53 protein-coding genes (2 of these 53 cut by a window edge) are annotated in these 56,071 nt (G+C 64.8%); 25 read left to right on the top strand and 28 right to left on the bottom strand.

Annotated features, from left to right (window positions below; all coding sequences use genetic code 11):
- Positions 1 to 1,059 carry the 5' portion of a class I poly(R)-hydroxyalkanoic acid synthase gene (gene phaC / locus ACJRPG_RS07750; RefSeq protein WP_407999490.1) on the bottom strand. The gene continues 675 nt to the left of window position 1, outside the view, so only the first 1,059 of its 1,734 coding nucleotides appear in the window; the start codon lies at positions 1,057 to 1,059; its stop codon lies beyond the left edge, outside the window.
- A 32-nt stretch (positions 1,060 to 1,091) separates the two neighbouring features.
- Here phaC and ACJRPG_RS07745 point away from each other — a divergent pair, with 32 nt between their 5' ends.
- Positions 1,092 to 1,289, top strand: a complete 198-nt coding sequence (locus tag ACJRPG_RS07745; protein WP_407999489.1) for a hypothetical protein — start codon at positions 1,092 to 1,094, stop codon at positions 1,287 to 1,289.
- Here ACJRPG_RS07745 and pgeF read toward each other — a convergent pair whose 3' ends face one another.
- Positions 1,290 to 2,072, bottom strand: a complete 783-nt coding sequence (pgeF, locus tag ACJRPG_RS07740) for a peptidoglycan editing factor PgeF (RefSeq protein WP_407999488.1) — start codon at positions 2,070 to 2,072, stop codon at positions 1,290 to 1,292.
- On the bottom strand, positions 2,072 to 3,166 hold the full coding sequence (locus tag ACJRPG_RS07735; protein WP_407999487.1) for an RluA family pseudouridine synthase: 1,095 nt from the start codon (positions 3,164 to 3,166) through the stop codon (positions 2,072 to 2,074). The genes pgeF and ACJRPG_RS07735 overlap by 1 nt, the downstream gene beginning before the upstream one ends.
- Before the next feature lie 65 nt (positions 3,167 to 3,231).
- Between ACJRPG_RS07735 and ACJRPG_RS07730 the strand changes: the two genes are divergently transcribed.
- Complete coding sequence (locus tag ACJRPG_RS07730; RefSeq protein ID WP_407999486.1) at positions 3,232 to 4,038, top strand: outer membrane protein assembly factor BamD; 807 nt, start codon at positions 3,232 to 3,234, stop codon at positions 4,036 to 4,038.
- A 2-nt stretch (positions 4,039 to 4,040) separates the two neighbouring features.
- Here ACJRPG_RS07730 and yaaA read toward each other — a convergent pair whose 3' ends face one another.
- A complete protein-coding gene (gene yaaA / locus ACJRPG_RS07725; RefSeq protein WP_407999485.1) occupies positions 4,041 to 4,811 on the bottom strand; it encodes a peroxide stress protein YaaA in 771 nt (256 codons plus the stop codon).
- 37 nt (positions 4,812 to 4,848) lie between these two features.
- On the opposite strand from yaaA, the gene ACJRPG_RS07720 reads away from it, so the two are divergent.
- Genes ACJRPG_RS07720 through ACJRPG_RS07710 form a run of 3 tightly spaced genes read left to right on the top strand, consistent with a single transcriptional unit; the run spans position 4,849 to position 7,445 of the window.
- Positions 4,849 to 5,286: a putative toxin-antitoxin system toxin component, PIN family gene (locus tag ACJRPG_RS07720; protein WP_407999484.1), complete on the top strand. Its 438-nt coding sequence runs from the start codon at positions 4,849 to 4,851 to the stop codon at positions 5,284 to 5,286.
- A gap of 24 nt (positions 5,287 to 5,310) precedes the next feature.
- Complete coding sequence (locus tag ACJRPG_RS07715; RefSeq protein ID WP_407999483.1) at positions 5,311 to 6,489, top strand: pyridoxal phosphate-dependent aminotransferase; 1,179 nt, start codon at positions 5,311 to 5,313, stop codon at positions 6,487 to 6,489.
- Positions 6,490 to 6,497: 8 nt separating this feature from the next.
- Positions 6,498 to 7,445 (top strand): HD-GYP domain-containing protein, encoded by a 948-nt coding sequence (locus tag ACJRPG_RS07710; RefSeq protein WP_407999482.1) that lies wholly within the window; start codon positions 6,498 to 6,500, stop codon positions 7,443 to 7,445.
- Here the strand turns inward: ACJRPG_RS07710 and ACJRPG_RS07705 are convergent.
- The 15 genes from ACJRPG_RS07705 to ACJRPG_RS07635 form a co-directional block, all read right to left on the bottom strand.
- Positions 7,442 to 8,557 (bottom strand): tetratricopeptide repeat protein, encoded by a 1,116-nt coding sequence (locus tag ACJRPG_RS07705; protein WP_407999481.1) that lies wholly within the window; start codon positions 8,555 to 8,557, stop codon positions 7,442 to 7,444. The genes ACJRPG_RS07710 and ACJRPG_RS07705 overlap by 4 nt on opposite strands.
- The gene (locus ACJRPG_RS07700; protein WP_407999480.1) at positions 8,554 to 9,444 is read right to left on the bottom strand and encodes an ExeA family protein; all 891 of its coding nucleotides are present in this window, start codon (positions 9,442 to 9,444) and stop codon (positions 8,554 to 8,556) included. The genes ACJRPG_RS07705 and ACJRPG_RS07700 overlap by 4 nt, the downstream gene beginning before the upstream one ends.
- Before the next feature lie 2 nt (positions 9,445 to 9,446).
- On the bottom strand, positions 9,447 to 11,264 hold the full coding sequence (mshL, locus tag ACJRPG_RS07695) for a pilus (MSHA type) biogenesis protein MshL (RefSeq protein ID WP_407999479.1): 1,818 nt from the start codon (positions 11,262 to 11,264) through the stop codon (positions 9,447 to 9,449).
- A gap of 11 nt (positions 11,265 to 11,275) precedes the next feature.
- Positions 11,276 to 11,656: an MSHA biogenesis protein MshK gene (locus tag ACJRPG_RS07690; protein WP_407999478.1), complete on the bottom strand. Its 381-nt coding sequence runs from the start codon at positions 11,654 to 11,656 to the stop codon at positions 11,276 to 11,278.
- Positions 11,653 to 12,483, bottom strand: coding sequence for a type II secretion system protein M (locus tag ACJRPG_RS07685; RefSeq protein ID WP_407999477.1), 831 nt, complete (start codon positions 12,481 to 12,483; stop codon positions 11,653 to 11,655). Before ACJRPG_RS07685 ends, ACJRPG_RS07690 begins: the two co-directional genes overlap by 4 nt.
- Positions 12,480 to 13,154, bottom strand: a complete 675-nt coding sequence (locus ACJRPG_RS07680) for a PilN family protein (RefSeq protein WP_407999476.1) — start codon at positions 13,152 to 13,154, stop codon at positions 12,480 to 12,482. The genes ACJRPG_RS07685 and ACJRPG_RS07680 overlap by 4 nt, the downstream gene beginning before the upstream one ends.
- Positions 13,151 to 14,095: a type IV pilus biogenesis protein PilM gene (gene pilM, locus ACJRPG_RS07675; protein ID WP_407999475.1), complete on the bottom strand. Its 945-nt coding sequence runs from the start codon at positions 14,093 to 14,095 to the stop codon at positions 13,151 to 13,153. Before pilM ends, ACJRPG_RS07680 begins: the two co-directional genes overlap by 4 nt.
- Positions 14,096 to 14,199: 104 nt before the next feature.
- Positions 14,200 to 14,679, bottom strand: coding sequence for an agglutinin biogenesis protein MshP (locus tag ACJRPG_RS07670; RefSeq protein ID WP_407999474.1), 480 nt, complete (start codon positions 14,677 to 14,679; stop codon positions 14,200 to 14,202).
- On the bottom strand, positions 14,676 to 15,581 hold the full coding sequence (locus ACJRPG_RS07665) for a prepilin-type N-terminal cleavage/methylation domain-containing protein (RefSeq protein WP_407999473.1): 906 nt from the start codon (positions 15,579 to 15,581) through the stop codon (positions 14,676 to 14,678). The genes ACJRPG_RS07670 and ACJRPG_RS07665 overlap by 4 nt, the downstream gene beginning before the upstream one ends.
- Complete coding sequence (locus tag ACJRPG_RS07660) at positions 15,562 to 16,173, bottom strand: type IV pilus modification PilV family protein (RefSeq protein WP_407999472.1); 612 nt, start codon at positions 16,171 to 16,173, stop codon at positions 15,562 to 15,564. Before ACJRPG_RS07660 ends, ACJRPG_RS07665 begins: the two co-directional genes overlap by 20 nt.
- On the bottom strand, positions 16,163 to 16,672 hold the full coding sequence (locus tag ACJRPG_RS07655; protein WP_407999471.1) for a GspH/FimT family pseudopilin: 510 nt from the start codon (positions 16,670 to 16,672) through the stop codon (positions 16,163 to 16,165). The genes ACJRPG_RS07660 and ACJRPG_RS07655 overlap by 11 nt, the downstream gene beginning before the upstream one ends.
- Before the next feature lie 38 nt (positions 16,673 to 16,710).
- Complete coding sequence (locus tag ACJRPG_RS07650) at positions 16,711 to 17,199, bottom strand: type II secretion system protein (RefSeq protein WP_407999470.1); 489 nt, start codon at positions 17,197 to 17,199, stop codon at positions 16,711 to 16,713.
- 42 nt (positions 17,200 to 17,241) lie between these two features.
- A complete protein-coding gene (locus ACJRPG_RS07645) occupies positions 17,242 to 17,745 on the bottom strand; it encodes a type IV pilin protein (RefSeq protein ID WP_407999469.1) in 504 nt (167 codons plus the stop codon).
- 4 nt (positions 17,746 to 17,749) lie between these two features.
- Positions 17,750 to 18,982 (bottom strand): type II secretion system F family protein, encoded by a 1,233-nt coding sequence (locus ACJRPG_RS07640; RefSeq protein ID WP_407999468.1) that lies wholly within the window; start codon positions 18,980 to 18,982, stop codon positions 17,750 to 17,752.
- Positions 18,982 to 20,688 carry a GspE/PulE family protein gene (locus ACJRPG_RS07635; protein ID WP_407999467.1) on the bottom strand — a complete coding sequence of 569 codons (1,707 nt, stop codon included), beginning with the start codon at positions 20,686 to 20,688 and terminating at the stop codon, positions 18,982 to 18,984. The genes ACJRPG_RS07640 and ACJRPG_RS07635 overlap by 1 nt, the downstream gene beginning before the upstream one ends.
- 158 nt (positions 20,689 to 20,846) lie before the next feature.
- Between ACJRPG_RS07635 and ACJRPG_RS07630 the strand changes: the two genes are divergently transcribed.
- The 13 genes from ACJRPG_RS07630 to ACJRPG_RS07570 all read left to right on the top strand — a co-directional run bounded on the left by ACJRPG_RS07630 (position 20,847) and on the right by ACJRPG_RS07570 (position 38,729).
- Positions 20,847 to 21,770, top strand: a complete 924-nt coding sequence (locus tag ACJRPG_RS07630; protein ID WP_407999466.1) for an ExeA family protein — start codon at positions 20,847 to 20,849, stop codon at positions 21,768 to 21,770.
- A 92-nt stretch (positions 21,771 to 21,862) separates the two neighbouring features.
- Complete coding sequence (mshL, locus tag ACJRPG_RS07625; protein ID WP_407999465.1) at positions 21,863 to 23,770, top strand: pilus (MSHA type) biogenesis protein MshL; 1,908 nt, start codon at positions 21,863 to 21,865, stop codon at positions 23,768 to 23,770.
- 8 nt (positions 23,771 to 23,778) lie between these two features.
- Positions 23,779 to 25,704 carry a tetratricopeptide repeat protein gene (locus tag ACJRPG_RS07620; protein WP_407999464.1) on the top strand — a complete coding sequence of 642 codons (1,926 nt, stop codon included), beginning with the start codon at positions 23,779 to 23,781 and terminating at the stop codon, positions 25,702 to 25,704.
- A 10-nt stretch (positions 25,705 to 25,714) separates the two neighbouring features.
- Positions 25,715 to 27,418, top strand: a complete 1,704-nt coding sequence (locus ACJRPG_RS07615) for a GspE/PulE family protein (protein WP_407999463.1) — start codon at positions 25,715 to 25,717, stop codon at positions 27,416 to 27,418.
- Between the two features lie 2 nt (positions 27,419 to 27,420).
- Positions 27,421 to 28,626, top strand: coding sequence for a type II secretion system F family protein (locus tag ACJRPG_RS07610; RefSeq protein ID WP_407999462.1), 1,206 nt, complete (start codon positions 27,421 to 27,423; stop codon positions 28,624 to 28,626).
- A 2-nt stretch (positions 28,627 to 28,628) separates the two neighbouring features.
- Positions 28,629 to 30,182: a hypothetical protein gene (locus ACJRPG_RS07605; RefSeq protein ID WP_407999461.1), complete on the top strand. Its 1,554-nt coding sequence runs from the start codon at positions 28,629 to 28,631 to the stop codon at positions 30,180 to 30,182.
- Positions 30,179 to 30,835 carry a hypothetical protein gene (locus tag ACJRPG_RS07600; protein WP_407999460.1) on the top strand — a complete coding sequence of 219 codons (657 nt, stop codon included), beginning with the start codon at positions 30,179 to 30,181 and terminating at the stop codon, positions 30,833 to 30,835. The genes ACJRPG_RS07605 and ACJRPG_RS07600 overlap by 4 nt, the downstream gene beginning before the upstream one ends.
- Positions 30,832 to 31,278 (top strand): hypothetical protein, encoded by a 447-nt coding sequence (locus tag ACJRPG_RS07595; RefSeq protein ID WP_407999459.1) that lies wholly within the window; start codon positions 30,832 to 30,834, stop codon positions 31,276 to 31,278. The genes ACJRPG_RS07600 and ACJRPG_RS07595 overlap by 4 nt, the downstream gene beginning before the upstream one ends.
- Entirely contained in the window at positions 31,238 to 31,984 is a 747-nt protein-coding gene (locus ACJRPG_RS07590; RefSeq protein WP_407999458.1) for a hypothetical protein, read from the top strand. Before ACJRPG_RS07595 ends, ACJRPG_RS07590 begins: the two co-directional genes overlap by 41 nt.
- 16 nt (positions 31,985 to 32,000) lie before the next feature.
- On the top strand, positions 32,001 to 32,693 hold the full coding sequence (locus ACJRPG_RS07585; protein ID WP_407999457.1) for a prepilin-type N-terminal cleavage/methylation domain-containing protein: 693 nt from the start codon (positions 32,001 to 32,003) through the stop codon (positions 32,691 to 32,693).
- 43 nt (positions 32,694 to 32,736) lie between these two features.
- A complete protein-coding gene (locus ACJRPG_RS07580) occupies positions 32,737 to 33,288 on the top strand; it encodes a prepilin-type N-terminal cleavage/methylation domain-containing protein (protein WP_407999456.1) in 552 nt (183 codons plus the stop codon).
- Between the two features lie 30 nt (positions 33,289 to 33,318).
- Positions 33,319 to 37,809: a PAS domain-containing protein gene (locus ACJRPG_RS07575; RefSeq protein ID WP_407999455.1), complete on the top strand. Its 4,491-nt coding sequence runs from the start codon at positions 33,319 to 33,321 to the stop codon at positions 37,807 to 37,809.
- Positions 37,806 to 38,729: a diguanylate cyclase domain-containing protein gene (locus tag ACJRPG_RS07570; protein ID WP_407999454.1), complete on the top strand. Its 924-nt coding sequence runs from the start codon at positions 37,806 to 37,808 to the stop codon at positions 38,727 to 38,729. The genes ACJRPG_RS07575 and ACJRPG_RS07570 overlap by 4 nt, the downstream gene beginning before the upstream one ends.
- Positions 38,730 to 38,738: 9 nt before the next feature.
- On the opposite strand, the gene ACJRPG_RS07565 is transcribed toward ACJRPG_RS07570, so the two are convergent.
- The 3 genes from ACJRPG_RS07565 to ACJRPG_RS07555 form a co-directional block, all read right to left on the bottom strand.
- On the bottom strand, positions 38,739 to 39,869 hold the full coding sequence (locus ACJRPG_RS07565; RefSeq protein ID WP_407999453.1) for an acyl-CoA dehydrogenase family protein: 1,131 nt from the start codon (positions 39,867 to 39,869) through the stop codon (positions 38,739 to 38,741).
- 9 nt (positions 39,870 to 39,878) lie between these two features.
- Entirely contained in the window at positions 39,879 to 41,069 is a 1,191-nt protein-coding gene (locus tag ACJRPG_RS07560; protein ID WP_407999452.1) for an acyl-CoA dehydrogenase family protein, read from the bottom strand.
- Between the two features lie 69 nt (positions 41,070 to 41,138).
- Positions 41,139 to 42,017: a LysR family transcriptional regulator gene (locus ACJRPG_RS07555; RefSeq protein ID WP_407999451.1), complete on the bottom strand. Its 879-nt coding sequence runs from the start codon at positions 42,015 to 42,017 to the stop codon at positions 41,139 to 41,141.
- Between the two features lie 131 nt (positions 42,018 to 42,148).
- On the opposite strand from ACJRPG_RS07555, the gene ACJRPG_RS07550 reads away from it, so the two are divergent.
- The 3 genes from ACJRPG_RS07550 (at position 42,149) to ACJRPG_RS07540 (ending at position 44,931) form a co-directional block, all read left to right on the top strand.
- Complete coding sequence (locus tag ACJRPG_RS07550) at positions 42,149 to 42,844, top strand: dienelactone hydrolase family protein (protein ID WP_407999450.1); 696 nt, start codon at positions 42,149 to 42,151, stop codon at positions 42,842 to 42,844.
- 50 nt (positions 42,845 to 42,894) lie between these two features.
- Positions 42,895 to 43,869, top strand: a complete 975-nt coding sequence (locus ACJRPG_RS07545; RefSeq protein ID WP_407999449.1) for an alpha/beta fold hydrolase — start codon at positions 42,895 to 42,897, stop codon at positions 43,867 to 43,869.
- Between the two features lie 195 nt (positions 43,870 to 44,064).
- A complete protein-coding gene (locus ACJRPG_RS07540) occupies positions 44,065 to 44,931 on the top strand; it encodes a head GIN domain-containing protein (RefSeq protein ID WP_407999448.1) in 867 nt (288 codons plus the stop codon).
- A gap of 3 nt (positions 44,932 to 44,934) precedes the next feature.
- On the opposite strand, the gene ACJRPG_RS07535 is transcribed toward ACJRPG_RS07540, so the two are convergent.
- The 3 genes from ACJRPG_RS07535 to ACJRPG_RS07525 form a co-directional block, all read right to left on the bottom strand.
- The gene (locus ACJRPG_RS07535; protein WP_407999447.1) at positions 44,935 to 47,067 is read right to left on the bottom strand and encodes a gluconolaconase; all 2,133 of its coding nucleotides are present in this window, start codon (positions 47,065 to 47,067) and stop codon (positions 44,935 to 44,937) included.
- 301 nt (positions 47,068 to 47,368) lie between these two features.
- Positions 47,369 to 49,609 (bottom strand): carboxy terminal-processing peptidase, encoded by a 2,241-nt coding sequence (locus ACJRPG_RS07530; protein ID WP_407999446.1) that lies wholly within the window; start codon positions 49,607 to 49,609, stop codon positions 47,369 to 47,371.
- 90 nt (positions 49,610 to 49,699) lie between these two features.
- The gene (locus ACJRPG_RS07525; protein WP_407999445.1) at positions 49,700 to 50,227 is read right to left on the bottom strand and encodes a M35 family metalloendopeptidase; all 528 of its coding nucleotides are present in this window, start codon (positions 50,225 to 50,227) and stop codon (positions 49,700 to 49,702) included.
- An 87-nt stretch (positions 50,228 to 50,314) separates the two neighbouring features.
- Here ACJRPG_RS07525 and pdxR point away from each other — a divergent pair, with 87 nt between their 5' ends.
- The 4 genes from pdxR (at position 50,315) to ACJRPG_RS07505 (ending at position 53,706) form a co-directional block, all read left to right on the top strand.
- On the top strand, positions 50,315 to 51,751 hold the full coding sequence (gene pdxR / locus ACJRPG_RS07520) for a MocR-like pyridoxine biosynthesis transcription factor PdxR (protein ID WP_407999444.1): 1,437 nt from the start codon (positions 50,315 to 50,317) through the stop codon (positions 51,749 to 51,751).
- A gap of 81 nt (positions 51,752 to 51,832) precedes the next feature.
- Positions 51,833 to 52,273 (top strand): carboxymuconolactone decarboxylase family protein, encoded by a 441-nt coding sequence (locus ACJRPG_RS07515; protein ID WP_407999443.1) that lies wholly within the window; start codon positions 51,833 to 51,835, stop codon positions 52,271 to 52,273.
- A gap of 66 nt (positions 52,274 to 52,339) precedes the next feature.
- Positions 52,340 to 53,077: an SDR family NAD(P)-dependent oxidoreductase gene (locus ACJRPG_RS07510; RefSeq protein ID WP_407999442.1), complete on the top strand. Its 738-nt coding sequence runs from the start codon at positions 52,340 to 52,342 to the stop codon at positions 53,075 to 53,077.
- 32 nt (positions 53,078 to 53,109) lie between these two features.
- Positions 53,110 to 53,706 (top strand): TetR/AcrR family transcriptional regulator, encoded by a 597-nt coding sequence (locus tag ACJRPG_RS07505; protein ID WP_407999441.1) that lies wholly within the window; start codon positions 53,110 to 53,112, stop codon positions 53,704 to 53,706.
- On the opposite strand, the gene ACJRPG_RS07500 is transcribed toward ACJRPG_RS07505, so the two are convergent.
- The 3 genes from ACJRPG_RS07500 to ACJRPG_RS07490 all read right to left on the bottom strand — a co-directional run.
- On the bottom strand, positions 53,694 to 54,254 hold the full coding sequence (locus tag ACJRPG_RS07500; protein ID WP_407999440.1) for a thymidine kinase: 561 nt from the start codon (positions 54,252 to 54,254) through the stop codon (positions 53,694 to 53,696). The two genes, ACJRPG_RS07505 and ACJRPG_RS07500, sit on opposite strands and share 13 nt — an antisense overlap.
- A 45-nt stretch (positions 54,255 to 54,299) precedes the next feature.
- Complete coding sequence (locus ACJRPG_RS07495) at positions 54,300 to 55,568, bottom strand: hypothetical protein (RefSeq protein WP_407999439.1); 1,269 nt, start codon at positions 55,566 to 55,568, stop codon at positions 54,300 to 54,302.
- Positions 55,569 to 55,669: 101 nt separating this feature from the next.
- Positions 55,670 to 56,071 carry the 3' end of an acylase gene (locus tag ACJRPG_RS07490; protein ID WP_407999438.1) on the bottom strand. The gene runs 1,794 nt beyond the window's last position, so 402 of the gene's 2,196 nt are visible here — the last part of the coding sequence; the start codon falls outside the window, past its right edge; its stop codon occupies positions 55,670 to 55,672.

Raw genomic sequence — 56,071 nt, 5'->3', positions numbered from 1 at the left:
CTGCGGCTCATCGACGAAGACGTCCAGCACGCCGGTATCGCTGAAGTCGAGGAAGGTGGTCAGCAGCGTGACGCTGGCGGCAGGCTGCTCGCCGCGCGCCGCCATCACGGCCAGCGCCGTGGACAGCAAGGTGCCGCCCACGCAGAAGCCCAGCGTGTTCAGCTTTTCTTCCCTGGTGATGGCCTTGACGATGTTGATGGCATTGACCACGCCCTCATCCACATAGTCGTCCCAGGTGGTTTTGGCCAGCGACTGGTCCGGATTGCGCCAGGAGACGAGGAACACGGTATTGCCCTGCTCCACCGCATAGCGCACCAGGGAGTTCTCCGGCTGCAGGTCGAGAATATAGAATTTGTTGATGCAGGGCGGGACGATGAGCAGCGGGCGCTGCTTCACGGTCTCCGTCATCGGCTTGTACTGCAGCAGCTGGAACAGCGGATTCTCGTAGACCACCTGCCCTTCGGTGACAGCCAGGTTGCGGCCGACTTCGAACGCCTTCTCATCTGAGAGCGAGATATGGCCCTTCTGCATATCGCCCAGCATATTGGCCAGGCCCTTGGTCAGGCTCTCGCCCTTGGTTTCGATCAGCTTTTGCTGCGCTTCCGGATTGGTGGCGAGGAAATTGGCGGGCGACATGGCGTCCACCACCTGCTGCACGGTGAAGCGGATTTTCTGTTTCTGGTGCGGTGCGGCGTCCACGGCATCGGCCATGGCCAACATGAATTTCGCATTCAGCAGATAGGCGGCGGCATTGAAGGCCGACACAGGGTTGCCCTGCCAGGCTTCCGAACTGAAGCGGCGGTCCCTGATTTCGGGCGCCTTGCCGGACATGAAACCCTGCCACAGGGCGCCGAATTCGGCCAGGTAATCGTTCTTGAGGCGTTCCAGCACCTCGGGGCGGATGGTGGCGCCGGCCTCCTTCAGCAGGGCCGCGCCGGGCATGGCGTCCATCTCAGGCATCATCTTGAGCCAGGACTGCCATTGGTTCGGATCGCCCATCTGCGACATCCACGCATTGGCAATGGCTTGCGGGTCGGGCATATTCGTGTTGAAGTTCATCTGTTCAATTCGCTTTCACTGAAACTGCACTTATGCTGATCGTTGCTGTTGCCTGGATTTACGTCGTGCTGCTGATGGCCCTCACCGAACCGACGGTGGTGGCCGGCATCATGACTTTTCTGCTCTACTGCGTTGTACCGCTGGGGATTCTATTCTACTTAACGGGCGGGAAGCGACGCAAACGCCGCCGCGAAGCCGCCGCCGAAGCGGCCCGCCGGAAAGATCAATGATCATTTGAGCCAGATCAGGCTGGCCTGCCGCCCCGTTACGCCGTCGCGGCGGTAGGAGTAGAAACGGCCGGAGTTCGATACCGTGCAGTATTCGCCGCCGCTCACCCTTGTCACGCCCACCCGGCGCAGCGCGGCACTGGCCAGCGCATAGATATCGGCCAGGTATTTGCCATTGCTGCCCGCCACCGGCCGGAACGCCGCTTCGAGCAGCGCCGCATCGCCCTGTTCGCGCACCAGGAAGGCCTGGCGCACGTCTTCGCTCACCTCGAACTTGAGGGGACCGATGGCGGCGCCCATCCAGGCCACGATCTCGCCCGCGCCCTGCTCGCGCATGGAGCGCACGGTCTGCTCCAGCACGCCGCTGGCGAGGCCGCGCCAGCCCGCATGGGCGCCGGCCACGATGCTGCCTGCCGTATCCGTGAACAGCACGGGCAGGCAGTCGGCGGTCATGATGGCGCACACGGTGCCGTGGCGGCGCGCATAGCTGGCATCGGCCTCCGGCAGTTCATCCAGTCCCACTGCGTCGGCATCCACCACGCCTATGCCGTGCACCTGGGACAGCCAGGCTGGCTCGCAAGGCAGCTCGGCACGCAGGATGTCGCGGTTACGCTCCACGCATTTCGGGGCATCGCCCACATGGGTGCCCAGGTTCAGGCCGCCGCCGCCCTGCCCGTCGCCGTACGGCGCCGGGCTCACGCCGCCGCGCCGCGTGGTGCACAGCACCGCCACGTTATCCGGGGCGTCGGGCCAGTCCGGAACCAGCCATTGAGGAGCGCCGCGCATCACTCCTCGTCGTCGTAGTGGCCGTCATCGTCGTCGCCGTATTCGTCCTGCAACGCGTTCTCGTCCGGCTCCTCGATGCCCGCTTCGTCCAGCAGGGCCTTGAAGTCCTCGGCCAGCGGCACCGTCCATTCGCACTGCTCGCCGGTGGCCGGATGCACCAGGCCCAGGCGGCGGGCCTGCAGGGCCTGGCGCGGGAACACTTCGGTCAGGTGCTGCTTGCCGTACACATAGTCGCCCACCAGCGAGAAGCCCAGGTGCGCCATATGCACGCGGATCTGGTGGGTGCGGCCGGTTTCGAGACGGCACTGCACCAGGCTGACCGGGCGGCGTTCGCCCAGGTGGCCTTCGGCCAGGCGGCGGTAATGCGTAATCGCGGGCTTGGAGCCCATGGCGCTGGTGACGGCCATCTTGACGCGGTCTTTCGGGTGGCGGCCCATGGCGGCGTCGATGGTGCCGAACAGGCGCGGCGTGCCCCATACCAGGCACCAGTATTCGCGCTTGACGGTGCGCGCCTGCAGCTGGCGCACCAGGTCGGTCTGGGTGGCCAGGTCCTTGCCGATGACCATCAGGCCGCTGGTGTCCTTGTCCAGGCGGTGCACGATGCCGGCGCGCGGCACCCCGCCCAGCTGGGGGCAATGGTGCAGCAGGCCGTTCAGCAGGGTGCCCGACCAGTTGCCGGCGCCCGGATGGACCACCAGGCCGGCCGGCTTGTTGATCACGATGAGGTGGGCGTCCTCGAACACGATATCGAGGTCCATGGGCTCGGGGGTGAAGGCCACGTCTTCCGGGGCGGCCTGCGGCAGCACCACGATCTTTTCGTCGCCATACACGGTGGCGCGCACCTTGGCGGGCTTGCCGTCCACGGTGACGAAACCATCCTCGATCCAGCTCTGCAGGCGGCCGCGCGAGAACTGCGGCACCAGGCGGGCTACCACTTTATCCAGGCGCTCGCCGCAGACTTCGGGCGTCAGTTCCAGCGCGATGGGGGCCAGCGGGTCGCCCGATTCGGTCGCAAGGTCTTCGCCCTCAAAATCTGCGTCAAAATCGGTATCCGGGGCTTCTTCTTGCGAATTCGGTTCAGGTTTCAATATCACGGCATTTCCATCGGCTATAATCAGCCTGTTGTAGTATTTTGGTTAAACGTCTTCTTGCAAATAACATGCAAAAAAAATTATCGGTAGTCGCAGCAACTGTCGTACTGCTCAGTTTGTCCGGTTGTGGTTTATTCTCTTCAGACAAATACGACGAGACCAAAGGCTGGTCCGCAACGAAATTATACTCGGAGGCCAAGTCCGAGCTGGAAAGCTCGAACTACGAACGCTCGATCCAGCTGTTCGAACGGCTTGAAGCGAGCTATCCCTTCGGCATCTACGCCCAGCAGGCGCAGATGGACATTGCCTACGCCTACTACAAGTCGCAGGACCAGGCCCAGGCGCTGGCAGCGGTGGAGCGCTTCATCAAGCTGCACCCGAACCACCCGAACGTGGACTATATGTACTACCTGCGCGGCCTGGTGAACTTCAACGACAACGTTGGCCTGCTGAACTTCATCTACGAACAGGATCCGGCCGAGCGCGACCCGAAAGCCACCCGCGAGGCCTTCACCGCCTTCAAGGCCCTGGTCGACAAGTACCCGAACAGCAAGTACGCGCCGGACGCCATCGACCGCATGAAGTACCTGATCAATGCGATGGCGACCTATGAAGTGTACGTGGCGCGCTACTACTACCGCCGCGGCGCCTATCTGGCGGCGGCCAACCGCGCCATGGGCGCCGTGCGCGACTACCGCGACTCGCCGTCCATCGAGGAAGCGCTGTTCATCATGATCCGCAGCTACGACAAGCTGGGCAACACGGTGCTGCGCGACGACGCGATGCGCGTATTCAAGCAAAACTTCCCCAACAGCCGCTTCCTGGAAGATGGCGCTCCGAAGCAGGAACGCCGCTGGTGGAAGTTCTGGGGCTAAGCTTATTCCGCCACTTTGCGGCGGAACAGCCAGGTGGACGCATCTGATTCCTTCTTGACGAAGGCGTAGCCGTCCACCTTGAATTTCTTGAGCTGCTCCGGATCGGTAATGCCCTTCACCGCCGCGTAGCGCGCCAGCATGCCGCGCGCCCGCTTGGCGTAGAAGGAAATGATCTTGTATTTGCCGTTCTTGTAGTCCTCGAACACCGGGGTGATCACCGGCACCTTCAGCTTGGCCGGACGCACGGATTTGAAATACTCTTCCGATGCCAGGTTGACCAGCGCCGGCGCGCCCGTGCGCTCCACTTCCTCGTTCAGCGCCTCGGTAATCGTATCGCCCCAGAAGCTGTACAAGTCCTTGCCATGCCGCGTGTCGAGCCGGGTGCCCATTTCCAGGCGGTGCGCATGGATGCGGTCCAGCGGTCGCAGCATGCCGTACAGGCCGGACAGGATGCGGATATTCGACTGCGCATAGCCGAGCTGCTTCGGCGTGAGGCTGCGCGCATGCAGGCCGTCGTAGACGTCGCCATTAAAGGTCATGACCGCCTGGCGCGCTTCGCTCAGGTCTTTGGTCCACGAGGCGTAGCGCGCCACGTTCAGCGTGGACAAGGCGTCGGACAGGTCCATCAGCTCGCCCAGCTCGGCGGGCGAAAAGGCGCGCAGGCGCTCGATCAGCTCGGCGGAACGGTCGAGAAAAGCGGGATCGGTATGCAGCTTGGTGGTGGGCGGTGTATCGAGGTCGAGACTTTTGGCGGGCGAAAGCACTATCAGCATAAGATTTAAAACATACTTCAGAACAAGAATTTCCGACATGATACCCGTTCCACCGAAACGCATCGTCATCGACACCAATGTCTGCCTCGACCTGTTCGTGTTCCACGATCCGCGCTGGGCCGGGCTGCTGGCCGCCATGGAATCCGGCGCCGTGGAGGCGATAACGCGGGCCGACTGCCGCGACGAATACAATATCGTGCTGCATTATTCCCACCTGCCGCTGGACGAGAGCACGCGCCCGCAGGCCGCGGCGCGCTTCGATGCCCTGATCAAGGTGGTGGCGCCGCCCGAATCCGGCGTGCGGCTGCCGGTGTGCACCGACAAGGACGACCAGAAATTCCTGGAGCTGGCGCGCGATGCCCAGGCGCATACGCTGATTACCAAGGACAAGGCCCTGCTGAAGCTGGCCAAACGCCTCGCGCGCGAAGGGATGTTTCGCGTTATCACCCCCGAAAAGTGGAGTCTGGAAGACTAAGACATTGCGCGCTAGAATGGGGCCATGAACAGCCCGCATATTCCACCCGCCACCCCTGCCCTTGCCAGCCGCCTGCCCGCCGTTGGCACTACCGTTTTTACCCGCATGTCCCAGCTCGCCATGCAGCATGGCGCGGTCAATCTTGGCCAGGGCTTCCCGGACTTTGCCTGCGAACCGAAGCTGACCGACGCAGTCAGCGATGCGATGCGCGCTGGCCTCAACCAGTACGCGCCGATGACCGGACTGCCGCAGCTGCGCGCGGCCATCGCCGGCAAGATCCGCGCAGTCTACGGCCATGCCTACGATGCGGACGCCGAAATTACCGTGACCGCGGGCGCCACGGAAGCGCTGACCGGCGCCATCCTGTGCTCGGTGCATCCGGGCGATGAGGTCATCATCATCGAACCGGCCTACGACAGCTACCTGCCGGCCGTGGAGCTGTGCGGCGGCGTGCCCGTGCTGGTGCAGATGGAACTGGGCGAACAGGGATTTCGCCTGCCATGGGACAAGCTGGCAGCGGCCGTCTCGGCGCGCACCCGCCTGATCGTCATCAACACGCCGCACAACCCAACCAGCACCGTGCTGCGCGCGGACGATATGCGCAAGCTGGCCGATATCGTGCGCGGCACGCAGATCCTCATCCTGTCGGATGAAGTGTACGAACACATGGTTTATGACGGTCAGCGCCACGAGTCCATGAGCCGCTACCCCGCGCTGGCGGCGCGCAGCTTCGTGGTATCGAGCTTCGGCAAGACCTATCACGTCACCGGCTGGAAGGTAGGCTATGTGGCCGCTCCCGCGCCGCTGATGCAGGAGTTCCGCAAGGTCCATCAATACAATGTGTTCAGCGTGAACACCCCAATGCAGGCCGGGATTGCGGACTACATGCAGGATGCCCAGCCTTACATCGAACTGCCGGCCTTCTACCAGCGCAAGCGCGACCTGTTCCGCGACGGCCTGCGCAACAGCCGCTTCGAGCTGCTGCCGGCCGATGGCACCTATTTCCAATGCGTGCGCTACGGCGCGATTTCGTCCATGCCGGAACCGGAGTTCGCGGAGTGGCTGACCACCGAGATCAAGGTCGCCGCAATTCCCGTATCGCCCTTCTACCGCCAGCCGCGCGAATCCGGCATCGTGCGATTCTGCTTTGCGAAGAAGGACGAGACATTGGCGCTTGCCCTGGAGCGCCTGTCCAGGGTTTAGGAGCAAACGTGAACAGCCTGAATGAACCCCATCCATCGGTTCTGCATGCGCTGAACGAGATCAACCGGCGGCTGGAGAAGCTGCTGGCCCAAATGCGCAATGAGCAGAACGCCGATATCGACATGCGCGCCATCGTGCGCGACCTGCAGCGTGCCGTGGAACTTGACCCGGACGTGGCGCTGGCCTGCATCTTCCTGAACCAGATTGCCGGCACCTACGCGGTGCGGCACTGTATCGAGACCGCCATCGTGGTGCTGCTGGTGGCGCGCGCCATGCGCAAGCCCGAAGGCGAGATCCACTCGCTGGCGGCGGCGGCGCTGACCATGAACGTGGGCATGCTGCGCGAACATGACAGCTTCCAGCGCAAGCCTGGCGCGCTGGAGCCGCACGAGATGGCCATTGTGCGGCGCCATCCCGAAAGCAGCGCCGAGCTGCTGAAAAGCGCCGGCGTGACGGACGAGGAATGGATTTCCTGCGTGCTGCAGCACCATGAGAACGGCGACGGCAGCGGCTACCCCGAAGGCAGGAAGCTGGAGGAGATCACACAGAATGCGCGCCTGCTGAGTCTTGCGGACCGCTATTGCGCCCGCGTTTCAGCGCGCAATTACCGCTGCTCGCTGCTGCCGGATGCTGCGCTGGACAGGCTGTCCAGCGATACGGCGGCCGACAGCGACCACCTGCTGGCAGCCACCTTCCGCCAGGTGCTGGGCCCCTATCCGCCCGGCTGCCTGGTGCAGCTGGAGAACGGCGAGATGGGCGTGATCGCGCACCGCGACACCGCCAGCGGCCTGCTGGACATCCACTGCCTGCGCGACGCCGCCGGACGCGGCCTGCCGCAGGCGATACAGCGCCGCAGCAGCGACAGCGGCTGCGGCATCAGGGCTGCCTTATCGGAAGACGACGCCGACCTGCGCTTCGGCATGAAGCAGGTATGGGGCGCGCTGGCCGCGCTTTAATTCAGCTGCTGCAGCTTGCGTTCGACGAAAACCTGAAGCTCGGGATTGAGCGCACCGGTGGCGCGCGCGCGGGTGAAGGCATCACGCGCTTCCGCGTTGCGTTTGTCGGCCTGCAGCGAGATGCCGAGGCCCATCCACCAGACACCGTTATGCGGCTGCAGGCGCAGCGCGGCCTGGTACTGCTCCACCGCCTCGCGGTGGCGCTGGTCGTGCTGCAGCGCGCCGGCCAGGAAGGCGCGGTATTCGGCGTTATTGCCCGCGTATGGCAGGCTGCGCTGCAGCGTGTCCACGGCCGCCCCGCCCCGCTCCAGCTGCAGGCGCGCCAGCAGCATGGCCATATTTACCTGGCGCGGATCGAGGCCGATGCCGAACTGCAGGTGGCGGATGGCTTCATCGGTGCGGCGGTTCTCGATCAGCAGGCCAATCAGCGTCTGGCGCGCCGCATCGTGGCGCGGATAATACAGGACAGCCTGCTCCAGCGATGCCAGCGCCTCGTTGACGCGGCCTTCCTGCAGGGCCGCCAGGCCGCGGCGGTATAAGGTTTCGCCGCGCTGCTGGCTGCCCACATCGTCCTGCTGCGGACGCGCTGCGGCAGCCGTGTCGCCGGCACGGGCGCGCGGTGTACGCGGCGCTGCCGCCACGGCCGCTTCGCTGCGCGCGGTCTCGCCGGAACGCTGGGCGGCACGGCTTTGCTTCGCTGCGGCAGCAGGCCTGGCGCCGGCCTCTGCATCGCGGACGGCACCGGACTTGGCCGCGGCAGCCTCATTCGCAGCCAGCGTACCCGGCTCGGGCTTGGCCGGCTTCGCATCCTCTGGCGGCGTGACCGGGTTGGATGGCACGATGACCACGGCCGGCTTTGCGGCCGGCGCTGCGGCCTGGGCCGGCACAGCGCCAGCAGCCACGGGCGGCTTGCTGAACAGGTAGCGCCATGCGAGCACCCCACCCAATGCCAGCACCACCACCCCCACACCTGCCGCGAGGGCCAGGCCGGGACGCGGCCAGCGCTCGCCGCCCGATGCCACAGGCCGCACCACGGGCGAACCGCCCTGGCGCGCAGCCTCGCCACCCTGGCGGGCGTCCAGATCCTGCAGCATCTTGTTAATCAAACTCATTTAGTCAGTGCCCACGTTACGCTACACGCCGCCACCAGCAAACTCAGGCCGCCAATCAGCCATGGCAGGCGCGAGCTTCTGGTTGCCACCGTATCCTGGGCGGCAATCGTTACATGCCGCTTGCTCACTTCCTGCTTGCCCTCGCCATACGCCAGCATCAGCGCCTTGTGCGCCAGGATGTTGATCAGGCGCGGAATGCCGCCGCTCGCCGCATACAGCTGCGACACGGCGCCGCGGCCGAACAGGCGTCCGCCGGTAAAGCCGGCCACGCGCAGGCGGTGCGCCAGGTAGTATTCCAGGTCGTCCTTGTTCAAAGGACCAAGATGATAATGGAAAGTGATGCGCTGCGCGAGCTGGCGGATCGAATCCTGCTCCAGGTGCATATTCAGCTCGGGCTGGCCGAACAGCACGATCTGCAGCAGCTTGCGCTTCTCCGTCTCCAGGTTGGTCAGCAGGCGCAGGGCCTCCAGGCTTTCCAGCGGAATCGCCTGCGCCTCGTCCAGGCACAGCACCACCTGCTTGTTCTGCCCCGCCAGCTCCATCAGGCGGAAAGTGATGGACTTCAGCAGCTGGTGCTGGTCCACGTCCTTGTCCAGCGTCAGTTCCAGTTCATCGGCCAGCGCCAGCATCAGGGTGCGCGGCTCCAGGTAGGGATTCGGGATGTAGGCCGTGACGAATTCGTCGCCCAGCGTGGCGATGAATTTGCGGCACAGCAGCGTCTTGCCGGTGCCCACCTCGCCCGTGATCTTGATGAAGCCCTCCCCGCTGCGCGCCGCCACCAGCAAGGTGTTCAGCGCCTCCTGCGAGTGCGGGCTGGTAAAGAAGAAGCTCGTGTCAGGAGTGATGCTGAACGGGACTTCGCGCAGGCCGAAATGCGACTGGTACATGATCAGCGGCGCCCTTTCGTTGCGTTGGCCGGATCCATTTCGTTGATGCGGCGGGTTGCGTTCATCAGGTCGTCGCCCCAGCTCGCGGCGCCGTCAACGATGGTGGGTTTCAGCAGCACCACCAGTTCGCGTTTCTGCTGAACATCGTTTTTGTTGCTGAACAGGCTGCCCACCACCGGCAGGCTGCCGGCGCCCGGCAGGCCGGAACGGTTATTCGTGCCGGACTGGCGCATCAGGCCACCGATCGCCACCACTTGGCCATCCTTGCCGCGCACCATGCTATCCATCTCCGACGTCACGGAGGTGGCAAGCGGCAGATTCAGGCTGCCTGCGCTACCCAGGTTCAGGCCCTTGTTGACGGTGGACACCTGGCTGACCGAAGGGTGAACGTGCAGGATGATGTAGCCCTCATCGTCGATTTGCGGCGTCACGTCAAGCACCACGCCGGAGAAGAAAGGTTGCAGCGTGACGTTCGGCGAAGTCGTGCCGCCCCCAGCGGCATTGGTCGTGGTCGTTGTGCTGACGCCCGTCACGAAAAATTCATCCGTACCGATTTTCAGTACCGCCTTTTGATTGTTCAGCGTCGCGATGCGCGGGCTGGACAGCACATGCACGGTGCCTTGCGATTCAAGGAAGGAAATCAGCGCGGCAAAATTGGATGTCTGGAACGCAAAACCGAACAGCGAACCCGGATTGGTTGCCGCGTTCGCGATATTGAAACCGGTGCTCGCACTCAGGCCACCGCCGTTCGACATGACGGGCGGCTGGCTGCCGTCGTACGGCAGCGGCGCCAGTCCCGCGCCAGGCTGCAGGAAGCCGGTGGAAATGCGGTTGTCATGCCCCGTCTTGAACGATGCAAACGAGGCCCAGTTCACGCCGCTCTGCGCACTGGTGCTCAGCTCGACTTCCAGAATCTTGGCCTCCAGGATCACCTGCCGCTCCACGGCCAGTTGCGTTGCCTTCAGATACTCCGCCACGCTGCGCAGCTCCTCCGGCATGGCCCGCACCAGGATCACCCCCGACTGCGGGCTGATCACCACGCTGCGGCCGCCTTCCTTGCTGCCGACGATGGCCTCCAGCGACAAGCGCAGTTCATGCCAGAAGTCGCTGTCCGATATCGTGGTCACGTTGGCCGATTCGCGCAGGCCATTCTGGTTGTTGCCGTTATTGCCGCCGTTGTTGTTATTGCTGCCGTTGTTATTGTTATTGCTGCCGTTATTGTTGTTGCTGTTCGAACCGTTCTGGTTATTGTTATTCCCGTTGTTACCCGAGTCGGCAACACTGGTCGAGCTCACGCGCAGGTTTGAAGTGCCGCGGCGCGTCGAGGTCAGGTAGTTCACCTTGAACATCTTGGTCTGGATGGTCAGGGGCCGAATATAGATGCGCGTACCATCCACCTTGTAATCGTAGCCATACAGTTCGCGCACGGCGTCCAGGGCCTCGAACAGGGTGACATCCTTGAGATTGGCGGTAATGGTGCCGCTGACATCCGGATGGATTAGCATGGTGTAACGGGTACCCTGCACCACCGCATTGAAGAACTGCTGCGCGGAGACGCCATTGAACGCTACCGTAAAGCGCTCATCGAGCACCGTCCGCGCCTTGGGCAACTGCGTGACCAGCTGTGCGGCCGGCGGCAGCAAGGCGTTGGCCACGGCATTGGGCGGCGGTGCGGCGTTGGCTTTCGCGGATGCCTCGTTGAGCTCGGCGCTGATCTTGTCATACGCATCGCGCCTGGCCTGGGTTTGCGCAGGCGTCTGGCAGGCAGCCAGCACGGCGGCCAGCACGGCCGCGACGAGCAATCTGGATAATGTTTGCATGACTGGTCTCTTCATTCGCGTCCACGCCGCGCCTGCAGGCGCTTTCCTTCAATCGGCTGCGGGAACAGGCGCAGGATTTCCTCCTTGCCGCCCCGTTTCAGCACCGCTTCATTCGGTCCCACACGTACCAGTACCGCGCCATCGAACTTTTCGCCGCGGCGTACAATTTTTCCATCGATGACAGCCACCTCGCGGCCGGTATAGCCGCGTCCCACCAGAACGGATTCCAGCTTGGGCGCATGCGCTTCGGAGGGAACCATGGCCGTCTCGCCGCTGCCGGCCTGCACCATGCCCAGTTCGGCTGGTGGCCGCGTCGGATCCTGCAGCGCCTGCGCGCGCGCCAGCGGCGCCGCAGCGAGGAGCAATGCCAGTAACGCCAGCAGCAGTCTCATAGCTTCATCCACTTATCGTCCAGACTGAGCGTATAGAGCGTCAGCGTGAGCTTCGCCACCGGATAGCTGCCCGCTTCCAGCTGGGCTTTTCCCCAGAACAGCTGCACCGGCAGCCGTTCCAGCGCCTCCATATAGGCAACCATGTCAAGGTAGCTTCCCTGCAATACGATCTCGACGCCGTGACGGTACAGCATCTCGCGCGCTTTGGGCGCAGGAACTGCCGGAGCAGATGCTGCCGCCGCTGATGCACCGCCCGTTGCCACCGCAGCGTTCACCGCGTTCGACGTGTTCCGCATCTGGGCAGCCTGTTGCGTGGCGGACTCCACGGCAGCCTTGGCCAGGTCTGCCGGCGCTCCTGTGGTTTCGGGCGCATCGGTCAGCGCGGCCAGGGGGGCGGCTTCGTTGACGGTGCTCACTGGCACGCTGCGCAGCGACATCAGCTTGAGCCGGCCATTTGCCTGCAGGATCTGCTCCAGCAATGGCGCCATCTTTTCCGGAGCCACCAGTCCGCGCTGCACCGTGCGCAGCGAAACGCCCAGCGCGGTCTGCTGCGCCAGCAGCCCCTCCAGCCGCGCACGGGCAGCCGTATCGGGGTCGACCATGGCGCTGCCGATACGTTCCCGGATCTGGCTGTTCATCTCGGCGATCTGGCGCTGCTGGGCCGCAGTCTGTTCTGCGGCAAGGCGCTGGCGCGTCACGAGGGGCTCGGCCAGCACCATATAGACCACATAGACGATGCCGATGGCCAGCGCGGAAAAGATCATCACGCGCTCGCGCAATGCCAGCGCATCGATACGGGCGGCGAGTTTGAGCCATTGCTCCTTCATTTCTTCGCCTCGAACGGTTTCGATTGCAGTCGGAACTCGACAAATTGCGCCGCCGCAGGAACAGCTGGCCCCCCGGGAGCCGTCGGTGCGGTATCGCTGAGTGCCGGCTGCGCTTGCGCCTGCAGCGGCCGTTCAATGCGGAGGTCGGCGAAGGTCTTCCCGTTCATGACTTGCTCGCCTGTCAGGCGCAGGATATAGCCGGGTATCAGGGCGGCCTGCATGGCCCGGCCCTCCACTGCGATATCCACCCCGGCGCCGATGATGTTCACGCCCGTCAGCCACATGCCGCTCACATTCTGCCGCGCAAGCGCGCGGAAGTACTCGGAATAGCCGGCCGTATTGCCAAGCGATCCCTGATTGAGCACGGATTCCACACGGCGCAGCGCCGCGATATCGGCCTCGACCTGCGCAATTTCGGCCTGAAGGGCTGGATTGCTCTTCCGCGGCTTGTACTGCTCCAGTGTGCGGTTGAACTCCTGCTGCTTCTGCTCGAGGGCCGCCTTGCCGTCCGCCGCATCCTTTTCCACTTTCGCCAGCACGTAGCGTCCATACGCCAGCAGCACCAGCTGCAATGCGCACAGGATGGCCACCGCCTGCAGCATATTGACGAAGTTGAACGCCTTCTTCTGCTTGAGGAAAACCGGGTTGAACAGATTGATCTGCTGGCTCACAACGTCACCTCGTCCTGGCGCAACGCGGCTCCCAGCGCCAAGAAGAATCGCTGCTGCTGCTCGATATCCAGCAGTTCCGGCGCCGCCCCCAGATCCAGCACATCGGCAAGGTTGAACTTCTCGACCGGCATATACAGGTTTTGCGCCAGATACTCATGCAAGCCCGCCGCCGGGTTCGGCGCCAGCATCAGCTTGCCCACATTGATGTAGTGGTACTGCCGGTCGAAGTGATCCAGGGAGCGCTGCAGCTCCAGCGTAATTTTGTCGTGCCAGGACTGCAGGCGATTGGGATCAGGTTCCATCAGCTGTGCCAGCGTGACATCCATGCGGCGCGACAGATACAGTTCACCGCCGCAGGACACGGTCAGCAGGCCGCCATCGGCATCGAAGGACAGCATGGCCAGGCCTCGGCCGTCCCCCTGCGCCAGCGTGGACAGATTGCGCTGCGCCATCTCCGGTATGTCGATGACGGAGAGTCCGGCGCCAGCAAGGGCAAACAGGTTCTGCCGGGTCTCCACCACCGCGTTACGGGCTGCCACCACGAACATCTGATGCGCTTGCGATGGTGAGTTTTTGTCGACCGGAATATCCACCACATCGATGGTCGCATCGTCGACATGGAAGTCGAGCATGTCTTTCAGCCGCCAGCGCACGGCGGTCTTCATTTCTTCGGCGGGAACGTTGGGCGCTTCGACGGACAGGATCTGGTATTCGCCGCCAGCCAGCAAGGTGCCGATATGGTAGCCCGGCGCCTTCAGGTCCTTCGCCAGCGTGGCCAGCACCTCGCCCAGCTGATCGACGGCGGCCGGAAAAAAACCGGCAAGGTCCACTACCGGCTTGCTGTCCGTGACACGACGGACGGATGCCACGGCAAAGCCGTTCGCCTGGACTGCGACGGTGAGCGAACCCTGCTTTTTTTTCGCTTTGGAGAAAAAAACCATGCCGTAAACAAAACCTTTAGATCTGCACGCTAGATGCTTGATTATATTCGGAAATCGGAAATTTTTAGTAGCATTCTATCAACTAAAGACTAAAACGCGACAGTTTAAGGCGGAGGCGGTAAAGGCGCCAGATCGGCGATCACCTGGCGCTCGACATAATCCGGCGAGCTGGGGTTGCCCGCCAGCGGGCAGCCCGCCGGTCCGGGGAAATTGCAGGCGGTCACACGCAGGCGCACCATGCTGGGCGCGCCCACGGGGCTGGGCGTGCAGCTGACCGTTACCGTGAACGCACTCAGGCTGGTTCCGGCGGGAAGTTTGAACGTTCCCTGCTGGTTGGTGCACGCCACGGCGCCAGCACCCGTGTTATTCCGCCAGTTGAACAATGCCCATTCCATGCCGGAGCGCGCCGCCAGATAGGCGCGCGTCTGCTGCTCATCCAGGGTGACGCTGGCCCGCTGCGAGGTGGTAAACGACACCACGGCCACACTCACGGAAGCCAGGATGATCAGGATGGTCAGCGCCGCCAACAGGCCTACGCCGCGTGCGCGCCGGATTGCGGCGATGCTTGCAAATGAAGCGTTCATGGCGTGTTATCCATATGAACCTGACGGAACAGCGAAACCTGCTCCGGGTTCGGTCCGGGTTTTTCGAGAGTCACCTGCAGCGTGACCAGCGAGGAATTGCGGAAGGCTGTCACCACGGCGCTGAATGTGCAGGATCTGATGTGCTGCGCCACCAGCGACGAGCTACCCAATCCATCCGGATCGACCTGCGCCGGCTTGAAGCCGTAGTTCGTGAGCCGCGTGAGCTGACCTGCGGTACCTGCCGCCGCCGGCACGCAGCGGTAGGTAACAGGCTGCCTGGCGATAGCGAACCGCAGCGTAGGTGAGCTGATCGGAACAGGAGAGCGGGCAAAGACGTTGACATTCGGCAGCGCTGCGCCATCCGCATCATCATCGATGGTCACATCCGCGCCGTTGATCTGGCGGACAATGGCGCGATTGCCATTTTCGGTACCAGCAGCATTTCCTACCCGGTAGGCATCCGCGAAATTGAAACCGGCCCCGTAATTCGAGACGACGATGTAATCGTTGACTGCGATCGCCGTGGCTACCGGATCCACCGTCAGTGCCGTAAACATCGTGCTCGCGGGATCCTGAAAACTGAGCGGCGTGCCGCCGGCGGCACCGGCATCCAGATAGCGGCCGCCGCCAACGGTGGGAATAAATTCCAGCAATGCTACCCCGTTGATGGTTGTTACCCTGACGGAGTTTGGCAGGGCGCTGCGCAGGTCGCGCGCAATGAGCCGCAGTGCGGAATCGGCCGCATCTCCCAGTTCGGCCCGCCCGGCTACCGACACATAAATATCGAGGGGCCGCCGCACCAGGAGCACCACCGCGCCGGCAATGATGCCGACGATGACGATCACCATGATCAGCTCCACCAGCGTGAAGCCGCGGCAGCGATCAGAAATCGGTGGGCGCATAGCGAGTCCTGTAAGTATCCAGCTGAACGTAATCTCCCGGTGCGCCGCCGTACTCGACGCGCACCGTAATCAACAAGGCGTTCATGCCGGCGGCAGTGCCTGTCGAGGTGACCGCTCCAATGGATGGACCGAGCTCGGTTCCGGCGCCCGAAGCAATGTTGGCGTTGATGGTCACCGTCGCCTTGTAGCCGGCACGCGTCATGACCGCCCCGCTGGAATCGATGATCTGTCCGCTGGCGTTCGTGAAACTGAAGGGCGTACCGGCGCGGTAATAGTCGTTCACATTGTCATAGGGACGTACATCGCCGGCGTTGGCCCCGAGGGTTTCCTGTACCGTGCAGGCGTTGACGCTCTGCGCCGTGGCCGCATTGTCGTCCGTCGGCTCGCAGAACGTGAAGTGGGAGGAGCGCACTTCTTCCAGCAGCGACTCAGCAATCAGCAAGGCCTGCTTGCGCCGGATTGGATCGGCGCTGTCCGTGGTGGACCTGTTCATCAGCTGCATGGCGCCGACCGCCGCAATGCTAATGATGACCATCGACAGAATCAGCTCAATCAGTGTCAGGCCGGATTGGCGCGGGCGCTCAATAGACATAGCCTGTTCCCGCCACAACGGTCACTGTCTGCACGCCGCCATTGCCTGAGATCTGGACCGATGCATCGGCGGCCAGATTGGTAGCCCCGCTTGAATTGAAAAGAAACGCACCGAAGCTACTGTTGGCAGTCGCTGACGATGGCCGCCCTTCGCAAAGCCAGGCCGCATTGCCGCAAGCCGCCTGGGTGGCGCTGCTCTGCGAATTGTGCCCGCCGGGGGCCCACACAAGGTCGCCGGCGCCGCATGCCGCTGTGTAGCAGGCCGCGATTTTGTTCGCGTCCGAGATGATGTGGATATTGCGGCGCTGGGCAATCGCCGTCTTCTGAGCAAAGCGCAGAACGCTTCGCATCTGGTCGGCGTAAGCCCGCGCGTCGAGATCCGAGCGCCCCATAAAACGCCCGACGCCGATGGCGCTCACAATCCCCAGCACGACGATCACGACGACCATTTCGACCATCGTAAAACCGAAAGGCCGCAAATGCACCCTATATCCGTACATTGCGGCCTTCCGTGGAATGCTGGAAATCAGCAGCTAGATCAGCACTTGGTGACGTCAGTGCTGATGACTGGCTCTGTTGCGGTTACAGTAGCAGTGGCGTTCGATGCATAGGTGTACTTGGCGTAGCAATTGGCCTTTTTCGCCGTGTTGTCCTTGATGCCGATCGGTACAACAGTAATGCTTGCATCGGCTACCGTCGTGATCTCATAGTCAGTAGCGGACAAGCCCATCGCCGCCACCAGGTCAGCACCAGCCTTGCCGTAGCCGTTGGTATCAACGGCCACGCTGGTAGTCGCATCCAGGACAGCCGGGCTGACAGGGTTGATCAGCCACTTACCATGGACCAGACCGCTTGTCGTTTTCATGGAACCAGCAACCGCATTCACGGATGCGGCACGCGCGTCGCCACCGACGTCCATGAACTTCGGCAGCGCGGTGGCGGCCAGGATACCAAGAATAACGATCACCACGATCAGTTCGATCAGGGTAAAACCGGATTGCGCCGCTTTTTTGAATTGCTGTTTCATAGAAACTCTCCAATTATTTCAAATGTGTTACTTCGACACCCGTCAGACCGACTCCAGCATCAGACTCAGCGACGGATTCGTCGTTGCTTCCCGTACTGCCTTGTTGGACGAATGCAATAATTTTACCTTAAAATTCAAGGATTTCTGTCCTTTAATTGCAACGGAATTTCGATGATTTAACACGTAAATCAGCAGGCGCTCCCGTTTTAGAAAGTACCATTTTCCACCGGGCAATTCTTCAACATCTGCGGCGTCCACCTCGCCACCATAATTTGCGGGGTATTTTTCCAGCAAATTCAATGGGTTAGTTTCAGCAAGAGCTAGGATCCCAGCCGTATTTTCTGCCCCTTGCAATTGTGCAACGCGTACCGCAAGACTGGTCCGCATGCTGGCAACCAACTGCTGCACCACCACATCCTCGGCCTGCTCACGATAGCCTGCAAAGCGCGAAAAGAACACCGCGCTAAGGATTGACAGCACCGTCAATGTAACTGCAAGTTCAAACAGACTGAACCCCAGCTGCCGCTCCTTTGCGGAAATACGCAATCAATTACCTCTTCAGGGATGCTTTGCTCAGATCCCACACCGGGAGGAAGATACCGAGGGCAAGGACCAGGACCATTATCCCCAGAAAGGTGATCAGGATGGGTTCGATCTGGGCAGACAAGGTCTTCAATTCATAGTCCACCTCCCGCTCATACATCTGCGCAATCTCGTCCATCAGGTCGTCCAGCGAACCGCTCTCCTCGCCGACAGCGATCATCTGCAGCACAATCGGCGTAAAGACATTGGCGGCCGTCGCCGTCCGCAAAATGCTTTCGCCGCGCTCGACGCCGTCGCGCATCTGTTCCACCCGTGCCGACAGATAAGCATTGTCGACGGTTTGCGACACAACGGTCAGCGCCTGCACGATCGGCACGCCGCTGCGGCTCGACAGCGCAAAGCTGCGGGCAAAGCGCGCCATGGTCGCCTTGTGGATGATTTTCCCCGCCACAGGTATCCGCAGCTTGATACGGTCCCAGGCATATTCGCCGGCCGTGGTCTTGATCCAGGAGAAGAACGAAAACGCTGCTGCTGCTGCTGCGCCCGCGATCAGAGGCCAGAACTTGATGGTGAATTCCGAGGTACCAAGCAGAATGCGCGTCATCAGCGGCAGTTCCGCATTCAGCCCGGCGAAGACGCCTTTGAACGATGGGATCACAAATACATTGACCACCACCATTGCCGCCGTCATGGCAACGATCACAAAGGTCGGATAGCGCAGCGCCGTTTTCACCCGCTCGCGCATGTCGCGGTCGAACTCCAGGTGATCGAAGAGACGGATGAACACCTCTTCCAGCCGCCCCGTCATCTCTCCCACACGGATCATGGACAGGTAAAACTGCGAGAACACATCGGGATGGCGGCGCATGGCAGCGGACAGCTCGCGGCCGGAGTCCAGCGACTCGCGCAGATCCTTGATCACTTTGCCAAAGGACTTGCTGACGGCGGATTCCTGTAAGCCCGCCAGCCCTTTCATGATAGGCACGCCGGACTTCAGCAGGGTGAACATCTGGCGGCTGAATAGCTGCACGTCCATCGACGTCACTTTCTTCTCCGTCAACCGCTCCCACAGGCTATCTCCCCCACCGCTGGAGGCCTTTTTCTGGGTGACGGTAATCTCGACCGGCGTGATGCCAGTCGCAAACAGCTGCGACGCGACCGCGCCGCTGTCCGCCGCTTCCAGCACTCCCTGCATCAGTTCGCCGCGCGCGTTGCGGCCTTTATAGGCGTAGAACGGCATTATTCTTCCTGCTGGTTACTGATGCGCATGGCTTCGGAAATCGTGGTGCGGCCCTGGATGACCAGCTGAACGGCGTGACGGCGCAGCGTGTTGCCCTGCATCTGCGTGTGTGCCGCGCGCAGGAAGGTCGAAGGATTCGGGTCGTTCGCCGCATCCACCACGTCCTTCGTCAATTCCAGCAGCTCGTAGGCGCCGGTACGGCCGCGGTAGCCCATGCCGTTGCAGTGCGAACAGCCTTTGCCGTGGAAGTAGCGGCCCATGCCGACCTTGTCGTTCAGTTCCAGCCGCAGCCACTCGGTTTCGGCCGGCGTCGGCGTATAGGGCGTGGTGCAGCTTTCGCAGATCACGCGCACCAGGCGCTGCGCCAGCACGGCCTGCAGTGAGCTGGCCACCATGTAGCGCGGCACGCCCATGTCCATCAGGCGCAGGGGCGTGCTGGCGGCATCGTTGGTGTGCAGCGTGGACAGCACCAGGTGACCGGTCATTGCAGCACGCAGGCCGATCTGCGCGGTTTCCTGGTCACGCATCTCACCAACGAGCACAATGTCCGGGTCCTGGCGCAGTGCGGCGCGCAGCACGCGGGCGAAGTCCAGTTCGATCTTGTCGTTCACCTGCACCTGGTTGATGCCGGGCAGGCGGTATTCGACCGGGTCTTCCACGGTAATCAGCTTCTTCTCGACCGAATTCAGTTCGGCCAGCGCCGAATACAGCGTGGTGGTTTTACCGCTGCCGGTGGGTCCCGTCACCAGCACCAGGCCGTTCGGGCGCGCCACGATGTGGCGGAACTTGTCGAGGATATGGCGCGGCATGCCGATCGCGTCCAGCCGCAGGTTGACGTTGCCCTGGTTCAGAAGACGCATCACGATCGATTCGCCATACTGCGTCGGCATGGTCGAAATACGGACGTCGATGCGCGCGTTCTTCACGCGCACGGCGAAGCGGCCGTCCTGCGGCAGGCGTTTCTCGGAGATGTCGAGGTCGGACATCAGCTTGAGCCGCAGTGCCAGCGCCGGTGCAATCTTGATGTCGGACTGGGTCTGCAGGTGCAGCACGCCATCGATACGGAAGCGGATCTGCAGCCGGCCTTCCTGCGGTTCGATGTGAATGTCCGATGCCTTCACCTGCGCCGCGTCCTCGAACACGGACTGCAGCAGCTTGACCACCGGCGCTTCTTCCAGGCCGGGGTTGGCCGCCGCGAGTGCGCCGAAGTCCACCGACACATCGCCCATCTCCTGTTCCAGCTCCTTGGCCAGGTCGGAAATGTCGTCGGTGCGGCGGTAGATGCGGTCGATGGCGCCCAGCACCTCGGTTTCGTTGACCACGGCCAGTTCGATGTTCTGGCGCACCAGGCGGGAGATTTCGTCGTAGGCGAACAGGTCGGTGGGATCGGACATGCCGATCAGCAGCGAACCCTTGCGGTCTTCCAGCACCAGCGCGCGGAAGCGGCGCGCCTGGGTTTCCGGCAGCAGGCGCACCAGCTCAGGATTGATGTTGTAGAACTTGAGATTGATGTAGGGGATGTTCAGCTGCCGCGCCAGCGCGCCGGCAATCTGCTCCTCCGTCACATAGCCGTTCTCGATGAAGACCCGGCCCAGCTTGCGTCCACTGCGTTTCTGTTCGGCGAGGGCCAGCCCAAGTTGCTCTTCGGAAAGCAATTTTTGTTGAACCAGGATCTCTCCCAGCCGGACTTTCTCAGGCCTTGCCATGTATACAGCTCCAATGCGCGTTGACGTGTGGCATTCTAAGCCGAATGAGGCGCTGCTAGCTAGCACCGGGTCGCCCGGAAACCACACAGTGGCGCGTTATCAACCACGGTGCAATGCATGCGACGATTTTCCGCGATTCATGCTCAAATGCGCCCACCATGTACACCACCCATTTCGGACTGCACCAGGCGCCCTTCAGCATCACGCCGAATCCGGCCTTCTTCTATAGCGGGAACTCGCGCGGGGAAATGCTGGACGCCCTGCTTTACGCGGTCGAACACGGCGAGGGGATAGTCAAGGTGACAGGCGAGGTAGGCAGCGGCAAGACCATGCTGTGCCGCATGCTGGAGAGCGAGCTGCCGGAGCATATCGACGCCATCTACCTCGTCAATCCCAGCCTGGGGCCGCAGGAGGTGCTGTATGCCATCGCCGCCGAACTAGGGCTCGATCCCGGCGGCCGCCGCAACGATGAAGTGCTGCGCCAGCTGAACGGCGAGCTGATCAAGCGGCACGGCGAGGGGCGCCAGGTCGTGCTGCTGGTGGAGGAAGCGCAGGCCATGCCGCTCGATACCCTGGAGGAAGTACGCCTCCTCACCAACCTGGAAACGGCGCAGCACAAGCTGCTGCAGATCGTACTCTTCGGCCAGCCTGAGCTGGACGACCACCTGCGCCTGCCCCGCATGCGCCAGCTCAGCGAGCGCATTACCCACAGCTTCTTCGTGCCGCCCCTGCCGCCGGACCAGGTGGCGGATTACCTCGACTTCCGCCTGCGCGCGGCGGGCTACCGCGGCGCGCCGCTGTTCAGCCGCGAAGCCATCAAACTCATCAACAAGGTCTCGCAGGGCATTGTGCGGCGCGTGAATATCCTGGCAGACAAGGCCCTGATGTCGGCCTATGCCGACGATTCCAATCTGGTGCGCGAAATCCATGTGCGCCATGCGGTGCGGGACTGCAATTTCCGCCGCTCGCAACGTATTTCCGAAGGGAAACGTTCGATCTGGGTGGGCGCCGCCGCCAGCCTGGCGGCCATCGCGGCGGCGGGCACAGCCCTGCTTAGCTGGCTCGCGCCCGCCAGCCCCTAGGCAACCGTGCGGGGTGGTTTCAGGCAATTGCAGTATGCTCGTTTTAACAAGTATTTTTGCCCTGTATAAGAACAACACTCTCAGTGCTCATAATGAAACGACTCGCGGCTCCCCTGCTTTGCGCGCTGCTGACGGCGTGCGCCACACCGAAGCTGCCTGTCTCGTCCGGGCATGTGGCGGAAACGCCGCGTCCGGCCGGGACCATCCCGGAACCGGTCCAGCAAAGCAGCGCCCTGCCGCCGCCGCGCCCCGCCCCAAGGCTTGAAACCTACAGCGTGACCGTGCACAAGGTGCCGGTGCAGTCCGTGCTGTTCGCCCTGGCGCGCGATGCGGGCATGAACGTGGATATCCATCCGTCCATCGAAGGCGTCGTCACCCTGAATGCGCTGGACCAGACCTTGCAGCAGCTGCTGGACCGCATCGCGCGCCAGGTGGACATGCGCTACGAGATCAACGGCGGCACGCTCACCGTGCTGCCGGACCAGCCTCACTGGCGCAACTACAAGATCGACTACGTGAACATGGCGCGCACCACCAGCAGCAGCGTCAATATCGCCACGCAGATCTCCACCACGGGCGGCTCCTCGGCCGGCGCCAGCACCACGGGCAGCAACACCGGCCAGGGCACGCTGCCGAACGCGGGCAGCACGCTGAGCAGCGGCGCGAATAACAACTCCACCACCGCGGTCTCCAACCGTTCGGACAACAACTTCTGGTACAGCCTGGAGAAGAACATCCGGGACATGCTGCGCCCCACCAACCTGAACGACGCGCTGAGTGATCCGCTGGCCCAGTTGCGCGAGCAGGCCAATGCGCTGATGCAGCAACAGCAGGCGCCGCAGCAGCAGGGGCAAACGGGGCAGCCGCAGATGCCGGGCTACGGCGGGCTGCAGCAGGCGCCGGGCTACGGGCAGGCCGGCGACATGTCCACGCCGGGCGCGCAAGCCTCCGCGCTGCAGAACCAGAACGCGGGCCAGTCGCGCGCAGCGGCGCAGCGCAATTCGCCTTCCGTCATCGTCAATGCGGAGAGCGGCCTGCTGGCCGTGCGCGCCACCAGCCGCCAGCACGAGAAGGTGCAGGAGTTTCTCGACATCGTGCAGTCCAGCGCGCGGCGCCAGGTCATGATCGAGGCCACGATTCTCGAAGTGAAGCTCAGCGACCAGTACCAGCAGGGCATCAACTGGTCGCGCATCAACGGCAATTCCACGGTTTCGCAAGGCCAGGTGGGCACTACCCTGCCCTCCGGCGTCACCATCGGCTCGTCGCCGGGCGTCTTCACCTTCAACTACCTGAATCCCACCACGCGCTTCGGCAATATCTCGGCGGCCGTGCAGCTGCTGGAGTCCTTCGGCAAGGTGCAGGTGCTGTCCAGTCCCAAGATCAGCGTGCTCAATAACCAGACCGCCATGCTCAAGGTGGTGGACAACAATATCTTCTTCACGCTCAAGGTAACGCCGGCCGTGCTCACGTCCGCGGGCGGCATCGCCACGCCGGCCACCTACGAGTCGCGCGTGGAGACGGTGCCGGTGGGCTTCGTCATGAGCGTCACGCCGCAGATCTCGGAAGACGATGAAGTGACCATCAACGTGCGGCCCACCATCACGCGCATCGTGAGCTTCGTGCAGGATCCGAATCCCGAGCTGGCGAAGCAGCAGGTCATCAGCCGGGTGCCGGTGATTCAGGCGCGCGAGGTGGAATCGGTGATGCGGGTGTACAGCGGACAGACCGCAGTGATGGGTGGCCTGATGCAGGATTCGGTCGATAACAGCAAGGATGGCGTGCCGCTGATCAGCACTATCCCCGTGGTCGGCAACCTGTTCGCTTACCGTAACGAGACCGTGAGCAAGACGGAGCTGGTGATCTTCCTGCGCGCCGTGGTGGTGAAGGACGCGAGCATGGCGGGCGACTACCGGGACTATCGCCACCTGCTGCCCGATACCAGCCAGCCGCTGAATACCACGCCCTACGGCACCACATCCAACAAGCCGGGTGCACTATGAGTTTGCTGATGCAGGCGCTGAAAAAGGCCGAGCGCGCAAAACGCAGCGGCCTGCAGGAACCGGAGCCGGACGGCACGGAGCTTGAACCGCGCCCTCCCGCGCGCGAGCCCTATGTGGCGGACGATTCGCCGGCCACCAGGATCAAACATGAACTGAGCCTGGAGCCGATCGAGCCGGCCGTCGAGCGTCCGCACGATCCGGTGCCGCCGCAGGCGCGGCACGAGGTGCCGCATCCGGAAGCGCGCATCGAGCCCGATATGCGGCCTGCCGAAGATGCGCGCATGGCGACGCCCGCGGACCTGGACGCGATTGCCGCTGCCAGCGCCGATACCGGGCGCGCGAACGGGCATGCAGGTGATGCGGCAGCGGTGGGCGGCTCCGGCGAGGGACACGCGAGCGGACGTGCGGATGCCGCAACGGAGGCGGATGGCGGGCGCTACGCGGGGCGCGCAGGCGCGGGGACGCGCGCAAGCCGTGTGGCGGCCGGGGAATCGGCGGCGGCGCGGCGCGCGGCGGCCAGTGCCAGCAGCGAATTCGCCGCCCAGGGCGCCTCCCTGGCAACCAAGGGACCGGCGCGCGCCCGCACGGCTGCCGACATTCCGTCCGAGCATCGCGGCCTCGATGCCGCACGCCTTCGCATTGCGGGCCTGAGCGGCCTGCTGGTGCTTATTCTCGGCATCTTCGGCTACATTTACTGGAAGGCGGCCATGGCGCCGGGACCTGGCGCGGGCCTGCCGATGGTGCCGATGCCGCCGCCAAGCGCCACGGGCGCCTCCGGCATCATCGTCGTGCCCGGCGCTACACCGGCAGGCGCGGGCCAGTACGCCGGCGGTCCGGGCATCGCGACCGATCCGGCCCCGGCACAGGGCAGCGCCACGCCCGCGATGATTCCCGGCACCAGCATCGCCACCACTCCGGCTTCCGCATCGTCCGCAGCACCGGCCGCCATGGCGCCGGCGGTACCGGCCACCACTGCTCCCGCGCCCCCGGTGACGGATGCCGCCAGCGGCGCACCTGCAACAGCCGCCGTGCAGCCGGTGCGCGAACGTGCACCGGCCGCGCGTCCCGCAGCCCCGCGCAATACGGTGCCCGCCGGTCCCTCCGCCGCGCAGCTGGCTTCCATTGAAGACCCGGCCATGCGCCGCGAGGCCATGCGCGATGCCGCCGAACGCCAGGCCCGCGCCATCCAGGAAGTGCAGGCATCGCAGCCCGCCGCAGCACCCGGCGCCATGCCCGCCGCGGCAGGCGTCGATCCGGGCACCCTGGCGGCCACCGCACCGGCAAGCGCCGGAGGTGCCGCACCGGCCGCCCTGGCCGGAGGCGAAGTCCGCATCAGCCGCAGCACCAATGCGGCCATCGTCAACCCTTCCATCCAGAGCGGCTACGCGGCCTTCCAGTCCGGCGACCTGCCCACCGCCCGCCAGCAATACCAGCTGGCGCTTGGCCAGGATCCCACCAGCCGCGACGCCCTGCTCGGCCTCGCCGCCGTCGCCCTGCGCGAGCACCAGGGCCAGCAGGCCGCCGCCACCTATACCCGCCTGCTGGAACTGGATGCAGCCGACCCCGATGCATTGGCCGGCCTGGTCAGTCTGGGCGCGGGCGATATGCAGCACAGCGAAAGCCGCCTGAAGGAACTCCTGCGCCGCAAGCCGGAAGCGGGCCCCGTGCATTTCGCACTCGGCAACCTGTATGCGAAACAGGCACGCTGGAACGAGGCGCAGCAAAGCTTCTTCCGCGCCTACACCTCCACTCCATCCAATCCCGACTATGCCTTCAACCTCGCCGTCGGACTGGACCGGCTGAACCAGCCGCGCCTCGCCGCCAGCTATTACCAGCGCGCCCTGCTGCTCGTGCAGACCGTGCCCGCCAGTTTCGACCGTACGGCTGCGGAGCGCAGACTGCAGGAGCTGGGCGGTCCTGCTGCCGCTCCATAAAGCCTGCTACATGGCCGAACAGTCGAAACTTCCACTCGGTTCCCTGCTGATCGAAAAAGGCGTCATCAGCGAGGACCAGCTGCGCATTGCGCTGATCGAGCAGCGCCGCTCCGGCCAGCCGCTGGGCAAGCTGCTGATCTCCCTCGGCTTCGTGACCGAAGCCACCGTGCGCGAGGCCCTCAGCGAAAACCTGCGCACCCAGTCGGCGGACCTGAACAGCCTGGTGGTCGATGCCGTGGCGCTCAAGCTCATCCCGAAGGAGGTGGCGAAGCGCTACAGCGTCTTCCCCATCGTCTACGAGCGCGACACGGACAACCTGATCCTGGCCATGTCCGACACCAGCAATATCGTGGCGCTGGACCAGATCAGCGCCATGCTGGTCAAGGGCATCACCATCACGCCGCTGCTGGTGAACGAGTCCGATATTTCACGCGCCATCGACCAGTACTACGGTTTCGAGCTCTCCATCGACGGCATCCTGCACGAAATCGAGACCGGCGAGGTCAATTACCAGAGCATGAATGCGGCTTCGGACGAATACAGCCAGCCCATGGTGCGCCTGATCGACGCGCTGCTGGCGGACGCCGTGCAGAACGGCGCCTCCGACATCCACTTCGAGCCGGAACACAGCTTCCTGCGCATCCGCTACCGCATCGACGGCATCCTGCGCCAGATCCGCAGCCTGCACAAATCCTACTGGCCCGCGATGGCGGTGCGCCTGAAGGTCATCAGCAATATGAACATCGCCGAGACCCGCGCGCCGCAGGACGGCCGCATCTCCATCAAGTTCAGCGGCCGCCAGATCGACTTCCGCGCCAGCGCCCAGCCCACCACCCATGGCGAAAACTTCGTGCTGCGCGTGCTGGATCGCCAGAAAGGCATCGTGCCGCTCGACGGCCTGGGCCTGGCCGAACACGAGCTGGATGTGCTGAAGCTGATGATCGCCCGTCCCGACGGCCTGATTCTCGTCACCGGGCCCACCGGCAGCGGCAAAACCACCACCCTGTATTCGATCCTGAACCACATCAACACCGAAAGCGTGAACATCATGACGCTGGAGGATCCGGTCGAATACCCGATGAACATGATCCGCCAGACCTCGGTGAACGAATCGGCCAAACTGGGCTTCGCCGACGGCATCCGCTCGATGATGCGGCAGGATCCGGACGTGATCCTGGTCGGCGAAATCCGCGACAAGGAAACGGCGGACATGGCGCTGGCCGCCGCCATGACGGGCCACCAGGTCTACTCCACCCTGCACACCAATTCCGCAGTGGGCTCGATTTCGCGCCTGCTCGATATCGGCGTGGTGGCCGACGTGATGGCCGGGAACATCATCGGCATCATCGCGCAGCGCCTGGTGCGCCGGCTGTGCATGCACTGCCGCGAGCCCTTCATCGCGGACGCGCTGGAACGGCGCCTGCTCGGCCTCGCGCCGGAAGGCGAAAGCCGCACCATCTACCGCGCCGTGGGCTGCGAACGCTGCGCCCACCAGGGCTACAAGGGGCGCCTCGCCATTATCGAGCTGCTGAAGATGAACGCGGAGCTGGACGAACTGGTCGCCCGCCGCGCCTCCCAGCGCGAACTGCGCGCGGCGGCACGTTCGGCCGGCTACCGCACGCTGGTTGACGACGGCATGCGCCGCGTGCTGGAAGGCGCCACCACGCTGGAAGAGATCTCGCGCGTGGTGGACCTCACGGACAGGCTGGCCTGACCATGCCTCAGTTCATCTACCGCGCCATGGATGCCGCCGGCCAGATCGTGCCGGGGAATATGGACGCCCTCAACGTGCCGGACCTGGAACTGCGCCTCTCGCGCATGGACCTCGACCTGATCGACTACCGCCAGACGCGCCAGCGCGTCGCGGTGGCGGGCCGCCGCCCCATCACGCGCAAGGACCTGATCAACTTCTGCTTCCAGATGGAGCAGATGACCAGCGCGGGAGTCCCCATCCTGGACGGCCTGTGCGACCTGCGCGACAGCCTGGACCACCTGCGCTTCCGGGAAATCATTACGGACCTGATCGAGAACATCGAGGGCGGCCTGCAGCTGTCGGCGGCCATGGAGGTTTATCCCGAGGTCTTCGACCTTACCTTCACAAGCCTGATCCGCGCCGGCGAAGAAAGCGGCAAGGTCCATGAAGTGTTCCGCAACCTGGCCGACAGCCTCAAATGGCAGGACGAGCTGGCAGCGCAGGCGCGCAAGATCGTCACTTATCCGGCCATTGTGGCGCTGGTGGTGATCGCTGTTACCTTCTTCCTCATGATCTACCTGGTTCCGCAGCTGACGACCTTTATCGGCAATATGGGCCGTGAACTGCCTTTCCATACGCGCTTGCTGATCGGCGTGTCGCGCATCTTTATCGACTACTGGCACCTGCTGCTGGCGGCGCCCGTGCTGGCCTGGTGGGCCACGCGCTGGTGGATACGGCGCAGCGAAGCGGCTGCCTATGCCTTCGATGGCCTCAAGCTGCGGCTGCGGCCCGTGGGGCCGGTCCTGCGCGGCATTATCCTGGCGCGCTTCGCTACCTTCTTTGCGCTGATGTACGCCTCAGGCATCACCATCCTGGACTGCATCCGCCTGTCGCAGGGCATTGTCGGCAACCGCGTGGTTGCGGCCGCGCTGCAGCGCGCGGCGCAGCTCATCTCGGACGGGCAAAGCGTTACTGCGGCATTCCAGCACACGGGCATCTTCCCGCCGCTGGTGATCCGCATGCTGAAAGTGGGCGAGACCACGGGAGCGCTGGACCAGGCGCTGCGCAACGTCGCCTATTTCTACAACCGCGAAGTGCGCGAACAGATCGAGCGGGTACAGGCCATGATCGAACCTGCCATGACAGTCGTCCTGGGGCTGCTGCTGGGCTGGATCATGCTGTCCGTGCTCGGCCCGATCTACGACACCATCAGCGCCATCAGGATCTGACCATGCTGCCCAAACAGATCCTCTACCTCACCAGCGAGCGCCTGCAGGCCTTCTACTGGCAGCACAACGACATCACGCCGATGGCGGATTTCCCGGCCACGCAGGATGGTGTCGCCGCTTTCATGGACTATATGGCCGAACATGGCACGCGGCCGATCTACCTGATCGCGGACATTGTGGAAGAAGATTTCGCGCGCCTGCTGCTGCCCCATGTGCCGGGCCGGCCGGGCCGCCGCATGCTGGCCCGGCGCATCGAACAGCAGTACCGCGACACGCCGTTCCGGGTGGCGATGATCCAGGGCCGCAGCACCGAAGGCCGCGGCGACGATATCGTGCTGTTCAGCGGCCTCACCAATCCGTCGCTGCTCACGCCATGGATCGATGCCATGGAAGCGGTGCACGCGCCGCTGGCCGGCGTCTATTCGGCCACCCTGCTCAGCACCCCGCTGCCGGACCGCCTCGCCCTGCACCACGAACACCTGCTGCTGGTGACGGTGCAGACGGCAGGCATCCGCCAGAGCTACTTCCTCGACGGCGCACTCAAGTTCTCGCGCCTGGTGCAGGGCGGCAGCTGGCACGGCATCGCGGCCGAGACGGCGCGCACGCAGCAGTTCCTGTCCAGCGTGCGCCTGCTGGAACGCGACGACGTGCTGAACGTGGCCATCGTCACGCCGCCTTCCGCGCTCGACACACTGCTCGCGCAATGCGGCGACCAGCGCGAAACCGTCTACCACTTCGTTCCGGCCGAAACAGCGGCCATGGCAGCGCATATGAGCCACTTGCCGGAACTGGCGGATACGCTGTTCATCCAGCTGCTTGGCCGCAATGCGCCCGGCAGCCATTACAAGCTGGGCGAAAAATTCCGCTACTACCAGCTGTGGCGCGCCCGGATCTCGCTGTTTGCCTCCAGCGCCGTCATCGGCGTGGCGGGCGCCATCTGGAGCATTGCCAACCTTGCCGGCTACCTGGGCGCGGAACACGCCACCAGCAAGCTCAAAGCCGAAACCGCGCACTACACGGCGAACTACCAGCGCAGCATGTCCAGCATGCCGCCCGCCATCGAGAAGACGGCGAATATGCGGGCCGCCGTACTGATCGAACGCCTGGTGGCGCAGCACGGGCCATGGCCGCTGCATATGGCCAATGTGCTGAGCGAAGCCCTGGAGCAGTCGCCACAGATCCGCCTGCGCGAACTGGAATGGCGCGCGCTGGTGCCCGGTGCGCAGCAGGCGGTGCTCGGCACCGGCCCCGCCACCGCGGCCACCCAGGCTGCCGCGGCCCAGTCCACGCTCACGCTGGGCATTCCACGGGCACCGGCGCAAACGCTGAAAATCGAGGCCGAAGTGCTGGCCGCGCAGGACGACTACCGCGCCGTGCTCGACCACCTGAACGCATTCGCCCAGCAGCTGGCCCGCGTGCCGCGCATGGCGGTGGAAATTGAAACCTTGCCGGTGGATGTACGCTCCAATGTGCGCCTCAGCGGCCGTGCAGGCGCCGGCACGGCGGGCGGCGAAGACCGCGCCCGCTTTACCCTCAACCTGACCTATACGCCATGAGTCCCGCCCGCAAAAAAGCGGCGCCGCGCCGCATTCCCCTGCCCTACTGGATACGCGAATTCGCGCTGATCCGCACGGCGGCCGTTACCTTCGCGGGCACGGCCGGCATCGCCTTTGCCTGCGTGTTCGCCACCTACTGGCACCTGCAGGATGCGCGCGACCGGGAAAGCTACCAGCAGCACCTGCGCAACACGGCGCAGCAGAACTATGTGCATGCCGAGGCCGAGAAACAGGAAATCCGCATCTACCAGCCGCAGTTCCTCACCCTGCAGCGCCTGGGCTTTGTGGGCAGCGAGAACCGGCTGGCATGGGTGGAGGCGATCCGCCAGATCCAGGAGCAGCGCCGCCTGCTGCCGCTCACCTATGAAATCGACCCGCAGCAGCCCTACCGGGTGGAAGGCCGCCTGGCCAGCGGCGACTACCAGCTGCGCGGCAGCCGCATGTCCCTGCACATGGACCTGCTGCACGAGCTGGACCTGCTGTACTTCCTCACCGACCTGCGGCAGCGCGGCGTGTTCGCCGTGCAGGGCTGCGCGCTGCGCCGCACGGCCGCCGCGGGCAATGCGCCGCTGGCGCCCACGCTGACGGCGGACTGCGTGCTGAACTGGCTCACGCTCACGCCGCAGCCGCCACAGCGGGGAGCGGCGCGATGAAGGCCCTCTTTTCCGCCGTCCTCGCCGCAGCAGCCCTGGCTGCGGCCCTGCCGGTCCGCGCGCAGACCACCTTCATCACGATGGGACGGCTGTTCACCACGCCGGTGGAGAGAACGCAGCTCGACCAGCAGCGCAACAGCAGCGGCAGCGCGGTGCTGCCGGAAGGCGCTGCAACGCAAATGGCAGCGGCAGCAGCGCCGCCTGCCATGCCGGCCGCTCCTGCCGAAGCGGCGCCGCCTGCGCCCGAAGTGCTGCAGCTGAACGGCGTGCTCCGGCGCAGCAATGGCAAAACCATTGTCTGGATCAACAACGAGCCGCAGGACAGCTCGCCCTCGGTGCGCGGCCAGTCCATACCGCTGGACCTCGCGGGCCGCAAAGTGATTCTGAAACCGGGACAAAGCTATGACCCCGCCACGGGCGCGATCCAGGAATCCGGCCGCTAGCCGGCGTGAGCGCGGCGCGGCGCTGCTGGTGCTGCTCGCAGTCGCCAGCCTGGCCTTCGCCTCGGTGCTGATCGGGGTGTTCAGCCGCAGCGGCATCGACAGCCTGCGCGAGCAGCGCACCCTGGCTCGCCTGGCGCAAGCCTCGGAGGCGCTGGTCGGCTTTGCGGCCACGCACGGCAGGCTGCCGCGCCCCGCCGTGTCCGCGCTGGATGGCCGCGAAAGCGGACAGCCCTGCAGCGACGAGGCCTCCTGCACCGGTTTCCTGCCCTGGGTTGCACTGGGCGTGGACGGCAGCGACAGCTGGGGCAAGCTGCTGCGCTACAGCGTCACGCCGCGCTATACCGTGGCGCCGGTCCAGCGCATCTCCACCGTGGCCACCAAGCGGGTCCTGACGCGCAACACCGCCGGCGAAGTGCAGTACCTGGTGGGCCAGGGCGAATGCACGCTGGCGGCCCAGTGCGCGCCGGCCGTGGTGTTCTCGCAAGGGCGCGACGATGTGGGTACCGCCGTCACCGGCCTGCGCCAGGCCCGCACGGCGCCGGGCAATGAAGACGAACTGCTGAACGACGAAGGCGATATCGAATTCTTCCGCCGCGCCCGCAGCGACGCGCCGGCCGTGGCGGGCGGCCGTTTCGATGATCTGCTGGTGGCGATTCCGCTGCAAACACTGTATGAAAGGATGGCGGCAGCGCGCATGCTGCCCTGATGCGATGAACAAGAGCATGCAAGGCTTTACGCTGGTGGAGATTTCGATCGTGCTGGTCATCGTCGGACTGCTGGTCGGCGGCCTGCTTACGCCCCTCGGCGTGCAGCTGGAGCAGCGCCGCGCGGCCGACACCCGCAAGGCAATGGAGGAGGCGCGCGATGCGCTGGCCGGTTTCGCCGTGCGCAACGGCTACCTGCCCTGCCCCGCCATCTCCGCCAGCAACGGCCTGGAGGACCGCAGCGGCGACCGCTGCACCGGCGGGCGCCGCATCGGCTTCCTGCCTTGGGCCACGCTCGGCGTGCCGAAGCTGGACAGCTGGGGCCACCTCTACCTGTACAGCGTCACGCCCGCCTTCAGCGACAGCGCAGTGATCTTCCGCCTCAATACGCCGCGCGACATCACGGTGGCGAGCCGCGACGCGCCGGGCGCGCTGGTGCAGGCCAGCGAGAGCAACGACATTCCCGCCGTGATCCTGTCGCATGGCCGCAATGGCTACGGCGCCTACAGCGAACAGGGCACGCGCATCAGCGATATCGGCCGGCGCAATGTTGACGAGAAGGCGAACCTGAATCCCGCCGGCACGCTTTTCGTCAGCCGTGATCCCGCCGATAGCGAAGCCGCTCCGGGCGGGCCTTACGACGATATCGTGGTCTGGCTGTCGCCGAATATCCTGTTCAACCGCATGGTGGCAGCGCAGCGCCTGCCCTGAGGCCGCTGCGCTAAGATTGTTTTAAAGCGATAAAGGAGCATCCATGTCCCGACAGTCGGGTTTTACCCTCGTTGAAATTGCCATTGTGCTGGTCATCATCGGCCTGCTGCTGGGCGGCGTGCTGAAAGGCCAGAGCCTGATCGACAACGCCAAGATCAAGAATGTGATCCAGCAGGCCACGTCGCTGCAGGCCGCGGTCAATGCCTACCAGGACCGTTTCCGCGCCCTGCCCGGCGACGATCCCCTCGCCACCACCCATGTGCCGGGCGCGACCGGCAACGGCAATGGCGACGGCCAGATTGCCGAATATCAACTCGCGCCCCAGCACCTGGCGCTGGCGGGCCTGATCACTGGTTCCTTCAACGGCACCACCGACTTCATGACCAGCGCCCATGGCGGCGCGGTCTACATCTTCAACGACGCGGTGGGCGGCCGCAGCGGCAACGGCATCCGCTTCGACAACCTGCCGGACACCTATGCCGCCGAACTGGATGCGAAGCTGGACGACGGCAAGCCGGACAGCGGTGCGGTGCGGGCCACCGGTCCCTATACGAATAACGGCACCATCATCACCCGTACGGCCATCTTCTTCTGAGGCTTGGGCGAAAGCCTGCCCTGCGTTATCATGAGCCGGCATCCACCACCGGAGGGAGAAGTGCTGCGGGACGAACCCTGGGATCCCCTGCCATCGATACGCTCGCAAATCACCTTGCTGGTGCTTGCCTGCGCCTTGCCTGCCCTGATTGGCCTGGGCCTGCTGATCCTGCATTTCTACCGCCTGGAGCACCAGCAGGCCACCCTGGATGGCAGCCGCATGTCGCGCGCGCTGGCGGCGGCGGTGGACCGCGACTTGCGCATTGGCGAAAGCGTGGGCCTGGCCCTGGCCGGCTCGCCCAGCCTGCAGACCGGCGATTTCGCCGCGTTCCGCGCCCAGGCAGCCGCCCAGCTGCGCCCCGGCTTCCCGGCCGAGCAGATCGTGCTGCATGCGCCGGACGGCCAGCAGCTCGTCAATCCATCGATACCCGAAGGCCAGCCGCTGCCCCACCCGGCCAACGCCGAGCGCCTGCGCAAAGTGCTGGAAGGCGGCAAGCCGCGCCTGTCCGACATGTTTATCGGATCGCTCACGAAGCGCCCCCTGTTCGCCTATGACATCCCGGTGGCGGTCAAGGGCCGGCCCGAATATGTGCTGAGTATCGTCTTCGTGCCGCAAGCGCTGGGCAACATTATCGCGGAGCAGAAGCTGTCGTCCGAGGCAACGGTCATGCTGCTGGACGCGCGGGGCACTATCGTGGCCCGTTCGCACGGCGACGGCGCCGGCAATATGGCCGATCCCGCCCTGCTGCAGCACATCAGCGCCGAAAACGAGGGCACGGTGAGCGCGGCGGTGGCCGGCGGCACCCCGGTCTACGCCAGCTTCAGCCGCGCGCCGGGCAGCGGCTGGACCGTGGTCGTCACCATTCCCGAGTCGGACCTGGTCAGCGACCTGAAGAAGTTCACCTCCCTGATCTCGGCCGGCATCCTGATCCTGCTCGGCGCGGGCTTCCTGCTGGCCTGGTCGGTGGGCGGCAGTATCGGGCGCTCGGTGCAGGCCCTGATCGGGCCGGCGCGCGCGCTGGCCGCGGGCACGCCAATTGTTCTGGAGGACATGAGTGTGCGCGAAGCGCATGAGGTGGCCCAGGCCCTGCGCCAGGTGGAGGTGGACATCATGCGCCACCGCAACGAACTGGAATCGCTGGTAGCCGAACGCACCGCCCAGCTGGCCGACTCCAAGGCCCTGCTGGAGAACGTGTATGCCACCGCGCCGGTCGGCCTGAGCTTCGTCGATCCCGAACTGCGGGTGGTGATGATCAATGAATACCTGGCCGCCGTGAACGCGGCGCCGGTCAGCGCCCATATCGGCCGCAGCTTCGGTGAGCTGATCCCCGACGACAAGGTGCGGCATGATGTGCGCCTGGCCTACGAACAGGTGCTGCGCACCGGCCAGCCCATCGTGGACGTGCCGCTGAGCGGCGCCTCGCCCGCCTGGCCAGGCCGCGTGAATCACTACCTCACCGGCTACTACCCCGTATTTGCCGCCGATGGCCGGCTGGTCGGCATTACCGGCCTGCTGCTGGACGTGACGGCGCAGAAGCAGACCGAGGCTGCGCTGCGCCAGTCGCGCCAGATGTTCCGCTCGGTGGTGGAGCACATGCCCGCGCTGATCTTCGTGAAGCGCGCGGCCGACCTGCGCTATGAAATGCTGAACCGAGAATTCGAACGCCTGATGGGGCGTCCGCGCGGCGACATGCTGGGCAAGAACGACTTCGAGCTGTTCCCGCCCGCTGAAGCGGAGCGTTTCTCGGCCGGCGACCGGGCCGCCCTCGACTCCGGCGAGCTGCAGGAGCTGGCGGACGAAGAGCTCACCAGCGCCGACGGCGCCACGCATATCCTCAGCACGCGCAAGGTCGCGCTGCGCGACGAGAGCGGTAAGCTCAGCCATGTGCTGGGCATGGCGATCGACATCACGGAGCGCCGCCGTGCCGACGACGCGCTGCGCAACGCCTCGCTGCAGCTGGCCCGCAGCAATGCGTTCCTGCGCACGGTAACGGACAACCTGCCCGGCATGGTGGCCTACTGGGACAGGGAGCTGGTCTGCCACTTCGCGAATAAGTTCTTCCTCGCCTGGCTTGGCAGCACGCCGGAAAAAGCCATCGGCGCCCCGGCCCATGCGCTGATGGATGCGGAGCTGATGGAACAATTGCGGCCAAGGGTGGAGGCGGTGCTGAAAGGGGCCCCGCAGAACTTCGCACGCGAGGTGCTGGGACCGGACGGCGATACGCTGTACCTGTGGGTAAACTACCTGCCGGACCTGGACGAGCGTGGCCGGGTGCGCGGCTTCTTCATGCTGGCGTCGGACGTCACGGAGATCAAGCGCAGCGAATTGCGGGCCGCCGCCGCCAGCCGCGCCAAGAGCGAGTTCGTGGCCAATATGAGCCATGAGATCCGCACGCCGATGAACGCCATCATCGGCCTTGCGCGCCTGCTGGAGGAAGCGCCGCTGGAGCGGCGCGAACGCAGCTATGTGTCGCGCATCCAGCTCGCCACCCAGGCCCTGCTGGGCGTGGTGAATGACGTGCTGGTGTTCTCGCGCATCGAAGCGGGCCAGCTGCAGCTCGAGATCAACACCTTCCGCCTCGACCACATCCTGGCCAGCACCGCCGTGCTGACGGCGGGCGCCGCCTGGGACAAGGGTATCGAACCGGTGTTCGATATCGACCCGCTGCTGCCGCCCGAGCTGGAAGGCGACGCCATGCGCCTGCAGCAGATCCTGGTCAACCTGCTGAGCAACGCCATCAAATTCACGGCCAGCGGCGAGGTGGTGCTCACGGTGCGGCTGGCGCGCGCCGAGCCAGAACGCCTGTGGCTCTCGTTCAGCGTGCGCGACACCGGCATCGGCATCACGGCCGAGCAGCAGGAGCGCATGTTCGAAGCCTTCACCCAGGGCGACAACAGCACCAGCCGCCGTTACGGCGGCGCCGGGCTTGGCCTGTCCATCAGCCGCCGCCTGGCCGGCCTGATGGAAGGCGAAATCACGGTCGACAGCAGGCCGGGCAAGGGTTCCACCTTCTGCCTGACGGTGCCGCTGCGCCCGGCGCCCGATACCGAGCCGGAACGCGCCATCGGCGACGACCTGCGCCGCCTGTGCGTGCTGGTGGTGGACGATAACCCGAGCGCGCTGCAGGCCATGACGACGGCGGGCAGCGCATGGCAATGGCAGATGTACACGGCCACGGACGGCGCCGGCGCACTGGCCCAGCTGCGCCAGCTGGCGCATGCGGGCCAGCGGCTGGACCTGCTGGTCATCGACAGCGCCATGCCCGGGCTGGACGGCGTGAGCACGCTGACCCAGGCCCGCGCCGAATACCAGGGGGTCTTCCCGCCAGTCGTCGTCACCGCCTCCGAAACCGCCAGCGAAGACCTGCTGCAGCTGGCGGAGGGTCTCGATATCGGCGATGTGCTGGCCAAGCCGTGGACGCCCGCAGGGCTCTGCAAGGCGATCCGCGGCGCGCGCAGCGGCCACCGCGCGCCCGGCGAGCTGCAGCAGCATACGCCCCTGTCCGGCCGCCTGCCAGGCCTGCGCGTGCTGCTGGTGGAGGACAATGAGATCAACCAGGAGATGGCGCAATACATCCTGCTGCACGCCGGCGCCCGGGTAGAGATCGCGGCCAACGGCAAGATCGCCGTTGACATGCTCACCGAGCACCCGGCCCGCTGCGATGCGGTGCTGATGGACCTGCAGATGCCGGTGATGAACGGTTTCGAGGCTACCGCGGCCATCCGTGCCCTGGGCCTGGTGCGCCTGCCCATTGTGGCCATGACCGCCAACGCCATGCAGGAAGACCGCGAACGCGCGCTGGAAGCCGGTGTGGATGAACACATCGCCAAACCGATCGACGTGGAAACGCTGATCGCCACCCTCACCCGCCTGGTGCCCGGTATTGCGGCAGGCGCCGCGCCGCCGGCCGCCCGCGACAGCTCGGGACGCCCGGACAAGGTGCCGGGCATCGACCTCGATACCGCGTTGAACCGCATGGCCGGCAACTACCCGGCCTTTGTCGGCCTGTTGAAACGCTTCGAGAACTCACAGGGCGGCGCTGTCGCCGAGGTCAGGGCCCAGCTGGCGAACCAGGGCCGTGAACAGGCCGCCCTCACGCTGCACCGCCTGCGCGGCGTGGCGGCCAATCTCGGCGCGGTGGACGTGGCGCGGCTGGCGACACGGGCCGAAGCGGCCCTGCACGAACGCGACGAAGCCAGCCTGGCCATGCTGCTGCCGGCCCTGGAACAGGCCATCGGCGTGGTGACGGAAGCCGCGCGCACCCTGCCCCTGCCGGTGCAGCCCGCCCCTGCCCCGGCCGGGACCGAACGCATGAATCTGGTGCAGGGCCTGGAGGAGCTGGTATCCTTGCTTCGAAATAACAATTTGAGAGCGCTGTCCAGCTACCAGGCGTTGCGTCCGGCCCTTGAGGAACAGGGAGCCGTGGCCTTGCCCGCCCTGTCCCGCGCCATCGAAACGCTGGACTTTGCGGCCGCCGAACAAATGGTGGCGACGCTGCTGAAACGAATGGATACCGCATGAGTTGGACCGACCTGGCCGCGCACGGCCGCATCCTGATCGTCGATGACGCGATGGAGAACATCCAGATCCTGCACCATGTGCTGGGCGAGGAGCATGACGTCCTGTTTGCGCTGGATGGCGAAAAAGCGCTGGAGATCGCGCGCACCCAGCGGCCCGACCTGATCCTGCTGGACGCCATCATGCCCGGCATGGACGGTTTCGAGGTCTGCGCCGCGCTGCGCGCCTCGGCCGAACTGCGCTCGATTCCCGTCATCTTCGTCACCACCCTGTCGAACCCGGAAGACGAAACACGCGCACTGGAAGCCGGGGCCATGGACTTCATCGCCAAGCCCTTCAACGTGGCGGTGGTGAAGGCCCGCGTGCGCACCCAGCTCACCATTAAACGCCAGGCCGATGCGATGCGCGAGCTGTCGTTGACCGACGCGCTCACCGGCGTCTCCAACCGCCGCAGCTTCAGCGATACGCTGCAAAGCGAATGGCGGCGCTGCCTGCGTTCCGGCACGCCGCTGGCGATGATCCTGATCGATATCGACCACTTCAAGCTGTACAACGACAGCTACGGCCACCAGGCCGGCGATACCTGCCTGCAGCAGGTGGCCGCCGCCATGAAGCGCTGCATATTGCGCCCGCAGGACATGCTGGCGCGCTACGGCGGCGAAGAGTTTGTGGTGCTGCTGCCGGAGGAGGACATCGCAGGCGCCGAAGTAGTGGCGCGCCGCCTGCAGGAGGAAGTGGCGGCGCTGTCCATCCCGCACCGCAATTCCCCGACCAGCAACCAGGTCACGATCAGCATGGGCGTGGTGAGCATGCTGCCCGGCGAGGCCAGCTCGCCGGACCAGCTGGTGCGCGTTGCCGACACCCTGCTCTACGAAGCGAAGGAGAGCGGCAGGAGCCGCTACAAGCTGGCGGCGCCTGCCTGAAGCGCTGCCTCAGGCAGCGTCGCGGAATCCCGGCTGCGCCGCGAAGCGCTCCAGGTGATGCTGCACATCGCCCAGCGTGACAGCTATCATCGTCAGGCGCTTGAAGTAGTGGGCGGCAGGCAGCTCGTCCGTCACCCCCATGCCCCCGTGCAGCTGCACCGCCTGCTGGCCGATGAAGGTCGCGGCCTGCCCGATACGCACCTTGGCCGCGGACACGACGCGGCGGCGCTCCTCCGCATCCGGCGAAGCCACCTTGACGGCGGCCAGCATCGCCATCGAACGCGCCTGCTCCAGGTGGATGAACATATCGGCCATGCGGTGCTGCAGCGCCTGGAAGCGGCCGATCGGCGCGCCGAACTGCTGGCGCGTTTTCAGGTAGTCCAGCGTGGCGGCAAAAATGGCATCCATCGCCCCCAGCGCTTCCGCGCATAGCAGCGCGGCGCCGTAATCCGCTCCCGCCTCCAGCAGCGGCCAGCCTTGCCCCTCGGCGCCCAGCAGCGTGGCGGGAGCATGGTCGAAGGTGATATTGGCGGCGCGCTGGCCGTCGATCGTGCGGTAATCATGCACCACCAGGCCGGAAGTACCGGCATCCACCAGGAACAGCGAAATGCCATCGGTATCGCGCTGGCCGCCGGCAGTGCGCGCCGATACGATGAAGGCATCGGCCTGGCCGCCATGCAGCACCACGGTCTTGACGCCGCTCAGCGCGAAGTCGCCGCCGCTGCCGGTTGCCTTCACGGCGATATCGTTCAGCGCATGGCGTGAATGCTGCTCGCCGAAAGCGCAGGCCAGCTTTGCCTCGCCGGCGGCGACCTGCTCCAGCAAGGCTTCCTGCCCGCCGGCCAGCTGCAGGTAGTGCGCGCCCAGCACCGTGGCGAAATACGGCTCCACCACCAGCCCGCGTCCCAGCTCCTGCATCACGGCCAGCATATCGACCGCCGTGCCATTGAAGCCGCCCTGCGCTTCCGGCACCGGCAGTGCCGTCATGCCCAGCTCCACCAGGGTCTGCCACGCGGCATCGGACACGCCGGATTCGGAATGGATGATCTTGCGGCGTGCTTCGAAGGAGTAGTCCTTGTCCACCCAGCGGCGCAGCGCGTCCGCGAACTGCTGCTGCTCTTCCTTGAATTGAAAGTCCATGCTGCCTCCTTACAGGCCCAGAATCATCTGGGTGATGATGTTCTTCTGGATTTCGTTCGACCCGCCGTAGATGGAGGTCTTGCGGAAGTTGAAGTAGTAGCCCGCCAGCGGCGCGGCGTCGTTGTCGCCGCCCGCAGCATGTTCGGTCTCGCCTTCCAGGTATGGCGCGTCGAACGGCAGGGCCGCAGGGCCGAGCGCTTCCAGCATCAGCTCCGTCAGCATCTGCTGGATCTCGGAACCGCGCACCTTCAGCAGCGAAGCCTGCGGGCCGGGCGCGTGCTCCTCCTGCGCGATGGTGCGCAGCACCGTGACCTCCAGCGCCATCAGCTCGATTTCAAGGTTCGCCACCTTGGCGGCATAGGCCGGATCGTCCAGCAGCGGCTTGCCGTCCTTCTGCTGCTGCAGCGCCAGCTTCTTCAGGAACAGCAGCTCGCGCTTCGAGCGGCCCACGGCGGCGATGCCGGTGCGTTCGTGGCCCAGCAGGTACTTGGCGTAGGTCCAGCCCTTGTTCTCCTTGCCGATCAGGTTCTCCACCGGCACGCGCACATTGTCGAAGAAGACTTCGTTCACCTCATGGTCTTCGTCGAGCATGATGATGGGGCGCACCGTGATGCCTGGCGTTTTCATGTCGATCAGCAGGAAAGAGATGCCCTCCTGTTTGCGCACATTCGGGTCGGTGCGCACCAGGCAGAAGATCATGTCCGCATGCTGGCCCAGCGTGGTCCAGGTTTTCTGGCCGTTGACGATGTAGTGATCGCCATCGCGTACGGCGCTGGTCTTCAGCGAAGCGAGGTCGGACCCGGCGCCCGGCTCGGAATAGCCCTGGCACCACCAGTCGTCGCAATTCAGGATGCGCGGCAGGTAGTGCGCCTTCTGCGCCTCGTTACCGAAGGCCATGATGACCGGCGCCACCATATTCACGCCGAAGGGCAGGATGGGCGGCGTGCCGGCGCGGGCGCACTCCTCTTCCCAGATATGGCGCTGCACCGCGCTCCAGCCGGGTCCGCCGAATTCCACCGGCCACGCGGGCGCGGCCCAGCCCTGCTGCGCCACGATCTTATGCCAGCGCACATAGTCTTCGCGCTGCAGGCGGCGGTGCGCGCGCACCTTCTGCTGCAGGTCCGCGGGCAAATGCCGGTCCAGGAAGCTGCGCACCGTGGCGCGGAAGGCCTCGTCCTCTGCCGAATAATTCAGGTCCATGCTGTCTCCTCGTTTGCCGCCTTAAAAAAGCACGGTCGTTCCAAACGATTGTACCGCAGATCGCAGGGCTCAGGAACAGAGTTTGTGGCGGTTTTCCTGGTAGAGCTGGGTGAGCCATGAGGCCACGGTCTTGAAGCGGCCGATATTGCCCGCATCGCGGTGGCTGAGCAGCCAGAGTTCGCGGCAGACCTCGGCGCCGCTGAGGCGCTGCAGGCCGGCCTCCTCGGCCATGATGCAGGGAAGCAAGGCCATGCCCGCGCCCGCGCGGCAGGCCTGCACCATCGTGCTCAGGCTGTTGACCCGCAGCGCGATGCGCGGCCGGGGCTCAAGGCGCGCCAGCCAGCGCATCTCGGGAATGTGGGCCAGCGTTTCCTCATACGCAATCCAGGGCTGGGCGCCCCAGCGCTCGCGCGGCGTATCCGCGAACACCGGGGCGGAAAAGACGGCCCAGCCGATATCGCCCAGCTTGCGCATCACCAGCGCCGCATCATCGGCGGGCTGGGCAAGGCGCAGCGCGAAGTCGGCTTCGCGCCGCGTGAAGGACACGTTCTGGTTGTCGGCCAGCATCTGCAGCTCCAGCTCGGGATGCTCGGCATGCAGCGCAGGCACGTGGTGCACCAGCCAGTGGTCGAACAGGAAGTCGATGGAATTGATGCGCACCGTGCCTGCAATGGTCTCCGCTTCCTGCGTGGAGGCCAGCAGCATGCTTTGCACATTGCCATACACCGCCTCGCCGTATTCCACGAAGACCTGGCCTGCCCCGGTGAGCTGGTAGCGCGTGTTGTCGCGGATGAAGAGGCGCAGGTTCAGCGCTTTCTCGGCAGCCGCGATGCGGCGGCTGATTGTGGAGCCGTCCACCCCCAGTTCGCGCCCCGTTGCGCTCATGCTGCCCGTGCGCGCGAGCGAGAGTATCAGGGGGATGTCGTTCCAGTCAAAGTCGCTTGCCATTGGTTCTTTTCCGTATTCTTCCTATTGGCGGATCCGCATTTTTGCAAAGTGATCTTGCAGCAATGTCCGTTCTCATTTGTGTTTTCGCCGCCTAAGATTCACTCCATTGCAACGCAGCCAGGGAGCTTCAAATGAGCGAGAAACTGAATATCAACACGCCGGACGGCAGCTTCGACTGCTACGTCGCACGCCCCGCCCTCGCCGGCACGCACCCGGTCATCGTCGTGCTGCAGGAGATCTTCGGCGTCAACGCCGGCATCCGCAGCATCGCCGACAGCTATGCCGCCAAAGGCTATATCGCCGTGGCGCCGGACCTGTTCTGGCGCGCCGAGCCTGGCCTGTCCATGTCCGAAGACAGCGAAGGCGACTGGGCCAAAGGCTTCGCCCTCTACAGCGCCTACGACTTCGACAAGGGCGTGCAGGACATCGCCGCCACCGTTGCCGCCGCCCGCGGCATGCCGGGCGCAAACGGCACGGTGGGCGTAACCGGCTATTGCCTCGGCGGCCTGCTCACCTTCCTGAGCGCAGCCCGCATCGGCGCCGACGCCTGTGTTGCCTACTACGGCGGCGGCACCGAGAAGTACGTGGCCGAAGCCCGCAACATCAGCGGCCCGCTGCTCTACCACCTGGCCGGCGAGGACGAATACATCGGCAAGGACGCGCAGGCCGCCATCAAGGCGGCGCTGTCCGGCAAGCCCAATGTGCAGCTTTATACCTACCCTGGCCGCAACCACGCTTTTGCCCGTCCCGGCGGCAGCCATTACGACGATGCCGACGCGAAGCTGGCGAACGGCCGCACGGACGCTTTCTTCAAACAAAACCTGTAACGAATGTAGCACAGCACTTTCACCCTCCACTCACACCAAAGGAAGAAACCATGACTACCAATTCCAACGACAAAAACGTCTCCCAGTCGCGCCGCTCGGCCCTGATGGGCAGTGCCGGCCTGGCCGCAGCGGTGGCGCTGCCGATGGCCGCCGCCGTATCGGAAGCCACGGCCGCACCGGCCGCGCCGGTGAAACGCAGCGCCAGCATCTTCACCACGAAGGAAGGCGTGCAGCTCTATTACAAGGACTGGGGCAAGGGCCAGCCCATCGTGTTCAGCCACGGCTGGCCGCTGAGCTCGGATAGCTGGGAATCGCAGATGTTCTTCCTCGCGAACAACGGCTTCCGCGTGATCGCCCACGACCGCCGCGGCCACGGCCGCTCCAGCCAGCCCTGGGACGGCAACGACATGGACCACTACGCCGACGACCTGGCGCAGCTGATCGAGGCGCTGGACCTGAAGAATGCCATCCTGGTCGGCTTCTCCACCGGCGGCGGCGAAGTGGCGCGCTATGTGGGCCGCCATGGCACCAAGCGCGTGGCCAAGCTGGTGCTGGTCTCGGCGGTGCCGCCGATCATGGTCAAGACGGCGGACAATCCGGGCGGGCTGCCGATCGACGTATTCAACGGCATCCGCAAGGCGCAGGAAGACAACCGTTCCCAGCTCTACCTGGACATTCCCTCCGGCCCCTTCTACGGCTTTAACCGTCCGGGCGCCAAGGTCTCGCAGGGCCTGATCCAGTCCTGGTGGATGCAGGGCATGATGGGCGGCCACAAGAACACCTATGACTCGATCAAGGCCTTCTCGGAGACCGACTTCCGCAAGGATCTGGAAAAGTTCGACAAGCCGACGCTGATCATCCACGGCGACGACGACCAGATCGTGCCGATCGACGCCGCCGGCCGCGCCTCGGCCAAGATCGTCAAGCACGCCAAGCTGCTGGTCTACCCAGGCGCCCCGCACGGCCTGACCGACACCCACAAGGACAAAGTGAACGCCGACCTCCTCGCCTTCGCCCGCTCCTGACACCCTGGGGTCAGGCACCCCATGTCATACCCGAGCCCGTGTCCACCTTGGTGCCTGACCCCAAGGTGGACACGGGCTCGGCCGTTAACTCACCGTTCATCCTGCGAAAAATGCAATTCGTCGCATGGAGACGGTGGCGGAAACGGCGGGGAGATAGGATGCGGGCACTGGATAACTTATAACAAGGGATATCAAATGCGCCTCTCCATCATTTCCTCCGCTGTCCTGGCCCTCGCCCTCGGCGGCTGCGTGATCGTTGTGCCAGGCGACGGCAAGAGCTATAGCTGGTCGTCCTCGTCCGTGCAGGGCAACGGCAGCGTGACCACGGAAAACCGCAGCATCGCCGCCGCCGCCGCGCTCGATATCGAAACCCGCCGCCGCGTGGATATGGACGTGGAAGTGCGCGTCGGTCCCGCCGCTTCGCTGCAGATCGAAGGCGACAGCAACCTGCTGCCGCTGGTGCATACGGAATCGAACAACGGCAAGCTGCGCATCTGGGTCGATGATGAACTGCGCACCTCCCAGCCTCTGCGCGTGCGCTACACCACCCCGCAACTGAATCGCCTGGATGCCAGCGGCAGCCTGCGCACCCACGTCAGCGGCCTGAATGGCGGCAACCTGGCCGTGTCGCAGAACGGTTCGGGCCGGGTTGAACTGCGCGGCCGTGTCGACCAGCTGGACGTGATCAACAGCGGTTCCGGCAGCACGCTAGCGGATACGCTGGAAGCGGGCGGCACCCGCGTTGCAGTGCACGGCTCCGGCCGCGTGAGCCTGGGCAATGTGCGCGGCGAGCAGCTGATGGCCAAGGTGCACGGTTCCGGCAACCTGAGCGCCGCCGGCACGGTGCGCACCCTGGATGTGGCGGTCTACGGTTCCGGCGACGCGCGCCTGTCCGGCCTGCGCAGTGAAATCGCGGACTTGTCCACCAACGGCTCCGGCGATATCACCGTCGCCGTTTCGCAGTCGGTGCATACCAATACCAACGGCTCCGGTTCCATCACTGTCTACGGCAATCCGCCGCAGCGCAATGTGAGCGGCAAGCGCACCACCTTCGTGCAGTAATCCTTATTCGATAACGATAGGCAGGTCGCGGCCCTGGGTCGCGACATTCCCTGCATAGTCGGCGGCGATGATGCGCAGCGTGTAAGCGCCCGGTTCGATGCCGCCGATATTCCACATCGCAGGCAGCGCCTGCCCTCCCTCCAGCGTATTGTTGACCGCGTAGGCGAACTGCGTGGACTTGCTGCCGTAAACCGTAATGCCGCTGTTCGGCGCGTAGACCAGCTTCACCGCCTCGCGGTTGCGCGGCAGCCGGTCGTAGACCTGCGTAATCACCGGCTGCTCGTAGCCCGGCGCCGGCGTACCGTCCTCCTTCAGCAGCTGGTAGCCGAGCCGGTAGATGCCGAGGCGGCGCCGCGCCAGGTTGCCGTCCATCTGGTCGAAGATATCGGCCACGATGCTCACTTCCTGCAGCGCTCGCGGCACGTGCAGCGGCTGGCCGCGCTTGCCCGGCAGGCGCTTGCCCTGGGCATCGGTGAGCAGGATGCTGCGCACTGTCGGCGCAATCGTGTCCTGCAGGCCGATGAAAGGCAGCATGAGAGGATTTACTACGCCGCCGCCCGGATAGTAGTCGAGGTGCACATGCGCCATCGCATTCACCGTGCCCAGCGCATCGCCCACGGCGAAACGCGCGCCGCGCCGCACCCGCACCCGGTACGGCTTGTTCTTCTCGCCGCGCAGCAGCTGGAACTGCCCGCCCAGCGGTTTGTCGCGCCCTTCCCTGCCAACGCGCATATGGATGTAGGAGATCGGCCCGATGCTGATGCCTTCGCTCAGCGTGCCGAAGCCCCAGTTGGGCAAAGGGTCCGTTACCTTGGCCGCCTCCACCGCCACCACGGTTTCGCCGACGCCCGCCTGCACGTCCAGGCCCGCATGGAAGTGGTCGCGGTTCTCGCCATTGAAGCTGCCGCGTACTTCGCCCATCAGGCCCACCACTTCGCGCGCTTCGTTCTGCGGCTTGACCGGCCATAGCATGGGTTCCTTGCGCTGCGGCAGCGGCGCCACCGAGGCCTGCGCCGGCGCAGCCTCGCCCTTGCGCGGCACCGCCAGCCGATGCAGGCGGAACGCCATGCCGTCGCTCACCAGCAGGCTGCCTTCCGGTTCCACCGCCAGCCCGCGCGGCGCGAACAGCTGCACGGTGCCGTCGCTGCCCACGCCGTGCGGACGGTCCGCGTCTTCCAGCGGGTGGTATTCGCCATTGGGCCGCATATGCAGCACACGGCCGCCGGAACCGGTGGAGATATAGAGATGGCCGTCGCGCGTGAGCGCCAGCGCAGCCGGCCGGCGCAGCATCGGGCGGTTCTCGTCTTCCGGCGGTGCTGCGACGGTGCTCAGCGTGCCGTCCTTGTCCAACTTGCGCACCTTGTCGTTGAAGGTATCGGCGATATACAGCGTGCCGTCTTTTGCCACCGCGATGCCGGTCGGCGTATCCAGCTGGGCGGACAGCGCGGGGCCGTCGCTGTCGCCCGGACGGCCATTGCCTGCGATGGTGCTGACCGTGCCGTCCGGCGCGATGCGGCGCACGCGGTCGTTATAGGTGTCGGTGACGAAGACGTTGCCCTCCTTATCGAGCGCAATGCCGATGGGGCCATCGAAGCGCGCTTCGGCGCCCTTGCCATCCGCGAATCCCGCCTGGCCGTTGCCTGCCAGCGTGCTGACCACGCCCTGCGGTGTGACCTTGCGCACCGCATGGTTGCCGGTATCGGCCACATACAGGTTGCCGGCCCTGTCGATGGCGATGCCCGACGGCGTATTGAAGGCCGCCGCCGCGCCTTCGCCGTCGGCGTAACCTTCTTTTCCACCAGCAAGGGTAACGACCTGTCCTTGCGTAGTAATTTTACGGATCCGGTTCGCATCGCCACCATCGGCGACATAAATATTGCCGTGTGCGTCCGCAACAAGCCCGAAGGGATCGGACCAGCGCGCCTGGGCCAGCGCACCATCCACCACACCGGGCACACCGTCGCCGCTGATGGTGGTGGTTCGCGCGGTCCAGTAGTCGGGTGTCTTGCCGGTGATCTGGCGAATCACGTTCAGGGGCGAGCGGCCGGGTTCTCCCTGCTGGGCATAGTAGTAATAGCCAGTTGCCGCAACGGCAATGGCGGCGGCGAGGGCCGCAAGTGTCAGCTTTAGTTTCAATTGTCAGCGTGTCATGTGGTCCGAAGCCGGAAGCTTAACCGATCGGGCGCATCCATGGTGCGGCGCAGGCCATCTTGCCCCCTGCCAGGCACGGCAGCCAAAAAAAAGCCCGCTACGGGAGCGGGCTAAGTCTATTTCCTTGGAGGAGAATAGAGGAGACGATTCCATTATGCTGCGCCGCGCCATATCTTTCAAGTTTATTGTAGTGATACTAGATATATCATTGCTGAATATGTTGCTTTGGCGCAAAAGAAAAGGGCCTTGCGGCCCTCTCCTACCCTCCTAAGGTTCTTTGCGCCGCTTATTTGTCGGCGGCGTATGGCAGCACGCGGGATGCCAGGCGAGTGTCTGTTTTCAGCAGCGCCACCTCGTCCGCCATGATGTGGACCGCTTCGTTCAGCAGCACGTCCTTGGCGTTTTTGGCCGCTTTTTCGGCATCCAGCTCGGCCGCCAGCGAGCGTTCATCCGCCTGCAGGCCGTCATCGGTGCGGCTGGCGCCCTTCACCGGGGTCGCCTTCGCGGCCGACTTCTGGCTCGCCGGTTTCGGGCTGATGGCGCGGTTCAGCGAGTCTTTCGGATCAGCGACCGGAATCGGATCGTCCGGCGAAGGACCGGCGTTCAGGCGCGCCTCACGCAGCTTGGCGCGGGCTTCCTGGGCATCGCGGTCCTTGCGGCGCACCGCTTCGTTCAGCGACACCAGGTTGTCCTTGCGCTGCTTCTTCACGTAGGCGATGTCCTCGATCAGGTATTGCAGGTCCTTGTCCTTGGCCACCCGCGCTTCATGCTTCTTGTCCAGCAGCGGAATGATGTCCTTCACTTCACCGGCCGGAATGTAGACCGCCGGCTTCACCACGGTGTACGGCAGCGCGTTGTCGTAGCTCGATTCGCCGAAGTTGTCGGCATCGGCAATCGACGGCAGCTTGATGTCCGGCGTTACGCCGCGCAGCTGGGTGGTGCCGCCGTTGATACGGAAGAACTGCGCAACCGTCATCTTGAGCTCACCCAGGCGCTGCTTGTCGCCCTGGCCGAAGCGGTCCAGGTTGATCAGCGTCTGCACGGTACCCTTGCCGAAGCTTGGTTCGCCGATGATCAGGCCACGGCCGTAATCCTGGATCGCCGCCGCAAAAATCTCGGAAGCGGAAGCCGAACCGCGGTTGATCAGCACACCCACCGGGCCATCCCAGGCCAGGCCAGGCAAGGTATCGTTCTCCACCTCGACACGGCCTTCGCCGTTGCGCTGCTGGACCACCGGACCACGGTCGATGAACAGGCCGGTCAGCTCCACCGCTTCGGTCAGTGAACCGCCGCCGTTGTTGCGCAGGTCGATGAGCACATTGTCCACTTTCTCCTTCTTCAGCTCACCCAGCAGGCGGGCTACGTCGCGGGTGGCGCTCTTGAAGTCCTTGTCGCCACGGCGGCGCGCTTCGAAGTCCTGGTAGAAGGTCGGCAGCGAAATCACGCCGATACGGCGTTTGACGGCGCCGTCGCGCACTTCGAGAATCGACTTCTTGGCCGACTGCTCTTCCATGCTGATCTTCTTGCGCACCATCGACACCACGAACGGCTTGGCATCCGGACCGGCATCGGCGCCCAGCACCTGGATGCGCACGGTGGAATCCTTGGCGCCGCGGATCAGCTGCACCACGTCGTCGATGCGCCAGCCCAGCACGTCGGTCATGGCGCCGTTGTCGCCCTGCGCCACGGCCACGATCTTGTCGCCCACTTTCAGCTTGTTGGACAGCGCCACCGGGCTGCCCGGCACGATCTCGCGGATCACCGTGTATTCGTCACGGGTCTGCAGCACCGCGCCGATGCCTTCCAGCGACAGGCGCATGGCGATGTCGAAGTTTTCGGAAGCGCGCGGGCCGAGGTAGTTGGTATGCGGCTCGATGGACATGGCGTAAGCGTTCATGAAGATCTGGAATACGTCTTCATTATTCAGCTTGCGCGAGCGCGTCACGTAATTGTCGTAGCGCTTGTCCAGCGTTTCGCGGATGCCCTTGTCGTCCTTGCCCGCCAGTTTCAGGCGCAGCCAGTCGTTCTTCACGCGCTTGCGCCACAGTTCCTTGATTTCGGCGTCGTTCTTGGCCCAATCGGCTTTCTCGCGGTCGAACTGGTAGCTTTCGTCGACCGTGAAGTCCATCTTGGCCTTCAGCAGCTCGCGCGCATAGGCCATGCGCTCATTGAAGCGCTGCTGGTACAGGTTGTAAATATTGAAAGGCAGCTGAAGGTTTTCGCCGACGATTGCGTCATCCAGCTTGGTCTTCGCGCTTGCGAATTGGTCAATGTCGGCCTGGGTGAAAAACAGCTTGTCCGCATCCAGCGACTTGAAATAGCGGTCGAAGATCTTCTCCGACATCGCATCGTCCAGTGGGGTAGCCTTGTAGTGGTAGCGCGACAGCACGCGCGAAGCCCACAGCGCGGCCTGCGTTTGCTGCGCAGCGGGCTTGAGCTGGACGTCTGCGGCCTTGTCGGTTTGGGCAGCGCCTGCGTAGGCGGACAGGATTGCCAGGGACATGGCGGCCAATACTTGCTTCTTCATCGGCATTTACTCCGGACGTAATGTAGTGATGTGCGTCTCATTCTACCTGATGAAACGCCTTTTGCTGGAGGGTAGTGTCACGCAGCTGGCTTAAGCCCACATTAAATGCGCGCCCCATGCCAAAAGGGCAAGCGCCGCGGCCGGCCAGGAGCGCAGCGCCACTTTCCAGTCCACCGCCGACGGCCAGCAGGACAGGAACTGCGGCGCCAGCAGGAAGGCCAGCAGGATATCGCGCGATTCGAAGCGCCAGCCGGGCTGCGTGCGCCACAGCGCCGCCGCCAGCGGAATGGCAATGATGAGCAGCGGCGCCAGCGCCGCGGGGGCGGCGTTATACCAGCGCACCCGCGTCAGCACCACCGAGCCCAGCTCCCAGCCCCTGCCTGAACGGCGCGGAATCACGGTGAACGAGGCGGGCCGCGCACCGGTAATGAGGCCGATCGTGAAATGCGCCAGCTCATGGCAGATGGTGCCCGCCAGCATGAACACATGGAATAGCGCGAAGCGCCGCGACAGGGCCCGGATCAGCAGGGCCAAAGCCAGCGACGGCCCCAGGTAGACCAGCACATCGCGATGCGCGCACAGCCAGGCCGGCGCAAGGGCATTGCAGCTCAGGGACATCGCGGTCTTGCCTCCTCCATTCGAGCGCCCAATCTACCCGCTTTGGGCACTGCGCTCAAGGAGAATTGATGGGTTAAGATCGGCGCCATGGAACTGCACCTGATTATCGAGGGCAAGCGCGACCTGGCGGCCCAGGTCTACCGCCAGCTGAGCGAGGCGATCCTGAGCGGCCGCCTGGCCCATGGCCAGCAGGTGCCGCCTTCCCGCCTGCTGGCGCAGCAGCTGGGCATTTCGCGCAAGCCGGTGGCGGAAGCCTACAGCCGCCTCAGTTACGAGCAGCTGCTGGCCGGCCAGCCGGGCCGCGGCACCTTCGTCAACGCCCCGCCTTCGGCAAGGCCTGCCGCGCCGCGCGCGCAGGCGCTGGCCGCTGCGGCCGCGCTGGCGCGCTGGAAGCAGTTCGACAATCCGCTGCGCAAATTCGCCAAGGAAGGCCGGGCGCAGTACGACTTCATCGGCGGCAGCCCTGCTGCGCCGCACTTTCCTGAGGATGACTGGCGGCGCGCCGTGAACGCTGCGCTGCGCGCCGAGCGTGCCCACCGCACGCGCTACAGCGATACCGCCGGCATCCCGGAACTGCGGCAGGCCATCGCCCGCCACGCGGCCTATGCGCGCGGGGTGGCCACGGATGCGGCGCACATCATGGTAACGAACGGCGCGCAGCAGGCGCTGGACCTGCTGGCCCGCGTGCTGCTCGAACCCGGCGCCTGCGTGGCCGTGGAGGATCCCGGCTACCCGGCCGCGCGCCAGCTCTTCGCCAGCCACGGCGCCCGCCTGGCGCCGGTGCCGGTGGACGCCGAAGGCATCGTCGCCGAACGGATTCCCCGCGATGCGCGGCTTATCTACGTCACCCCGGCCCACCAGTTCCCCCTCGGCATGCCCATGAGCGAAGCCCGCAAGGCTGCCCTGCTGGCGCGTGCGCGCGAGATCGGCGCCGTGATCATCGAGGACGATTACGATTCCGCCTTCCGCTACGAAGGCCGTCCCGCGGACTCGCTGCAAAGCATGGACAGCCACGGCCTGGTGGTCTACGTGGGCACGCTGTCGAAAGTGCTGATGCCGGAGCTGCGCATCGGTTACATGGCCGTGCCGGAGCCCCTGCTGGAAGCACTGCATGTGGTGCGCCACCTGAGCGACTGGCACAGCCCCACCCTGACCCAGCACGCCGCCGCCCGCTTCATCGAAGACGGCGCCCTGCTGCGCCATGTGCGCAAGCTCGGCGCCGTGTATGCCACCCGCCGCGAGGCGCTGCAGCGCGGTTTCGCAGGCCCGCTGGCGCCCTGGTTCGAACTGGTGCCCGCCACCGCCGGCTTCCACATGACGGCATTGGCCAGGCACCCGCTCGATATCGAGCTGCTGGTGCGCCTGGCACGGCGGGTGGACGTGGGCCTCTACAGCATCCGCGGTTTCTATGTGGAGCAGGAAGCGCTGCCCGGCCTGGTGATGGGCTTTGGCGCCATCGAAACGCTGGACATCGCGCCGGCGCTGGCGCGCGTGCTCGCCATCCTGCAGGAGATGGACACATAAAAATCGGCGGAATTGGCTACCCGCAGCCCTGTTGCGGCAGCCCACAATGGACTCCATCGCAAACTACTGAAGGAGTCCACCATGCAAGCACGCCTCGATTTCTACACCGCCTCGCCAGACGTTCTGAAAGCCATGATCGCGCTGGAAACGGCCACCAACAAGCTGGGCATCGATCCGGTGCTGATGGAACTGATCAAGCTGCGCGCCTCGCAGATCAACGGCTGCGCCTTCTGCGTTGACATGCACAGCGCCGACATGCGCAAGGCCGGCGAAACCGAGCGCCGCATCGCTGCCGTCGTGGTATGGCGCGAAGCCCCTTTCTTCACGCCCGCCGAACGCGCCGTGCTGGCGTGGACGGAAGCCCTGACCCGCATTGCCGACACCCACGCGCCGGACGCCGTCTATGAAGAACTGGCCGCCCATTTCAGCCCGAAGCAGATGGCGGATATCACGCTGGCCATCAACACCATCAACAGCTGGAACCGGCTTTCCGTGGGCTTTCGCAAGCTCCCGGCTGATTAATTGAACAATCGTTCCAATATTGTGCTAGAGTTCGTTCTGGAACGACCATTCAATTAAAGGAAAGCCATGAACAGCACTCAAAAAACAGCACTCGTCACCGGCGGCTCGCGCGGCATCGGCGCGGGCATCGTCCGCCGCCTGGCCGCCGACGGATACGCCGTCGCCTTCACGTACAATGCCTCCGCCGGGCCCGCACAGGCGCTGGCGGATGACATTGCGGCAACCGGCGGCAAGGCGCTTGCCATCCAGGCCGACAGCGCCGATGCCGGGGCGATTCACGCCGCGGTGGAGCACACCGTGGAGACCTTCGGCCGCCTCGACGTCCTCGTCAACAGCGCGGGCATCTACAAACTGGCGACCGTGGACGAATTCCCGCTCGACGATTTCGACCGCATGCTGGCCGTGAACGTGCGTGCGCCCTTCGCCGCCATCCAGGCCGCATCGCGCGTGATGCGCGAAGGCGGCCGCATTATCACCATCGGCAGCATGGCCGGCCAGCGCGTGGGCTTCCCCGGCGCGGGCGTGTACGGCATGACCAAGACCGCCGTCGCCACCATGGTGCGCGGCGCCGCCATCGACCTGGCGAAGCGCGGCATCACGGTCAACAATGTGCAGCCCGGCCCCACGGAAACCGACATGACGCCGGGCACCGGCGAAATGGCCGACCGTATCCGCAGCCTGGTGCCGCTCGGCCGCATGGCCAGCCCGGCGGAGATCGCCGATATGGTGGCCTACCTGGTGCGTCCCGAAACAAGCTTCATCACCGGAGCCAGCTTCACGATTGACGGCGGCATGTCCGCCTGATTTACAATCGCCCTTTTCCCTGGAAATCTCCCATGGCACGACCAAAGGAATTCGACCGCGATCTCGCCTTGCGCAAGGCGATGATGGTGTTCTGGGAAAAGGGTTATGCAGCCACTTCCGCCGCCGACCTGGTACAGGCCATGGGCATCGGCCGCCAGAGTCTCTACGACACCTTCGGCGACAAGCACCAGCTCTATCTGGAAGCGCTGGCCCTGTATTCGGAAGCCAGCGTGGCGGAACTGGTGCAGAGCATGCGCGCCGCCCGCCCCCTTGAAGCCATCGAGGCGATGCTGATGGCTTTCGCCGCGCGGCCCGAGGAACAGAATGCCCTCGGCTGCATGGGCATCAACTCCATCTGTGAACTGGGATTGCAGGATGAGGCAGTGAACGCGGTGCGCGCGCGCAGCGGCGCACCGCTGCGCACATCGCTGATAGCCTTGCTGGAGCAGGCGAAAGCGGCGGGCGATGCCGATCCCGCGCTGGACCCGGCAGCCGGCGCGGACTTTATCCTTGCCACGCTGGCCGGCATGAAGGTGATCGCGAAAGGCGGCGCCGATGCGCAGGCCCTGCGCTCAGTAGGCGCCCTCGCCGTCCAGGCGCTGGGCCGGGGAAGGCCTCAGACGTCCTGATAGAAGCACTTGGCGCAGACCTGGCGGTAGGTGCTGTTCCCGCCGATCAGCACCTGCTCGCCTTCCAGCACGCGGCTGCCGTCTTCATTGGTGCGGATATTCATGGTGGCCTTCTTGCCGCAGCGGCAGACGGTCTTGATCTCTTCCAGGTTATCCGCCAGCACCAGCAGTGCGGCCGAACCGGGGAAAGGCTCGCCGCGGAAATCGGAACGGATGCCGAAGCACATCACCGGAATATTCACCTGGTGCGCCCAGCGGTGCAGCTGCTTTACCTGGTCGTGGGTGAGGAACTGCGCTTCGTCGATGAGTACGCAGGCCACGTCCACTCCGTCCAGCAGCTCGAAGAAATCGCTGTCCGCATCATAGGTCTGCGCTTCGCGTTTCAGGCCGATGCGGGAGGCGATAAAGCCCACGCCCTCGCGGCCGTCCAGGGCGGAAGTGAACAGCAGCACTTCCTTGCCGTTTTCGTTGTAGTTATGCGCGACCTGCAGCAGGTAGGTCGATTTGCCGGCATTCATGGCGGAATAACGGAAGTACAGACGGGCCAACGGCGCCTCCGGTAAAGGGGTTCGGGTAAAGGGCAGCATTATAAATCACGGCCGCTTGCCCTGGTCCGGGATATTGAAGATGCGCCGGACAAAACTCTCCAGTGCCACGAACACGCCCTCCACCCCGAAGCCCGCAATGAAGGACAGTGCGGAACTGCTCAGGGCCCAGCTGCCCAGCAGGCCCACGTCGTGGCCGCCCGCCGGTCCCGAGGGATTGACGAACAGGCCGATGCAGGCGCCGATGGTGGCGCCCAAAGCCAGCTGCAGCAGGGCCAGGTTCAGGTCGCGCGGCGACAGCAGGCTTTCCCTGATTTTGGAAGACATGGTGCGCACCACCGAGGCGCCCGCCCCCAGGATGCCGTAGCACAGCGGCAGCACCGCCGTTCCGGCCACCAGCGTGACGATGCGCGCCAGCTGCTCATTGCCGCGCCGCCGCTGTTCGTAATTGTCCGGCGCCGGTTCGGAAGGCAGCCAGAAGGTGGCGGCATGGTAGAGCGCCTTCGGCCCGGCCAGCCATTGCCGCAGGTTGCGCCGCGAGCTGGCCAGCTGGTTATCCAGCGAGGCGCGGCGCTCGCACAGCTGCGCCTCCTCGATGCTGCGCGGCGGCTGGGCTGCGCAGAAGCGCAGCGCAGGCAGCGGTCCATCCGGCTTGCCCCCCGTCCACTTGAGCTCCGCTTCCGCGATCTCCTTCAGCAGCGCGATGCGCTGCTCGCGTGCCGCATCCAGATGCTGGAGAATGAGATTGCCCGCCATCACATGCCATGACAGAAAGCAGGTGAAGCTGAGCATGAATATCAGCCCGTATATCGTGCGGGCGATATGGCGGTTGAAGCGCAGCGCCACATTGACCAGTCCCGGAAACGCGCAACGCGCAAGCGTAAGGCGGGTCGGCATTTCGATCGATGAGCCCTTGCCGTTGACGCGGTGGGCGGCCGTGCCATCCCTTTCCTCCTCGGCGGCGGCATGGTGCTGCCTGCGGAGCAGCTTGCGCCAGCGCGGGCGCGGCTCGCGGCGGTCCTCCTCGCCGATGACCAGCAGCGTAAAGGCGATCGTCATGCCCGTGGCGGGACGGGCCGCGGCGTTCAGTATATCCTTGGCGCGCAGCAGCAGGACGGCCTGCCGCACGCGCCCCTTTTCCGTATCCGCCGGCGTGAGGCCGATGCGGCAGATATCGCGGATATGCGGCACGTTCTTGTCGCCGTGGTCGTAGAGGCTCTTGTCCCAGCGGCCGGAGATGTGGTCGAGCAGCAGGTAGACTTCATTCAGCTCGCGGGCAAAGATGAAGTCCTCGATGCGATGGGGGTCCGAAGCCATGGCTCCTCCCGGCGCGAATGTCATATGGACCATTCTGCGCCGGATGAGCCGCGCCGCAGCTTGTCAGCTGCACAACAGCTTGAGCTTGCGCAAAGCTGCGCTTACTCGCCGGGAGCGTACTTGCGTTCGAGATTCTTCTCGATGTCTTCCTTGTAGAACAGCACGTCCTTGAACTCCCCGCGCGCATACATTTCGGCCTGGTCGTTGAAGTGCTTCGAAGCCGGGTCGCCGCTCTGGCCGCCGGCCAGGATGCTGCGCGCCCGGATGCGCGGGCCGAACTCCACGGCCGCCACGAAGCTGTTGCCCCGTTCACCGTAAATGCGCTTGGTGCGCGGCGCGGACACCATGCCGTATGCGGCCAGCGCGCCCCAGTTGCCGGACGCGAAAGGCACGGGAATACTCGGCTTGCTGTCATCGAAGGGCTGCACAATGTCGCCGGTGAGGCGCTGGAAGCGGTTGATTTCCCCCCATGGCGTTTTCCAGCTGCCGAAGTCGGACTGCAG

This window comes from Pseudoduganella rhizocola (assembly GCF_045984285.3).
Classification (GTDB): Bacteria; Pseudomonadota; Gammaproteobacteria; order Burkholderiales; family Burkholderiaceae_D; genus Rugamonas.
Note: the sequence above shows the minus strand (reverse complement) of the source record. Positions and strands in the feature narration are given on the sequence as shown.

Excerpts from the sequence above, each read along its gene's own strand:
- ACJRPG_RS07550 (WP_407999450.1), top strand. The coding sequence starts at position 42,149 with ATGAGCGAGAAACTGAATATCAACACGCCGGACGGCAGCTTCGACTGC.
- ACJRPG_RS07525 (WP_407999445.1), bottom strand. The coding sequence starts at position 50,227 with ATGTCCCTGAGCTGCAATGCCCTTGCGCCGGCCTGGCTGTGCGCGCAT.
- ACJRPG_RS07620 (WP_407999464.1), top strand. The coding sequence starts at position 23,779 with ATGCAGGCGCTGAAAAAGGCCGAGCGCGCAAAACGCAGCGGCCTGCAG.
- ACJRPG_RS07540 (WP_407999448.1), top strand. The coding sequence starts at position 44,065 with ATGCGCCTCTCCATCATTTCCTCCGCTGTCCTGGCCCTCGCCCTCGGC.
- ACJRPG_RS07640 (WP_407999468.1), bottom strand. The coding sequence starts at position 18,982 with ATGCCGTTCTACGCCTATAAAGGCCGCAACGCGCGCGGCGAACTGATG.
- ACJRPG_RS07705 (WP_407999481.1), bottom strand. The coding sequence starts at position 8,557 with ATGAGTTTGATTAACAAGATGCTGCAGGATCTGGACGCCCGCCAGGGT.
- mshL (WP_407999465.1), top strand. The coding sequence starts at position 21,863 with ATGAAACGACTCGCGGCTCCCCTGCTTTGCGCGCTGCTGACGGCGTGC.
- ACJRPG_RS07715 (WP_407999483.1), top strand. The coding sequence starts at position 5,311 with ATGAACAGCCCGCATATTCCACCCGCCACCCCTGCCCTTGCCAGCCGC.
- ACJRPG_RS07730 (WP_407999486.1), top strand. The coding sequence starts at position 3,232 with ATGCAAAAAAAATTATCGGTAGTCGCAGCAACTGTCGTACTGCTCAGT.
- ACJRPG_RS07595 (WP_407999459.1), top strand. The coding sequence starts at position 30,832 with ATGAAGGCCCTCTTTTCCGCCGTCCTCGCCGCAGCAGCCCTGGCTGCG.
- ACJRPG_RS07635 (WP_407999467.1), bottom strand. The coding sequence starts at position 20,688 with ATGGCAAGGCCTGAGAAAGTCCGGCTGGGAGAGATCCTGGTTCAACAA.
- ACJRPG_RS07515 (WP_407999443.1), top strand. The coding sequence starts at position 51,833 with ATGCAAGCACGCCTCGATTTCTACACCGCCTCGCCAGACGTTCTGAAA.
- ACJRPG_RS07650 (WP_407999470.1), bottom strand. The coding sequence starts at position 17,199 with ATGAAACAGCAATTCAAAAAAGCGGCGCAATCCGGTTTTACCCTGATC.
- ACJRPG_RS07745 (WP_407999489.1), top strand. The coding sequence starts at position 1,092 with ATGCTGATCGTTGCTGTTGCCTGGATTTACGTCGTGCTGCTGATGGCC.
- ACJRPG_RS07575 (WP_407999455.1), top strand. The coding sequence starts at position 33,319 with ATGAGCCGGCATCCACCACCGGAGGGAGAAGTGCTGCGGGACGAACCC.
- ACJRPG_RS07505 (WP_407999441.1), top strand. The coding sequence starts at position 53,110 with ATGGCACGACCAAAGGAATTCGACCGCGATCTCGCCTTGCGCAAGGCG.
- ACJRPG_RS07690 (WP_407999478.1), bottom strand. The coding sequence starts at position 11,656 with ATGAGACTGCTGCTGGCGTTACTGGCATTGCTCCTCGCTGCGGCGCCG.
- mshL (WP_407999479.1), bottom strand. The coding sequence starts at position 11,264 with ATGCAAACATTATCCAGATTGCTCGTCGCGGCCGTGCTGGCCGCCGTG.
- ACJRPG_RS07660 (WP_407999472.1), bottom strand. The coding sequence starts at position 16,173 with ATGTCTATTGAGCGCCCGCGCCAATCCGGCCTGACACTGATTGAGCTG.
- ACJRPG_RS07615 (WP_407999463.1), top strand. The coding sequence starts at position 25,715 with ATGGCCGAACAGTCGAAACTTCCACTCGGTTCCCTGCTGATCGAAAAA.
- ACJRPG_RS07510 (WP_407999442.1), top strand. The coding sequence starts at position 52,340 with ATGAACAGCACTCAAAAAACAGCACTCGTCACCGGCGGCTCGCGCGGC.
- ACJRPG_RS07560 (WP_407999452.1), bottom strand. The coding sequence starts at position 41,069 with ATGGACCTGAATTATTCGGCAGAGGACGAGGCCTTCCGCGCCACGGTG.
- ACJRPG_RS07655 (WP_407999471.1), bottom strand. The coding sequence starts at position 16,672 with ATGTACGGATATAGGGTGCATTTGCGGCCTTTCGGTTTTACGATGGTC.
- ACJRPG_RS07685 (WP_407999477.1), bottom strand. The coding sequence starts at position 12,483 with ATGAAGGAGCAATGGCTCAAACTCGCCGCCCGTATCGATGCGCTGGCA.
- ACJRPG_RS07530 (WP_407999446.1), bottom strand. The coding sequence starts at position 49,609 with ATGAAGAAGCAAGTATTGGCCGCCATGTCCCTGGCAATCCTGTCCGCC.
- ACJRPG_RS07570 (WP_407999454.1), top strand. The coding sequence starts at position 37,806 with ATGAGTTGGACCGACCTGGCCGCGCACGGCCGCATCCTGATCGTCGAT.
- pgeF (WP_407999488.1), bottom strand. The coding sequence starts at position 2,072 with ATGCGCGGCGCTCCTCAATGGCTGGTTCCGGACTGGCCCGACGCCCCG.
- ACJRPG_RS07720 (WP_407999484.1), top strand. The coding sequence starts at position 4,849 with ATGATACCCGTTCCACCGAAACGCATCGTCATCGACACCAATGTCTGC.
- yaaA (WP_407999485.1), bottom strand. The coding sequence starts at position 4,811 with ATGCTGATAGTGCTTTCGCCCGCCAAAAGTCTCGACCTCGATACACCG.
- ACJRPG_RS07600 (WP_407999460.1), top strand. The coding sequence starts at position 30,179 with ATGAGTCCCGCCCGCAAAAAAGCGGCGCCGCGCCGCATTCCCCTGCCC.
- ACJRPG_RS07630 (WP_407999466.1), top strand. The coding sequence starts at position 20,847 with ATGTACACCACCCATTTCGGACTGCACCAGGCGCCCTTCAGCATCACG.
- ACJRPG_RS07665 (WP_407999473.1), bottom strand. The coding sequence starts at position 15,581 with ATGCGCCCACCGATTTCTGATCGCTGCCGCGGCTTCACGCTGGTGGAG.
- ACJRPG_RS07585 (WP_407999457.1), top strand. The coding sequence starts at position 32,001 with ATGCAAGGCTTTACGCTGGTGGAGATTTCGATCGTGCTGGTCATCGTC.
- pdxR (WP_407999444.1), top strand. The coding sequence starts at position 50,315 with ATGGAACTGCACCTGATTATCGAGGGCAAGCGCGACCTGGCGGCCCAG.
- ACJRPG_RS07495 (WP_407999439.1), bottom strand. The coding sequence starts at position 55,568 with ATGGCTTCGGACCCCCATCGCATCGAGGACTTCATCTTTGCCCGCGAG.
- ACJRPG_RS07545 (WP_407999449.1), top strand. The coding sequence starts at position 42,895 with ATGACTACCAATTCCAACGACAAAAACGTCTCCCAGTCGCGCCGCTCG.
- ACJRPG_RS07605 (WP_407999461.1), top strand. The coding sequence starts at position 28,629 with ATGCTGCCCAAACAGATCCTCTACCTCACCAGCGAGCGCCTGCAGGCC.
- ACJRPG_RS07590 (WP_407999458.1), top strand. The coding sequence starts at position 31,238 with ATGACCCCGCCACGGGCGCGATCCAGGAATCCGGCCGCTAGCCGGCGT.
- ACJRPG_RS07610 (WP_407999462.1), top strand. The coding sequence starts at position 27,421 with ATGCCTCAGTTCATCTACCGCGCCATGGATGCCGCCGGCCAGATCGTG.
- ACJRPG_RS07565 (WP_407999453.1), bottom strand. The coding sequence starts at position 39,869 with ATGGACTTTCAATTCAAGGAAGAGCAGCAGCAGTTCGCGGACGCGCTG.
- ACJRPG_RS07580 (WP_407999456.1), top strand. The coding sequence starts at position 32,737 with ATGTCCCGACAGTCGGGTTTTACCCTCGTTGAAATTGCCATTGTGCTG.
- ACJRPG_RS07555 (WP_407999451.1), bottom strand. The coding sequence starts at position 42,017 with ATGGCAAGCGACTTTGACTGGAACGACATCCCCCTGATACTCTCGCTC.
- ACJRPG_RS07670 (WP_407999474.1), bottom strand. The coding sequence starts at position 14,679 with ATGAACGCTTCATTTGCAAGCATCGCCGCAATCCGGCGCGCACGCGGC.
- ACJRPG_RS07700 (WP_407999480.1), bottom strand. The coding sequence starts at position 9,444 with ATGTACCAGTCGCATTTCGGCCTGCGCGAAGTCCCGTTCAGCATCACT.
- pilM (WP_407999475.1), bottom strand. The coding sequence starts at position 14,095 with ATGGTTTTTTTCTCCAAAGCGAAAAAAAAGCAGGGTTCGCTCACCGTC.